Below are 57,068 nucleotides of genomic sequence, written 5' to 3'. Positions count from 1 at the left end.
GTGGGGAAAGAGGTTTCCCCGGGTAACCATGACCCACTGCCAAGCTGTGACTACGGCCCGCGCCCCCGGTGGTGGGGGGCGCGGGCCGTAGTCACAGCTACCGGACGCCATTACGGCCGTGGCACCGTCACTCCTCGACGGTCAGTCCCTTGCGCAGCCGCACCAGCGTCCGCGAGAGCAGCCGGGAGACATGCATCTGGGAGATGCCGAGTTCGTCGCCGATCTCGGACTGCGTCATGTTGGCGACGAAGCGGAGCGAGAGGATCTGACGGTCGCGGGGCGGGAGTTCGGCGATCAGCGGCCTCAGGGACTCCACGTACTCGATGCCTTCGAGCCCGTGGTCCTCGTAGCCGATGCGGTCCGCGAGCGCGCCCTCGGAGTCGTCCTCCTCGGGCTGGGCGTCCAGCGAACTCGCCGTGTAGGCGTTCGAGGCGGCCATGCCTTCGACGACCTCTTCGTTGGAGAGGCCCAAGCGCTCCGCCAGCTCTCCCACTGTCGGGGCGCGATCGAATTCCTGGGCGAGTTCGTCGCCCGCCTTGGCCAGGTCGAGGCGGAGTTCCTGCAGTCTGCGCGGTACGCGCACCGACCACGACGTGTCACGGAAGAAGCGCTTGATCTCGCCGATGATGGTCGGCATCGCGAAGGTGGGGAACTCGACGCCGCGGCTCATCTCGAAGCGGTCGATGGCCTTGATCAGGCCGATGGTGCCGACCTGGATGATGTCCTCCATCGGCTCGCTGCGGGAGCGGAACCGAGTGGCGGCGAACTTGACCAGCGCGAGGTTGAGTTCGACCAGCGTGTTGCGAACGTACGAGTATTCGTAGGTGCCCTCTTCAAGGGACTCCAGCCGCTCGAAGAGAGCCTTGGACAGGGCCCGTGCGTCCACCGGCCCCACCTGGTCGAAGGGGGGGATCTCCGGAAGTCCCTCAAGCCCCGCGAGGGAGCGAGAGCGTTCCGGAAGGGATGCCGACGTCGCCTTCTGGGTATGCGATTCGTCGAGCCGGGGTGACATGGTGTCCTCCATCGTTCTCGGCATATGGCCGCCGATGCCAATGCGTGCACTGCGGTGTGCGGCGCCTCCGAAGCCGGTCGGGTCGAATAGGTGTCGCTACTAGCCCTACCCGCTCCCACGCGGTTGTCGCAAGTGTGCTTGGCGGTGAAATGTCCAATTCGTGGCGGTTGTTCGGGTGTCGGGGTGTGTAGAGAAGGCGTAGTGTTCGAGTGCCTACATCAGCAGTTACGACCCTCAGGAGAGAGACGGCATGGACCGCGGGACAGTCGGCAGCGCCCAGTCGGGCCGACTTCTTGTCGAAGTGCGGGAAGAGGGCCTCAGTGCCGTCGTGACTCCCGCGGGTGAGCTCGATCACCACACGGCCGATTTGTTGCGTGAGCCACTCGATGACTGCCTCGAAAAGGGGTATGCGCGACTGGTCGTCGACTGCTCACGTCTTGAGTTCTGCGATTCCACCGGGCTGAACGTGCTGCTCAGCGCACGGCTGAAGGCCGAGGAAGCGGGTGGCGGAATCCATCTCGCCGCGATGCTGCCGGTGGTGGCCCGGGTATTCGAGATCACTGGGGCGGAGGCCGTTTTCACGGTCCACGACACCCTCGCCGCGGCCTTGGCCGACTAGGGCAGGGCGGGTGGAGCGTCTCAAAGTGATGCCCCGGATGTCCCCGTGTGACCATAGGGTTACGCGCGTCACAGGTTTCGGGTCGAATAATTGGGTGTTCGGACGGTTCGGCCGGGCAGGAGACATCCTGGATATGTCGGCCGTCACAGTGGCGGCCACGTCACGGACCGGTCAGGGAAACCGGTCGGTGGCGGATAGGCCCTCGACGAACGTACTGAGTGCTGAGTCTTGATTTGTGAACTGGTGAATCGGTGAGGTGAAGCGCTGATGAGCACCACCCGGCCTTACCCGCCGGGAGACCGCGGCCCGGAGTCGGGCGACGGCGGCGCTTCCGCGGTGTCCGGCACGGGCGCGTCCCCAGGCGACGCTCCCGCCTCCTCCGCAGGCACCAATGTCAACAGCGGCACCGGTACCGGGATCGGTCCGGGCCGCCAGGCCCGCAGGCTGAGCTTCGAGGACCGGAGCGGCGTCGTGCCGCTCGCCCGCGACTTCGCCCGCCAGGCGCTGTCCGCGTGGGGCTGGCTGCCCGCCGAGAGCGCCGACCGCCGCGCCGCTGCCGAGGACGTCCTCCTGGTCGTCTCCGAACTCGTCACCAACGCCTGTCTGCACGCAGAGGGCCCGCAAGAGCTCCGGATCGCGTGCGACAAGAAGGTGCTCCGCATCGAGGTCTCCGACCGTGGCGCCGGCCAGCCTGCCCCGCGTACCCCGCACCGCGCCGGGCGGCCGGGCGGCCACGGGATGTTCATCGTGCAGCGACTGTGCCTCGACTGGGGAGTCGTACGGACCCCGGGGGTCGCGGGCAAGACCGTCTGGGCCGAACTCGGGGCGCCCGCCTAGGACCTGTCCTGGCGCTGCAGACCACCTGGTAACTCCGACCTTGGGTTACCGACGGTTCGAACCCACCTTCGCGCACTGCCTCGTACGTCACCGCCCGCGTGCCGGATCTCCTCACATCCGGCGCGCGCTTTGTCTTCCCTCCGCAAGTCGCCGGGCGTACCTTGACGGCCGATCTGATGTTCCGTCAGATGTCCTGTCAGGAATGAGGCCCCGAGGTGACGTACCGGACGTACCAGAAACGAACCGCCGCGCTCGCGTTCGCCGCGGCCCTGGCCGGCTCCGCGGTGCTGATGGCCGCCCCCGCCGCCCACGCCGAAGTGGTGGACGTCAACTACCAGTGCAAGACGCCGATCGGCGACAAGAGCGCCGTCTCGCCCATCGACATCAAGAGCGTCAAGAGCGGCAGCGACTACAAGCTCACCATGTCCTGGCAAGAGGGCGTCTCCTCCAGCCCGGTCGAGCTGGGCAAGGGGGCGATGAGCCCGAGCGCCGTGATCAGTGTGGCCGGCGCGGACAGCGGCACGGTGGCCGTGAGCGGCCCGGCCAACGCGGCCGCGATACCCGCCAACACCCCCATCAAGATCAGTGACTTGAGCGGCACGTACACGCCGAAGGAGAGCGGCGAAGTCACCTTCACCGCGGGCGTGCTGACCATCGAGGCGCTCGGCACGACGACCACCTGCACCCCTTCGAACGACCCCGAGCCCTCGCTCACCCTCGACGTCACGGCCGCGAGCGGAAACAGCGGCGGTTCGACCTCGGGTGAGCCCCAGAGCGGCACGGACTCCGGCGGCGAACTCCCGCAGACCGGCCCCGAGGACTCCGCGATCGCCCTCGGCACGCTCGGCGGCACGGTGCTGCTCGCGGGCGCGGCGGGTGTGCTCTGGCTGACGCGCAGGCATCAGACGGTACGGCGCTGAGGCCACCGAGCCTCGTACGCCCCCGTCGCCCGACGGGTGGGGTACGGGGTCCCGGGCGCCGTATGCCCGGTGCTGTACGGGGTCCCGGCCGTCGTGTGCCTGATCGTGTACGGGGTCCCGGCCGTCGTGTGCCTGATGGTGTACGGCGTTTTGGGCGTCATACGCCCGGTGGTGAGGCGTGTGAACACTCACCTGCGGAAGCCGAGTTGACGGGAGCGGTGTCGTGAGCGGTGTCGTGAGCGGAGTCGTGGGCGGCAAGGTGCGGATGACGGTGCTGGCGGCGGTGCTCGCGCTCCTCGTGCTGCCCCTCGCGGGGGTGCCCGCGGCCGGTGCGGAGACACCCTCCGTCAAGCTGTCCAAGTCTCAGGCGGGGACGGGCGGTTCGGTCACGGTCACCGGCACCGGATGGCGGCCCAAGACGCTGCTGATGATGCTGATCTGCGGCCGGTCGGTGCCGTCCCGCGGCGTGATCGGCGGCACCGACTCCTGTGCCAACGCGGACGGCCGGGCCGTCACCACCGACACGAAGGGCGACTTCAGCAAGGAGTTGCCGGTCGCCGAGCCGCCCGAGCCGTGCCCCTGCGTGGTGCATGTCGCCACGGTCACGGGGGAGAAGGCGGCGGCGGACGCCGTCTTCATGGTCGCGGGGCACTCGGTCGAACCGCTGCCCGAGGAGGAGAGCGGTGCACGGCTCTCGGTGCTCACGGACATTCGGCTCGACGGATCGAGCGGGCTGCTCACCTCGTTCGGCGCACCGCCCTCCCGCACGCTGGTCTTCACGGTCGGCAACGTCGGTACCGCAGCCGTCAAGGACCCCGTCTTCCAAGTCGGCACCTCCCACGGCGTGTTCGCTCCGCAGTGGGAGGAACAGCAGTGGCAGGGCACCATCGCGCCCGGCAAGCGAGCGCAGATCAAACTCCCCGTCGAACTCGCGGCCGGGGCACACGGCGACTACACGGTCTCGCTGAAGTACGGCGGGAAGATGCTCGCCGAGCAGCCGTGGGGCGTGGGCCCCCCCTGGGGCGTGACGCTGTTCTGGATCCTGCTCGGTGTGGTCGTACCGGTCGCGGTGTTCCGCGTCGGGATGGCCGCGGTGGACCGGCTGCGGCCGCGCGGGTCCGCCGGGCGCGGTGCCCGTCGCAGGAGCCTGCGCCTTCCCGGACTCGCCCTCCGCATGCCGAGGTTGAGCGTGCCCCCGGCGCCGGAATCCCGTACGACCAAGACCAAGACCCCGCTCACACCCCCGACCCCGACCACGACCACACCCCCGACCGCGCCCCCGACTTCGACGCGGCCCCTTCCGTGGTTCACGCCGGACAGTGAACCGGGGATCCCGTCGGGCCGATCAGCTCTCCGCACCCCACGAGAACGGTCCGACGACCCCACGGGAAGGGCAAGTTGAAGGGGAACGCCGAAGGGCCACCGCATCCAGTCCAGTGATGCGGTGGCCCTTCGTGCAGCGGCCCTTCGTACAGCGGCCCTAGGTACGACGACCTCAGTCGGCGTAACGTCAGCGGACGTCGCCCATGAGCTCCTTGACCTTGTTGCGGTACATCCACACCGCGACACCGGCGATCACGGCGAGCGTGGCCTCCAGGGCGACGATGCCCATCTTGTTCAGGTCGACCCCGGCGATGGAGAGCAGACCGGTCGTGGCGTCACCGGCGGTGACGGCCAGGAACCAGACGCCCATCATCTGGGAGGCGTACTTCGCGGGCGCCATCTTCGTGGTGACGGAGAGGCCGACCGGGGAGAGCAGCAGCTCACCGACGGTCTGCACGAAGTAGATCGCGACCAGCCACATCGCGGCGGCCTTGGCTCCGCCGTCGGCGATGGACAGCGGGGCGAGGAAGAGGAAGAACGACGCGCCGACCAGTACGAGACCGGACGCGAACTTCACGATGGTGCTCGGTTCCTTGCCGCGCTTGTTCAGCGCCAGCCAGAACCAGGCGAAGACCGGGGCCAGCGCCATGATCAGCACCGGGTTCACGGACTGGTACCAGGAGACCGGGAACTCCCAGCCGAAGACGGTGTTCTCGGCCGAGCCGTCGGCGAAGATCGACAGGGTCGAGCCGCCCTGGTCGTAGATCATCCAGAACACGGCCGCGGCGACGAAGAACCAGATGTAGCCGGACATCTTCGACTGCTCGGCGCGGTCCAGGTCCTTGTCGCGCTTGATCCGCACCAGCACCATGATCGGGATGATCACGCCGAGGAGGGTCAGCGGAACCAGGATCCAGTTCAGCGTGTAGTGGCCGGTGGTGCCGACGACGGCGTAGAAGACGACGGCGATGCCGGCCCAGATCGCGGCCTTGCGCAGCGTCGCGGACTTCTCCGCGGCGGACAGCGGTGTCGGGACCACGGTGGAGCGCTCGGCGAGGTTGCGGCTGCCGATCACGAACTGGCCGAGGCCGATCGCCATGCCGAGCGCGGCGAGCGCGAAGCCCAGGTGCCAGTTGACGTTCTCACCGATGGTGCCGATGACCAGCGGCGCGGCGAACGCGCCGAGGTTGATGCCCATGTAGAAGACCGTGAAGCCACCGTCGCGGCGCGGGTCGTCCGGGCCGTCGTAGAGGTGGCCGACCATCGTCGAGATGTTGGCCTTCAGCAGCCCCGAGCCGATCGCCACCAGGCCGAGGCCGGCGTAGAAGGTGCCCGACGACGGCAGCGCCAGCGTCAGGTGGCCGAGCATGATGACTCCGCCGGCGACGGCGACGGTCTTGCGGGGACCCCAGACCCGGTCGCCGAACCAGCCGCCGGGCAGGGCGAGCAGGTACACCATCGACACGTAGACGGAGTAGATCGCGGTCGCGGTGGCCGCGCTCAGGTGCAGGCCACCCGGTGCGACCAGGTACAGCGGGAGCAGAGCCCTCATGCCGTAGTAGGAGAAACGCTCCCACATCTCGGTCATGAAGAGAGTGGCCAGTCCGCGGGGGTGGCCGAAGAAGGTGCGCTCGAATCCGGGGGTGCCCGGGTCTGTCGAGCCCTTCGTCAGGCTGGACGCCATGGTCGTTCCTTGCTGGTCGGGACGCGCGGAAGTGGGGTCGCGCGCCCGGTGGGGGCGGCCGGCACCGGCGGGTTCCGGCCGTCCGTCCCCACGCCCACGGGGAGTCCGCTCCGGATTGCGAAGCGATGGAGGCCGACCTCCGGGATCCACGCCCTTCACGCTTCGGTGCGCTCGGGCCCGGCCACAGGTCATTCCTTTCAAGGCTGGCGAATACCAGCCCGCACACAAAAGAGACCTTCAGCGTCAAATGCTGGCCAAAGGTCCTCATGGTGCTACAGGCGTCTGGTCACCATACGACATGCCAATGTGGCATATGGAAGGACTTGAGAGATGGATCACAGGTGACAATGGAACCACAGGCACCCATTCGAAGGTTGCCGACAAGATCGCCCCCACAGGCGTAGGCCAGCCTGTCCACAGGCACGGGTAAGAATCACGGAGGCCGATCACCCCGCGAGTGTCGTCCGCGGCGGACTACCATCACCCCATGACCCGTGTACTGCTCGCCGAGGACGACGCGTCCATCTCGGAGCCCCTGGCCCGTGCCCTGCGCCGGGAGGGCTACGAGGTCGAGGTGCGCGAGGACGGACCCACCGCGCTCGACGCCGGCATCCAGGGCGGCATCGACCTGTGCGTCCTGGATCTGGGCCTGCCCGGTATGGACGGCCTTGAAGTGGCCCGCCGACTCCGCGCCGAGGGCCACACCGTCCCGATCCTCATCCTGACCGCACGCGCCGACGAGGTGGACACCGTCGTCGGCCTCGACGCGGGCGCCGACGACTACGTGACCAAGCCGTTCCGGCTCGCCGAACTGCTCGCCCGCGTCCGGGCCCTGCTGCGGCGCGGTGCCGCCGAGCCGCAGCAGCCGCCCGCCACGCACGGGGTGCGCATCGACGTCGAGTCGCACCGTGCCTGGATGGGTGACGAGGAACTCCAGCTCACCGCCAAGGAGTTCGACCTCCTGCGGGTCCTGGTCCGGGACGCCGGCCGTGTCGTCACCCGCGACCAGCTCATGCGCGAGGTCTGGGACACCACCTGGTGGTCCTCCACCAAGACCCTCGACATGCACATCTCCTGGCTCCGCAAGAAGCTCGGCGACGACGCGGCGAACCCTCGCTACATCGCGACGGTCCGCGGCGTCGGGTTCCGCTTCGAGAAGAGCTGACGGGCCCTACCAGCGGGCGGCGCTGGAGACCTTTCGGCCACACTGGTCACCGTAGGAGCCTGTGCCTGATCCTCAGCCGGATCGGCACAGGCTCTCAGCAACCTGCCCGGAGGGCCCCGTGCGTCGCCGTCTCATCCAGTCCACCCTCGCCGTCGTGCTCGTCGTCATCGCCGTGTTCGGCCTGTCCCTCGTGATCGTCGAGACGCGGACGATCAGCAGCAGCGCCCAGGAGAGGGTGGACTCCGAGGCGCTGAAACTGGCGAGCATCGTGGACAGCCGGATCATCGGGCACGAGGACATCACCGCGGAGATCCTGAGGAACCAGGTCACGGACGAGCGGTACGCCGTGATCGAGATCCCCGGCAAGGCGCCGATCGAGATCGGGACCAAGCCCACCGGTGAGGTCACCGAGCACACGGCCCCCGGCGAGCAGGGCGAGACGGTCACCGTCCAGGAGCCGCGTTCGTCCGTGACGAAGGAGATCGGCCGTACGCTGCTGATCATCGCGGCGGTCGCCCTGCTCGCCATCATCGCCGCCGTCCTCCTCGCCGTACGCCAGGCCAACCGCCTCGCCTCCCCCCTCACCGACCTCGCGGAGACCGCGGAACGGCTCGGCTCCGGCGACCCCCGCCCCCGCCACAAGCGCTACGGCGTCCCGGAGCTGGACCGTGTCGCGGACGTCCTGGACAGCAGTGCGGAACGCATCGCACGGATGCTCACGGCGGAGCGCCGACTGGCCGCGGACGCCTCCCACCAGCTCCGTACGCCCCTCACCGCCCTCTCCATGCGCCTGGAGGAGATCACCCTCACCGACGACCCGAACACGGTGAAGGAGGAGGCGACGATCGCGCTGACGCAGGTCGAGCGGCTCACGGACGTCGTGGAGCGGCTGCTCACCAACGCCCGCGACCCACGCACCGGCTCCGCCGTCTCCTTCGACCTGGACGAGGTCATCAAGCAGCAGCTGGAGGAGTGGCGCCCGGCCTACCGCAGCGCGGGCCGCGCCATCGTCAGCTCGGGCAAACGCCATCTGCGGGCCGTGGGAACCCCGGGCGCGGTCGCCCAGGTGCTGGCCGCGCTCATCGAGAACTCCCTCATGCACGGCGGCGGCACCGTCGCCCTGCGCACCCGTGTCACCGGCAACCAGTCCGTCGTCGAGGTCACCGACGAGGGCCCCGGCGTCCCCGCCGACCTCGGCGCCCGCATCTTCGAGCGCGCGATCAGCGGCCGCAACTCCACGGGCATCGGCCTCGCCGTCGCCCGCGACCTCGCGGAGGCCGACGGGGGCCGTCTGGAGCTGCTCCAGGCGCAGCCGCCGGTGTTCGGGCTGTTCCTGTCCCGTACGCCCCTGAAGAAGGCCCTGGCGGGCGAGGAGTCGGAGCCCACGGTCAGGTAGCGGCGCACGGTCGGACAGCGGCGCGGCTCATGTGCTGCGCGCCGGCGCGGGCCGCTGCCCGGGCTCGGCTTCGAGGAACGATTCCGCACTGGCCACCGCCTCGCGCGCGGGCAGCGTGCGGAACACCCAGGTGCGGTACGACCAGAAGCGGAACAGGGTCGCCACACCGATGCCGAGGAACTTGAACACGTTGCTCTGCAGCGGGCTGTCCCAGCCGAAGCCGTACGTCGCCGCGTACAGCACGCCGTTCTCGATCACCAGCCCCACCGCGCTGAACAGCAGGAAGAGCGACAGTTCCCTGGTGCGGCCGCCCTTGTCGCGGTCGCGGTAGGTGAAGTAGCGGAACCCGATGTAGTTGAAGATGATGGCCACCACGGTGGCGATCACACTGGCCCGGACGACCTGCAGGCCGGTCCCATGGCGCACCAGGTTGAACGTGAGCAGGTTGACGAGCAGCCCCACGCCGCCGACCGCGCCGAACTTGACGACCTCCCGCCAGAGCCGGTCGAAACGGCGCCGCACCGCGCTGCGAGGCTGCTTGGTATGGGGCCCCGAAGAACCACTGCCCATGGTGTCGCCAGCCCCCGTCGGTCGCCGTCAGTCGGATATATCAACACAGCCATGCTAACCAGCGGCCCCCGCCATCGCCTGTGTAAGAACTCACAGGTAAGAAAAGTGGTCGTAACCCGGGCAGCCCACTCCGCGGAAACACCGCCTCACAGGAGCGGAAACCGGCCGCCGTGGCGTGGCCGATACTCTTGGAGCGTGACGTTCCCGGTAGTCGGCATGGTCGGCGGGGGGCAGCTCGCTCGTATGACACACGAGGCGGGCATCCCGCTCGGCATCAAGTTCAAGCTCCTCAGTGACTCCCCCCAGGATTCCGCGGCGCAGGTGGTCAGCGATGTCGTCATCGGCGACTACCGCGACCTCGACACGCTGCGTGAGTTCGCGCGGGGCTGCGACGTGATCACCTTCGATCACGAACACGTACCCACCGAGCACCTGCGTGCCCTGGAGGCGGACGGCATCCCCGTCCGCCCCGGGCCCGACGCGCTCGTGCACGCCCAGGACAAGGGTGTGATGCGCGCCAAGCTCGACGAACTCGGTGTGCCCTGCCCGCGGCACCGGATCGTGCGCGACGTCGAGGACGTCGCCGCCTTCGCGGCCGAGGGCGACGGTTTCCCGGTCATCCTCAAGACGGTCCGCGGCGGCTACGACGGCAAGGGGGTGTGGTTCGTGCGCTCCGCGGAAGAGGCCGCAGACCCCTTCCGCGCCGGAGTCCCCGTCCTCGCCGAGGAGAAGGTCGACTTCGTACGCGAGCTCGCGGCGAACGTCGTCCGCTCGCCGCACGGCCAGGCGGTCGCCTACCCCGTCGTCGAGTCCCGGCAGGTCGACGGAGTCTGCGACACGGTGATCGCCCCGGCCCCCGGCATCGCGGAGGAGCTCGCCCTGCAGGCCGGTGAGCTGGCCCTGCGTATCGCCAAGGAACTCGGCGTCGTCGGCCACCTCGCCGTGGAGCTCTTCGAGACGCCCGACGGACGCATCCTCGTCAACGAACTGGCCATGCGCCCGCACAACTCGGGCCACTGGACCCAGGACGGCGCGATCACCTCGCAGTTCGCCAACCACGTACGCGCGGTCCTGGACCTCCCGCTGGGTGACCCGCGCCCGCGCGCCAAGTGGACGGTCATGGCGAACGTCCTCGGCGGCGACTACCCCGACATGTACTCCGCGTACCTGCACTGCATGGCCCGCGACCCCCAGCTGAAGATCCACATGTACGGCAAGGACGTGAAGCCCGGCCGCAAGGTCGGCCACGTCAACACCTACGGCGACGACCTGGACGACGTACTGGAGCGCGCCCGGCACGCAGCCGGATATCTGAGAGGCACGATCACCGAATGAGCCCTGTCGTTGGAATCGTCATGGGGTCGGACTCCGACTGGTCCGTCATGGAGGCCGCCGCGCAGGCCCTGGACGAGTTCGAGATCGAGTACGAGGTCGACGTCGTCTCCGCGCACCGCATGCCCCGCGAGATGATCGCGTACGGCGAGCAGGCCGACGGCCGCGGCCTCAAGGTGATCATCGCGGGCGCCGGCGGCGCCGCCCACCTGCCCGGCATGCTGGCCTCCGTGTCGCCCCTGCCGGTGATCGGCGTCCCGGTCCCGCTGAAGTACCTCGACGGGATGGACAGCCTGCTCTCGATCGTGCAGATGCCGGCCGGGGTGCCGGTCGCCACCGTCTCCGTGGCCGGCGCGCGCAACGCGGGCCTGCTGGCCGTCCGGATCCTCGCCGCGCACGACGAGGAACTCCTCGCCCGGATGCGGGAGTTCCAGCAGGAGCTGAACGACCAGGCCACCGAGAAGGGCAAGCGGCTGCGCACCAAGGTCGAGGGCGCGGGCAGCGGCTTCGGCTTCGGGAAGTGACCGCGATGACCTCCCCCTCGCTCGACGAAGCCCTCGAACTCCTCGCCGAGTTCCCCGTGGTGGACGGCCACAACGACCTCCCCTGGGCGCTGCGCGAACAGGTCCGCTACGACCTCGACGCCCGCGACATCGCCACCGACCAGAGCGCACACCTGCACACGGATCTGGCGCGGCTGCGCGCGGGCGGGGTCGGCGCGCAGTTCTGGTCGGTGTACGTCCGCTCGGACCTGCCGGGAGCGGTCACCGCGACGCTCGAACAGATCGACTGCGTACGGCAGCTGATCAACCGTCACCCCACCACCCTGCGCGGCGCGTTGACCGCCGCCGACATGGAGGCGGCGCGGAGCGAGGGACGTATCGCGTCGTTGATGGGCGCCGAGGGCGGCCACTCGATCGACAACTCCCTCGGCACGCTGCGGGGGTTGTACGCACTCGGCGTGCGCTACATGACCCTCACCCACAACGACAACATCGCCTGGGCGGACTCGGCGACCGACCACCCCGCCGTCGGCGGCCTGTCCGCCTTCGGCCGTGAGGTCGTACGGGAGATGAACCGCGAGGGCATGCTCGTGGACCTCTCCCATGTGGCCGCGACGACCATGCGCGACGCGCTCGACACGACCGCCGCGCCGGTGATCTTCTCGCACTCCTCCGCCCGCGCGGTGTGCGACCACCCGCGCAACATCCCGGACGACGTCCTGGAGCGGCTGCCCGCCAACGGGGGAGTGGCGATGGTGACGTTCGTACCGAAGTTCGTCCTCCAGGCGGCGGTCGACTGGACGGCCGCGGCCGACGAGAACCTGCGCGCCAACGGCTTCCACCACCTCGACACCACCCCCGAGGGCATGAAGGTCCACCGCGCCTTCGAGGAGTCCAACCCCCGCCCGATCGCCACGGTGTCGACGGTGGCGGACCACCTGGACCACATGCGCGAGATCGCCGGCATCGACCACCTCGGCATCGGCGGCGACTACGACGGCACGGCGTTCACCCCGGACGGTCTGAACGACGTGTCCGGCTATCCGAACCTCATCGCCGAGCTGTACGTCCGCGGCTGGTCCCGCGCCGACCTGGCCAAGCTGACCTGGCAGAACGCGGTACGGGTGCTGGGCGCGGCCGAGGACGTGGCCCGTGACCTGCAGGCGCGGCGGGCGCCCTCGAACGCGACACTGGAGCAGCTGGACGGCTGACCGCCGCAGGAACACGCCTGGTGGACGGGATGTACCGGGGGCGTAGGCGTACCCCGAACGCCCCGTCCACCAGGAAGCCCCCCGGCCTCCGTGCAACGGTGACGGTACTGCGATCACCGTCCACCCAACGGAGCCCCGTCATGGCAGACCTGCAGGACGAACTGCACACGACCGCTGAGGTGGGCGAGCTGGACCGGCCGGCTGTCTGGCCGGAGTCCGGGCCGCTGCCACTGGACACCACGGAGATTCTTCCGGAGGCCGGTTCCGTCCTGGACGGCGGCGCCGACCCGCTGGAGCGGGCGCACGCCTTCCTCGCCGACCACCCCGTCGCCGACGGCTACAGCGGTCTGCCCTGGGCACTGCGCCACCTGCCCTGGTTCGACCTGGAGCTGGGTGAGAGCGCGGTGGCCACGGATGTGCCGCGGATGCGGGAAGGGCATGTGGGCGCCCTGTTCTGGTCGCTGCACCTGCCCGAGGGGCTCGCCGGGGACCGGGCCGTCGGCGCGACCCTGGAACAGCTCGACCTGGTGCAGACGGTGGTCCAGGCCCACCCCGAGGGCCTGCGCCTGGCCCACACGGCGGCGGAGATCACCGACGCCCACCACTGCGGCCGCGTCGCCGTCGTACTCGGGCCCGCCGGAGCGGGCGCGCTCGGCGACTCGCTCGGCATCCTGCGCAACCTGCACGCGCTGGGCCTGCGTGTCCTCACCCTCTCCGGCACGACCTGGGCGAGCGGGACGGGCCTGACCCGGTTCGGCGAGGAGGTGCTCCGCGAGATGAACCGCCTCGGCGTGCTCGTCGACCTCTCCGGCACCTCGGAAGCCACGATCAGCCGCGCCCTCGCCGCCTCGAAGGCCCCGGTCCTGTTCACCCGCTCCGCGGCCCGCGCGCTGCGCCCCCACCCGGCGAACCTGCCCGACGACGTCCTCACCGAACTGGGCATGGCCAAGGGCCTGTGCCTCGTCCCGCTCACCGCCGAGCAGACCGGCCCCTCCGTACGGGACGTCGCCGACCACCTCGAACACGTCCGCGCGCTCGCGGGCGCGGAGTGCGTCGGCCTCTCGGGGACGTACGACTCCGGAGCCGCCCACCCGCAGGACCTCGCCGACGCGTCCTGCTACCCGCACCTGATCGCCGAACTCCTCGTCCGCGGCTGGTCCGAGACCGACCTGGCCCTGCTCACCTGGGGCAACGTCCAACGCGTCCTGCGCAGCGCGGACTTCACCGCCCGCGCCGCCCAGCAGCGCCGCGAGCCCTCCTCGGCGAAGATCGCAGAGCTGGACGGATAAGCTCCACGGTCTTCATCACGCGGCTCGCTCGGTCTCTGTCACGCCGACACGATCGGTCTCTGTCACGCCGGCACGCTCGGTCTCTGTCACGCCTGCTCGATCCGGCAGAGGCAGAACGGATGCCCCGCCGGATCCGCGTACACCCGGAAGTCCTCCTTGTCCTCCTGGTGCAACGGCCGGGCGCCGAGGGCGAGCACCTTCTTCTCGGCGGCCTCGACCTCCGTCCAGGTGGACCCGGCGTCGAGGTCGAGATGGAACTGCTGCGAGTTGCGGTCGGCCCGCGGCCACTCGGGCGGGACGAACCCGGGGGCCCGCTGGAAGGCGAGCCGGGGCCCGTCCGGGACCTGCAGGACAACCCAGTCGTCGTCCTCGCCCTGAGGTGTGCCGCCCACCACGCGCGCGTAGAACTCGGCGAGCGCGCGGGCGTCTGGACAGTCGAGTACGACCGAACGCATCCGTGCGACAGGTTCCACAACGTCCTCCTTGGGTTCCACGGAACTTTCCTTCGGTCTCAGCAGGCGCAGAGGCAGAACGGGTGCCCCGCAGGATCGGCGTACACACGCCACGCGCGCGACCTGTCCTCCGCGTCGAGTACCCGCGCCCCGAGCGCCAGCACGCCCTTCTCGGCCGCGTCCAGGTCGCTCACGGTCAGGTCCAGGTGGAACTGCTGCGAGTCGTCGCCCGCGGGCCAGTTCGGCGGTACGTGTCCGGGGGCGGCCTGGAATGCCAGCGACTGTCCGCCGGGCAGCTTCAGGTCGACCCAGTCCTCCTGCGCCTGGACCGTGCCGCCGAGCACCTCGGCGTAGAACCCGGCCAGGGCGCGGGGGTCGGGACAGTCCAGGACAACGACGCCGAGTTCGGCGAGAGCCATGACTTCCTCCGGGGTTACCTATAGATGCGGTCAACCAGTAACGGTTACTCCATGGTCTCCCATTGGAGGTAACGTCGCAAGCATGAGTGAGAGAGTGCCGGCACCGGGGAGCCTGGCCCTGGTGGAGGCCCTGGTGAACACGGTCGACCTGGAGTCGGGCACCGACAAGCTGGACACGGCCGAGGGGCGCGCCCGCTTCGGCATCGCGGAAGAAGAGCTGCCGGCGGCGCGAGAGCTGCGGGAGTCGCTGCGCGCCGTGTGTCTGGCCCACGCGGGCCACCCCCCGCACCGCGCGGTGACACCGCTCGACGAGCTGCTCGCGGCGGCCCCGCTCCTCGTCACCGTCTCCGCGGCAGACGGTTCCGCGGCCCTGAGCCCCGCCCACCCGGCTTCGCTCGCCTCCCGCGTCGCCTCCGCGATCGCGGAGGCACTCGTCGAGGGCACCTGGCCGCGTCTGAAGGCCTGCGAGGCCCCGACCTGTCACTGGGCCTACTACGACCGCTCCCCGGCGGGACGCGGCCGCTGGTGCTCGATGTCGGTCTGCGGGGCACGCGCGAAAATGCGCCGGTACCGGGCGAAGTAGCCCGTCCGGCCACACCCGGCGGCGGGACGGTGGAGAATGTGCGACGACGCCGATCCGGCCGACTGAGCCTCGGCCGGACCGGCGTCACCCTTCAGCTCCGGCCGACTGAGCGTCGGCCGGGATTGACGTCACCTTTCAGCTCCGGACCGCGGGATTCCAGCTGCAGGCGCCGGGGCCGCCCGCTGCTTCAGGCTGTGGGCCGCCCCATCGCCCGGTAGGTCCACCCGGCCCGCCGCCACACCTCCGGGTCGAGGGCGTTGCGCCCGTCCAGGACCAGCCGAGCCTTGACGGCCTCGCCGAGCACCGCCGGGTCCAGCTCGCGGAACTCCAGCCACTCGGTCAGGTGCAGTACGACGTCCGCGCCGCGTACGGCCGCGATGGCGGAGTCGGCGTAACCGAGTGTCGGGAAGAGCCGGCGCGCGTTGTCCATGCCCTTCGGGTCGTAGACGGTGACCTGGCCGCCCTGGAGGTGGATCTGCCCGGCGACGTTCAGCGCGGGCGAGTCCCGTACGTCGTCCGAGTCGGGCTTGAAGGTGGCGCCGAGCACGGCGACCCGCTTGCCCAGGAACGAGCCGTCGCCGAGCGCCTGCCGCGTCAGCTCCACCATCTGCCCGCGCTGGCGCATGTTGATGGAGTCGATCTCGCGCAGGAAGGTCAGCGCCTGGTCGGCGCCCAGTTCACCGGCGCGCGCCATGAAAGCGCGGATGTCCTTCGGCAGACATCCGCCGCCGAAGCCGATCCCGGCCCGCAGGAACTTCCGCCCGATCCGGTCGTCGTACCCGATGGCCTCGGCCAGCTTGGCGACATCGCCGTCGGCCGCCTCGCACACCTCGGCCATCGCGTTGATGAAGGAGATCTTGGTCGCGAGGAAGGAGTTCGCGGAGGTCTTCACCAGCTCGGCGGTCGGGAAGTCGGTCACCACGAACGGCGACCCCGCGGTGACCGGCGTCGCGTACACCTCGCGCAGCAGCTTCTCGGCGCGCTCACTGCGTACGCCCACCACAATGCGGTCGGGGTGCAGCGTGTCGTTCACGGCGAAGCCCTCGCGCAGGAACTCAGGGTTCCACGCGAGCTCGGCGTCCTCGCCGGCGGGCGCGAGTTCCGCGAGCCGGGCGGCCAGGCGTGCCGCGGAGCCGACGGGCACGGTGGACTTGCCGACGACGAGGGCGGGGCCGTGCAGATGCGGGGCGAGTGACTCGAAGGCGGCGTCGACGTACGACATGTCACACGCGTACTCGCCGTGCTTCTGCGGCGTGTTCACGCAGACGAAGTGGACGTCGCCGAACTCCCCGACCTCGGCCCAGTCCATGGTGAAACGCAGCCGTCCGCTGGACCCCTCGATCCCGGCGACATGCTTGCGCAGCAGCTCCTCGAGTCCGGGCTCGTACATCGGGACCTGGCCCCGCTGAAGCATCTCGATCTTCTCTTCGACCACATCCAGCCCGAGCACCTCGAAGCCGAGCTCGGCCATGGCGGCGGCGTGCGTGGCGCCGAGATAGCCGGTGCCGATCACGGTGATCTTGAGGGCCATGGGTGCTCCTGGGGTGAACCGGGTGGGATGCGGGCCCGAGCATAACCGGGGCATGTGGCGCCCTCTCAACGGGCAACTTTCCCTCTGTCGCCAAGCTCACGTATCCCTGCCGTGGGCGGGCCCCTAAAATTTGGGTTACTTAACGGTAGTTAGCATCAGCGCCATCACCGCCGCAGCATTCAGCATCCTTGTCCGCACCCTTGTTTTGCATCCTTGGAGCGTGAGAGACCTTGGCCGGATCGGCTGATTTCGACCTGTACCGCCCGTCCGAGGAGCACGACATGCTCCGTGACGCGATCCGTTCGCTGGCCGAGGCGAAGATCGCGCCGTACGCGGCCGCGGTGGACGAGGAAGCCCGTTTCCCCCAGGAGGCGCTGGACGCCCTGGTCGCCTCCGACCTGCACGCGGTGCACGTACCCGAGTCGTACGGCGGCGCGGGCGCGGACGCACTGGCCACGGTCATCGTGATCGAGGAGGTGGCGCGAGTATGCGCGTCCTCCTCTCTCATCCCCGCGGTCAACAAGCTGGGCTCGCTCCCCGTGATCCTCTCCGGCTCCGAGGACCTCAAGAAGAAGTACCTGGGCCCGCTCGCCAAGGGCGACGCGATGTTCTCGTACGCCCTCTCCGAGCCGGACGCGGGCTCGGACGCGGCCGGCATGAAGACGAAGGCGGTCCGCGACGGCGACTTCTACGTTCTCAACGGCGTGAAGCGCTGGATCACCAACGCCGGCGAGTCCGAGTACTACACGGTGATGGCGGTGACCGACCCGACGAAGCGCTCGAAGGGCATCAGCGCCTTCGTGGTCGAGAAGTCGGACGAGGGCGTCTCCTTCGGCGCCCCGGAGAAGAAGCTCGGCATCAAGGGCTCCCCGACCCGCGAGGTCTACCTCGACAACGTCTGCATCCCCGCCGACCGCATGATCGGCGAGGAGGGCACCGGCTTCGCCACCGCCATGAAGACCCTGGACCACACCCGCATCACCATCGCCGCCCAGGCACTCGGCATCGCCCAGGGCGCCCTGGACTACGCCAAGGGGTACGTCCAGGAACGCAAGCAGTTCGGCAAGGCGATCGCCGAGTTCCAGGGCATCCAGTTCATGCTCGCCGACATGGCCATGAAGATCGAGGCCGCCCGCCAGCTCACCTACGCGGCGGCGGCCAAGTCGGAGCGCGGCGACAAGGACCTCACCTTCCAGGGCGCGGCGGCCAAGTGCTTCGCCTCGGACGTCGCCATGGAGGTCACCACGGACGCCGTCCAACTGCTGGGCGGCTACGGCTACACGCGCGACTACCCGGTCGAGCGCATGATGCGCGACGCGAAGATCACGCAGATCTACGAAGGCACCAACCAGGTCCAGCGGATCGTGATGGCCCGCAACCTGCCGTAGCGCACGCCCCGTTCGCTGATGTAGCGCACGCCCCGTTCGCCCTCCGCCTGTCCCTCGGGCGGAGGGCGAACGCGCGTCCACGGGCAGGTCAATGTCACATTGACGATATGCGCAGGTCAGCGCATTCCCGCCACATCCACCGCGTCGATTCGCGGCGGAATAATCACGTCCGCCCGATGGCGCGGATCGCCAGGTCGGCGTACGACGGAAGGGCACCGGACCCCGCTCAGGGGTCCCGACCCCGGGAGAAGTCATGACCCAGACCGGAAACATGACCGCGATGAGCAAGGCGATGCAGGACTGCGTCGAGGCCTGCATGTCCTGCCACAGCGTGTGCGAGGAGACGATGAGCTCCTGCATGCAGATGGGCGGCCAGGCCCAGATGCAGATCATGCGCGCGCTCATGGACTGCTCCGAGATGACCCGCATGTGCGCCGACATGATGATGCGCCGCTCGCCGATGTCGGCCGAGATGTGCGCCATGTGCGCCAAGGCCTGCGACATGTGCGCCGAGGCCTGTATGGCGATGCCGGACGATCCCCAGATGATGCGCTGCGCCGAGTCCTGTCGCCGCTGCGCGCAGATGTGTCGTGAGATGGCGGTCGCCACGATGTGACAGCCGCTCGAAGCAGGTGGAGGGCACCCACACTGGGTGCCCTCCACCTGCTTCGCCGCTCAGTCCGGGCTCAGTCGCCCGTAACCGTCACCTTCTCGTCGTTCTTCAGCTCGTTCACCAGGGTCTTGACCTTCGCCTCGTCCCAGATGAGGTTGCCGCCGGAGGTGGAGCCGGAGATCGGCATGTTCATGGATGTGCCGTCGCCGCCGCTGACGCTCTTCATGGCCCAGAACATGTCGGCGAGGTCGAACAGGCTCATGTCCTTGTCGACGCTGAGACTGTCGAGGCCCGCGCCCATGGTGGGGTAGAGCTTGAAGGGGTTCAGGACGGTGCCCGGCGTCGCGACCTGGTTGGCCAGGGCCGACAGGAACTTCTGCTGGTTCTTCGTACGGTCGAGGTCGCTGCCCGCGAGTGCGTAGCGGGTGCGGACGAACGCGAGGGCCTGCTCGCCGTTCAGGGTCTGCAGTCCCGCATCGAAGTCGGCGCCGGACTTGGTGTCCTTCATGCCGCCCTTGGGGATCTCGATCTCCACGCCGCCGACCGAGTCGACGATGTTCGCGAAGCCCTCGAAGCCGATCTCCACGTAGTGGTCGATGCGCAGACCGGTGTTGAACTCGACGGTGCGCACCAGCAGTTCGGGCCCGTCCTCCGCGTAGGCCGCGTTGAGCTTCACCTCGCGGCCCGTGCCCTCGTACGTCTTGCCCGACTCGGAGCCCACGAAGGTCGGGATCTCCACGTTGGAGTCACGCGGCAGCGAAATCAGGGTGGAGCCGTTGTCGCCGGTGTGCAGGATCATCATCGAGTCCGTGCGGTTGCCGTCGGCGGAGCCGGTGTGCAGCGCCTTCTTCTCCTCTTCGGTCATGCCGGCGCGGCTGTCGGAACCGACGATCAGGTAGTTCGTGCCCTGGCCCGCCTCGGGGCGGTCGATGACCTTGGAGAGATCCACGTCACGGTTGAGCTTGGAGTCGGCCCAGAAGTACGTGCTGACGGAGACCACGATGAGCAGGGTGACCAGCGTGATGGCGGTCAACTTGATCCGGCGGCCCCAGTTCGGCGCGCGCCGCGGACCCTGCCCGCCGCCCGGCCCGCCAGGGCCCTGCGGGCCGCCGCCGTTCGGCGTCCCGTAGACGTGGCCCGAGTTGTAGCCGCTGTTGTCGTACTGGTCGCCGTACCCCTGCCCGTCGACGTACGTCGGCTGCTGGGGCACCCCGCCGTACGGGGGCGCGGACGGGGCGGAGCCCGGCCGGCCACGGCGGACCTGCCGCATGACGCGCGCGCTCTCGGGCTGCGAGCCGGCGCTGCCGCGTCCGTAACGGTCGTTGCGGTTCTCGGGCCAATCGTTCATGCGGCCCAGTGTGCAGTGCGAGGCTGTACGCCATACAAGAGAGTGAGCAGATTCATGCCAGGCCTGTAGCAGATCTGATGCAAAGCGGACTTTGTGCGCTCCGCGCATAGGGTGGACGCCATGACAGACCAGGCCTCCACACCGGAATCCGATATTCCGGGCAAGCCGACCTCCGCGTCCCGAACCACCCTCAGCCACATCATGGGCCACAACGACACCAACCTTCTGGGCACGGTGCACGGTGGAGTGATCATGAAACTGGTGGACGACGCGGCGGGCGCGGTGGCCGGACGGCACTCCGGCGGTCCCGCCGTCACCGCCTCCATGGACGAGATGGCCTTCCTGGAACCGGTCCGGGTGGGCGACCTGGTCCATGTGAAGGCCCAGGTGAACTGGACCGGTCGTACGTCCATGGAGGTCGGCGTCCGCGTCCTGGCCGAGCGCTGGAACGAGTCCACCCCGGCCCAGCAGGTCGGCACGGCCTACCTGGTCTTCGCCGCGGTCGACGCCGACGGGAAGCCGCGCCGGGTGCCGCCGGTGCTCCCGGAGACCGAGCGTGACGAACGCCGCTGTCAGGAGGCCCAGATCCGCCGCACCCACCGGCTGGCCCGGCGCCGCGCGATCATGGAGCTGCGCGAGAAGCGCGCGGCGGAGGGCCTCGACGAGTAGCGGCACCCATCGCTAGGGGCAGATCACCTGGTCCCCCGTGGTCACCCCGAACTCCCCTTGGTACGGATCGTCGGCCCGCACCTTACGGACCTCCTTGAAGTCCGCCCCCGCGGTCACCTTCAGCAGTGGCCCCCGCCCCTTGTCCGCGCGCAGTTCGCTGCCCGGCAGAGCCGCCGCGAGGGACTTCGCCGAGCGGTCCCAGCGGGGGTCGTACCAGACGACGGTGCGCTTCAGAGTGCGGTCCTTCGCGTTCACGGGCTGCCGGGTCGTACGGAATCCGGTGGCCGCGAGCGCGCTGTCGACCCGCTTGCCGAGTCCGGACGTGGCCGTGCCGTTCTCGACCTGGACACGGATCTGCTGCGGGGCCACGTCGACGCGCAAGGGGTTGCTGCGCGGCTTGTGCACCGCGAGCGGTTTGTCGTCGCGCAGGGCCTGGAAGAGCTTCGCCGACTTGGCGGGGTCCCACTTCAGGGTCGAGCCGACGCCCTTGACGACGTAGCCCATCTGTCCGATCGGCACGGTCGTGAACTCGGAGGAGGAGGGCGAGAAGTCCCGCATCGCCCGCCCGAGGTCGAGCAGTTCGTCGGTGCCGAACCCCTTGTCCGCGCGGACCGAGCCGAGCACGGCCCGGGTGACGTCGCGGAACTTCATCGGGTTCAGCAGTACGCCGGAGGAGGTGGCCCGCGAGATGAGCGCCGCCAGGAACCGCTGCTGGCGCTGCATCCGGCCGATGTCGGAGGCCCCGTCGCCGTCGATGTGCCGGGAGCGGACGTACTGGAGCGCCTGCCCGCCGGTCAGCCGGTGAGAGCCCGCGGGGAGGTCGAGGCCGGTGTAGGAGTCCTTCAGCGGCTTCACGGTGCAGATCTCCACGCCGTCGAGCTCGTCCACCGTCTTCATGAAGCTGGTGAAGTCGACCTCCAGATAGTGGTCGATCTTCACGCGGGTCATGCTCTCGACCGTGCGCACGGTCAGCTGCGGACCGCCCTCGGCGTACGCCGCGTTGATCTTGATGGGATGCGCGCCGTGCTTCTTGCCGGTGGTCTGGTCGGTGTGCGCGGGCGTCTCGGCGTACGAGTCGCGCGGCAGGCTCACGACGCTGGCCCGCTCCCGGTTTTCCGAGATGTGCACGATCATGATGGTGTCGGTGCAGTGGCAAGGCGCGCCGCCCAGGCGGTACTTGCGCCGCTCCGCCTCCGTGATGTCGTCCCGGCCGTCGGTGCCGACCAGCAGCACGTTCATGCCGTGGCCGGCCTCGGGACGGTTCTTCATGTCCTTGAAGGGGTCGACCCGGGCGATGTCCGCGTCCAGGCTGGTGACCACCGAGTGCCCGATCCCCGCCGCGGCGAGCACCAGCACCGAGAGGGTGGTCACCGCCCGCATGGCCCAGCGCGGCTTCCTGGGCCGTACGGGGGGACGCGGCGGGCGGCGGCGGGGCGGGTGTGCGGGGGAGCGGGGCGGCGTGGGCAAGGGGGGAACACCTCCGCGAGGGCCGGCCGTGGGATCCGTGAGCACCGTAGGCCCATACGATCTGCGGCCCGGGGCGGAGACAGGGCGGCGCGCGGCCGTGTCCCCCGTTCGCGGTAACGTGAGGCCCGATGAGTGAGAAGTCTGACGTGCGGTCCCCCGCCGTTTCTGTGATCATGCCCGTCCTCGACGAGGAGCGGCATCTGCGCGCGTCCGTCCAAGCGATCCTGGCGCAGGAGTACGACGGCGAGATGGAGGTGGTGCTCGCCATCGGCCCGTCCTCGGACCGTACGGAGGAGATCGCCGCCGAGCTGGTGCGCGAGACTGCATCCAACGACAACAAGCGCGTGCACACCGTGCCGAACCCGGCCGGCCGCACCCCCGCCGCGCTGAACGCCGCGATCAAGGCGTCCAGCCACCCCATCGTCGTACGCGTCGACGGGCACGGGATGCTCTCGCCGAACTACATCGCGACGGCCGTCCGCCTGCTGGCGGAGACCGGTGCGCAGAACGTCGGCGGGATCATGCACGCCGAGGGCGAGAACGACTGGGAGCACGCGGTCGCCGCCGCGATGACCTCGAAGATCGGTGTCGGGAACGCGGCCTTCCACACGGGAGGCGAGGCCGGGCCCGCCGAAACGGTGTACCTCGGTGTCTTCCGGCGCGAGGCTCTGGAGCAACAGGGCGGATACAACGAGGAGTTCATCCGCGCCCAGGACTGGGAGCTGAACTTCCGGATCAGGGAGGCGGGCGGCCTCATCTGGTTCTCGCCCGAGCTGCGGGTGTCGTACCGGCCGAGGCCCTCCATGCGCGCCCTCGCCAGGCAGTACAAGGACTACGGGCGCTGGCGCCACGTCGTCGCCCGCTTCCACGAGGGCTCCATCAACCTGCGCTACCTCGCCCCGCCGACCGCGGTGTGCGCGATCGTGGCGGGTGTCGTGGTGGGCGCGGCGCTGACTCCCTGGGGGTTCGTGATCCCCGGCGGTTATCTCGCGGCCGTCACGCTCGGCTCGCTGTTCACCGGCAAGGGGCTGCCGCTGAAGGCGCGGCTCCAGATCCCGCTCGCCCTCGCGACCATGCACATGTCGTGGGGCTGGGGCTTCCTCACCAGTCCGAAGGCGCTCGCGAAGAAGGTCATCGCGTCCCGGCGTCCGGCGGTGCTCGGCTCCAACTGAGCCGCGTCCCGGCGTCCGGTGGGGCTCGGCTCCAACTGAGCCCCTGCGCACATGAGTTGGGCCCCTCTCCCGTTGTCGTACGGAGAGGGGCCCAACTCGTGCTCTACCAGGTGTAGTTCGGGTTCACGTGCATGCAGGCCGTGTCGTCGGCGCCGTTGAGGGCTTCGGCCGTGTCCGGAGTCGTGTTGTCCTCCGCCTCGGCCTTGTACGTCGTGCCCTCGCGCCAGTCGGCGCCGACCACGAGCGTGACGCCCGTGACGCTCGTCGACTTCTCCACCGAACTCGCCGGGATCCCCAGCGCCTTGGCGACGCGCTGGGCGTCACCCTCCAGGTCGGCGCTCGGGTAGCGGATCAGTGTCTTGTCCTCGGCGGTCGCTTCAGTCTGCTCCGCCGAGGCCTGGGTGAAGCCCTTGCCGACCAGCAGCTCACTCACCTCGCTCGCACGCCCGCTGACCGGACCCAGCGTGGAGGTCCGTGTGCCGTTCAGCACGGCCACGCCGATCTTGTCGTCCGCGGCGGCCGGGTCCGAGGGAGTCTCCTCGGCGGCCGGCTTCTCCTCGTCCTGGCCGTCGAGCGCGATGTCCTCGCGGACCAGGCGGAACAGCTTGGCCGCGTCGTCCGTGGGCTCCACACGCGCGCCGACATACCGATTCGGCATGGTCGTCATCGTGATGCGCTTCGGCTCGACCTTCCGCAGCTCGTTGCTGAGGTCGTAGAGCTCCTTCACGGTGCCGAGGCCCGTGTCGACGGTCAGCGCCTTGGTGGCCGTCTCGGCGAGACTGCGCAGCTTGGTCGGGTTGGAGACCGTGGCGTTGTCCCGCAGCTCGCGCACCATCGAGTTCATGTACTGGTGCTGTGCCTCGGCGCGCGCCAGATCGCTGCCGTCCTCGAAGCCGTACCGGGTACGCAGCCACTGCAGGGCCTGCTCGCCCTTGACGTAGGTGGTGCCCTCCTCCAGCTTCAGCCCGGAGCCGTGGCCCTCGTCGTCCCTGGACTCGATGTTGGCGTCCACGCAGACCGGGACGCCGCCGATCGCGTCCGCCATCGAGACCACACCCGAGAAGTCGATCTGCATGAAGTGGTCGATGTGGATGTCGGTCAGCTTCTCCCAGGTGGCCACCGTGCAGCCGGGGCCGCCGCGACCGAGCGTCTGGTTGGTCATCGTCGGCACCGTGCTCGCCTCGTACACCTTGCCGTCGTCCGGGTCGGTGCACTTGGGGATGTCCACGAGGGTGTCGCGCGGCATGCTGACCACCGACATGTTGGTGCGGTCGGCGGAGAGGTGCAGCAGCATCTGTACGTCCGCGAGCGGGGTCCCGCCGAACGTCTCCTTCGCCCCGCCGAGTTCCTGGTTCTCCTCGGTGTCCCGGGCGTCCGAGCCGATCAGCAGGATGTTCAACGGCGTCTGGCCCGCCGCGTTCGCCTCGGACTCGGCGGCGCGGTCCTTCTCGTCGCCGATGTTCAGGTCGTCCTTCTTGATGTTGGCGTTCAGGTGCTGGTAGTAGAGATAACCGGCACCGGCGGTGCCGAGTATCAGGACTGCCAGCACCATCGCCGACCAGCGCAGTATCCGGCGTCTGCGGCGCGGGCGTGCCGTGCCCTTGGGCCCGCCGCCGCTCCCGCCGATCCCCTGCGGCGTGAGGGCCATCGTGTCCTCGGCCGTCCGGCCTTCGGCTCCCGCAGGAACCGGAGCACTGCCGGCGCCCCCACCGGAATCGCCGTCCACCCCCTGAACGGACTCGCCGCTCCCGTCGTACAGGCTGTCGTCCCAGCCGTGCTCACCGGCCCCCCGGCCGCCTGAGCGTGTTCCCTCCCCGCGCACACCACTTCGCGCCATCTCCCTGCCCCTCCCCACCCTGCGCCTGACAAACGGGCCCGTCCCGCCTCCAGTTGAACGTTCCTCGCGCCCAAGTCGGACGCGCTCTCGTCCTGTTGGACGCTTGACGGACCCGTCAGGTCATCAGCTGGCGCACACTGTTTTGTCCGCGGTGGACTTCTCGACAGTCTCCGGCGCCGTTGTCGGAGCGGTCATGGACACCCCCGCGCCCTTGAAGTCCTTGCCCAGGGTCAGCACGATCGCGGGCAGACCCTGATCGTTCGTCTCGCTCTTGCCAGGCTTCATCGCCGAACCGGACAACCCCATGAGATCCGCCAGTTTGCGTGCCTGATCGGCCTGGTCGGGCGAGTACTCGAGGGTCGTCTTGCTGAGCGTCTCCTCGGCGTTGCCGAGCTGGCTGGACTTGAGCACGCCCTCATCATTCTGCAGCCAGTTAAGTGTTTCCTGTGCGGAGCCGGCCTCGGCGCCGCCGTTGTAGATGTTGACCCGGACGTCTGCGGCCGAGGACTGGGTGCCTTCGAGACGGGCGGCGACCGAGGCCGCCTCCTCCTTCTTCTGCGCCGCCACCTCGGTGAACGAGACGTCATCCTTGATCATGTCGAAGACCGGCTGTGCGTCCGTGGGGTGGACGACGACCGTCGCCGGGACCTTCTCGGCGGGGTTGTCGATGACCGGCGTCGTGAGGAAGGTGATGTTCTTCGTCGGCACCTTCATCAGCTCCAGGGCCACGTCCTTGAGCGTGCTGACCTTGCCGATGCCCGTGTCCACGGTCAGCGCCTTGGTGGCCGCCTCGGCCAGACTCAGCATCTTGGTGGGATTGGTGAGCGTGTCGCTGGAGGACATCTTGCGCATCAGCGAGGCCAGGAACTGCTGCTGGACCTTGATGCGGTCGAGGTCGCCCGAGTTGCCGAAGGCGTGCCGGGTGCGCAGGAAGGCGAGCGCCGTCTCGCCCTCGATCGTGTGCGTGCCGGCGGAGAGCTTGAGATGCGAGTCGGGGTCGTCGACGTCCTCGGCGAGGCAGATCTCGACGCCGTCCACCGCGGTGGTCAGCGTCTTGACCGCGTTGAAGTCGGCCATCATGAAGTGGTTGGGCGTGATGCCCGTGGCCGCTTTGACCGTGAGCATCGTGCAGCCCGCGTCCCGGCCGTCCTGACCGAGGCTCGTGTTGAAGCGGACGCCGGTCGTTCCCGGGATGATCTTGGTGCTGCCGTCGGCCTGCTTGGTCGGGCAGTCCGGAATGTCGACGATCAGGTCGCGCGGAATGCTCAACGCGGTCGCGTTCGTACGGTCCTTGGAGACGTGCAGCAGGATGTTGGTGTCGGCGTGCCCGACGCTGCCCGCGTCCCCGTAGTCCTCATTGCCCTCACCGGTGCGCTTGTCCGTACCGATGATGAGGATGTTGAAGGCCTCGTCCTTGCTGAAGCTGCTGGAGGCCGCGCTGCCGACGTCCGTCGTCTGGACGTTGCCCTCAAGGTGCTTGATGTAGAAGTACCCGGCGGTGGAGACGGCGACCAGCACGAAGGCCATCGTGCCGCCGGTCCACAGCAGGATCTTCTTCGCCTTCGACTTCTTCGGCTTCGTACGCCCCCGCCGCCGCCCCGGAGAGGGCTCGGCGGGCGCAGGCGCACCGCGGCGCCTGCGCGGCCCCGGCACGTCGGTGTCGGGGACGCCGCCCGGAGCATCGCCGGGTTCCTGGACGGGCGCGCTGCGGTTGCCCGTCGAGGCGCCCCCCGCGCCACGGGCGGATCTGCGAGGACCGGGGACTGGTGATTGCGGTGCGGAAGGCTGCAGTCGCAGTTCGTAGTCGCCGGTGTTCGGGTTCAGTACCCACTGGTCTGCGGGGTCGATATCGTCCGCCCGCCCACGGCCTTGCGCGTCCACGGTTCTCAAGTCCTCCGTCGGGGCCACGCGGCGCCTTATCCCCCTACATGAAGGCGCTCGGTCACTCGGTCCAGCAGTGCACGACCGCAGGACAGACCTGGAGGCCGGGTGCACCGGATCGCTCACACTATCCGCCCAGTTCAGCGGCAAGTGACGACAGTGACAAATTCCACGTGCCTACAACTGGGCAATCCGCCCTATTTCTCAGAGAGTTCTAAGCTCGGCTGTTCCTTGCCTTGACGTGGCCTTTACTCGCACGCGTCCTCGGCCGCCGTGTTCCCCCGGAAAGTCGGCGCGGGGTCGGGAGTCCGCGGAGCTTCGCCGGGTCCCTTTCCGCCCGGTTTCCCGTCTTCGTACGAGGGGTCGAAGGCGTCCGAGTCGACGCTCTCGTCGGCATCCTCGTATGAGCTGTTTGTGGCGGAATCGGCAGAATCCTCCGGAAGGTCCTTCGTGACCGCCACCGGCGCGTCCGCCCGCAGCCGTGAGAAGAGCTTCTCCGCCTCGGGCTTCACGAGCTGGTCGCGGTTGGCGTTGTAGACGTACGACGTCCGGGGCACCGTCAGGAACCGCACCCCTTCCGTCGGGATGTCGCGCATCCCGCGCACGAGGTCGTACAGCCCGCGCAGGCTTGCCAGCGCCGGGTCCGTGGTGAGCGACGAGGTGGCCGCGTCCAGCACGGGATAGAGCCTCGTGGGGTTGAGCAGGACGTCGTTGCCGCGCACCTTGTTGACGAGCGCGCCGAGGAATCGCTGCTGACGGTCCATCCGGTCGGTGTCGCTGCCGTTGCCGATGCTCTTGCGGGCGCGGACGTAACCGAGGGCCTGTTCGCCGTTGAGCGTCACCTTGCCCGCGGGCAGCTTCAGCTTGGCTTCCTTGTCGTCGATCGGCTCCTTCAGACACACCCGGACACCGTCGACCGCGTCCACCATCTCCTTGAAGCCGTTGAAGTCGACGACCATGTGGTGGTCGACGCGGATGTTCGTGAGCTTCTCGACGGTACGGATCGTGCAGGCCGAACCACCCGTCTGGAAGGCGTAGTTGAACATCGCGAACATCGGCTCGGTGCGCGTGCCGTCCGGACGGCGGCAACCGGGCACGTCCACCATCAGGTCGCGGGGGAGGGAGACGGCGGTCGCGCTGCGCCGGTCGGCGGCGAGGTGCAGCAGGATCGTGGTGTCGGACCGCTCGGTGCCGGAGTCCCGCCCGTATTGCGCGTTGCCGTCACCGGCCCGCGAGTCCGACCCGATCAGCAGGATGTTCTGCGCGCCGCGTACCAGCGCGGTGGGCCGTTCCTTCTCGTACCGGGCGAGCTCGGTCGCGGCGTCGTTGTCCGCCGTGATGTTCCCGTTCAGCTTCTCGTACGCCGCCCAGCCCGCCCCCGCGGCACCGAGCACCAAGACCGCGACACCGATCGCGGTGCAGCGCAGCCAGCGCCTGCGACGGCGTACGAGGCCGGCGCCGGTGGGAGACGCGCCGATTTCGGGGCCCAGGATGCCGCGTCCGGAGGGCGAGCCTGCGGTGTCGGTCACGGCTGGGTCCACCCCTCATGGCGTACGAGCGTGTCCTGCTCCTACGACCATGGCGCGGGGCGGGGGTGGGGGCGGGGCGCTGATGGGCCGAACGGGGGAGGTGCGGGCGGCCGACCGCCGGCGCTGCGGGCAATCGTTCCGCAGGGCGAAACCGACAGTGGGGGAGGGTGGGCGCGGCCACCAGCGTCGGATGCCGAGTGGCCGACGTCGCCGGTGCCGGGGTGGTCCGGCCCGCGCCCTGGGGCTACCGAGCCGTCGCCGTGACCCTCTCGCTCTCGATCCGCTTGGCGAGGGCATCCTCGCCCAGCTCCTCCAGGTGACGGCACAGCACCACGGAGCCCCCGGTCGCGAGCGCCGCGTACAGCCCGGCGCTGAGCCCCTCCCAGGTGTCGTACGCCAGCGCGGACAGGATCCGGGACCCGGGCCCGGTGAGCCCGAGCGCGGGCGCATCGGCGCGGGCCCGCTCGACGACCTCCGCGCTCGTGTACTCCGCCCCGGCGACGATCAGCGCCGGCACCTCAGGGTCCACGGGGGCGTACGGCTGGAAACGGTCCCCCTGGGTCGGCACCTCGACGGCGTAGTCGGCGTACCCGCTGGGCGGCGTCGGGAAGCGCCGCCCCAGCGGTGCGAGCGACAGTGCGATCCGGTCGCCGGAGCAGGCCAGGCCGGCCTCGAGGCCGCCGGGACCCGCGACGACGTGGTCCGCCGCGGCCGGGTCGCCCCCGACATCCGCGACGACACCCGCAGAGGAACACGCCAGCAGCCACACGGCCGTCTGCCAGTGCGCGGGCAGCAGCAGCGCGACCCGGTCGCCGGGCTCGGCGGAGAGCTCGTTCTGAAGCAGGTTGGCGGTCTTGGCCACCCAATTGGCGAAGGTGGCCACGGACAATTCGATCCGTTCGCCCGTGGCATCGTCGTAGAAGGTCACCAGGGGGCGCGCGGGATCCGTGGCGAGCGCGGATCGCAGCAGGTCGGCGGGGGTGCGGTCGGTGGCGTTCACGCGGGCAAGCGTACGCGGGGGAGGGCGCGGAGCGGGTGCGGGTGGGGCCCTCCGGGCCACCGGTTCGGACGAGTGGCACCCGACGGTCCGTCAATTCCCCGATGGACAGATATGTATGACTATGTCCAGGATCAGGGGCATGCATGGATTCCTTGCTTCCTCGGTCGGCGTCACGTGCGCGGCCGCTCTCGTCCTCCCGCTGGCCCTGTCCGCTCCGGCGCAGGCCGGGTCGTCGGGGGTGACGTCCGAACTCGCCGCCCCCGGCACCACCCAGTCGCTGCCGCTCGTCCCGCTCAGCGGCGAGCGCGCCCTCGGCTCCGCCGCCCCCGAACAAGGACTCACCCGGCGCGACGTACGGCCCTTCTCGCTCGTCGGCATCGTCTGGGACAACCCGGACAGCGAACTGCACGGTCGAGTCCAGGTCCGTACCCGCGCCGCCGCCACCGGCCGCTGGTCCGGCTGGCAGGACGTCGAGACGCACAACCACGAACACGCGGCCGACCCGGACACCGCCGAAGGCGACTCGGGCCGGGTACGCGGATCCACGGCGCCGCTGTGGGTGGGTGACTCCGACGGCGTCGAGGTGCGCGTCGAGGCGGAGGTGGACGAGCGTTCGACGACGGGGGGCGATTCGCCGCTCCCCAGGGGACTGCGCCTCGAACTTGTCGCGCCCGGCTCGGACGCCGCATCCGCGGGCGCGCAGCCGGACACCGCGTACACCGGCGCACGGCCAGGGCTTCCGCGTGCCGGCGCACAGGGTCGCGCCCCGCGGGCCGGCGCACTCTCGGCCCCGTACGCGGCTGTCGACACCGGCCGCCTCGCGCCCGCGAGCGCCACCGAGATTCCCGAACTCGCCCCGAACGTGATCCCCGCTCTCTCCCAGCAGGAGACGGAGCGCGAGTTCCTCGCCGAGCGCCCGGCAGCCGAGCAGCGCGTGAAGCCGCACATCGGCCCGCGCCCGCGCATCGTCACGCGCAAGGGCTGGGGCGCGAACGAGAAGCTGCGCGAGCGCGGATTCGTCTACTCGAAGAAGGTCAAGGCCGCCTTCGTGCACCACACCGCCTCGGGCAACAACTACAGCTGCTCACAAGTCCCTTCGGTCATCCGCAGTATCTACCGCTACCACGTAGTGAGCAGCGGCTGGCGGGACATCGGCTACAACTTCCTCGTCGACAAGTGCGGAAACATCTACGAAGGCCGCGCCGGGGGCGTGGCGAAGGCCGTCACGGGCGCACACACTCTCGGTTTCAACACCGACAGCATGGGGATCGCCGTCCTCGGCAGCTTCGGCAAGACCAAGCCGTCCGCATCCGCCGTCACCGCCATCGCGAAGCTCACCGCATGGAAGCTCGGCCTCTTCGGGGTCAATCCGCGCGGAAAGACATATCTGAAGTCCGGTGGTGGCAATCTCTACAAAAAAGGAAAGAACGTACGACTGAACGTGATCTCCGGCCATCGGGACGGCTTCAGCACGGAGTGCCCGGGCTGGCGGCTGTACAGCAAGCTCGGCACGGCCCGTAAGGCGGCGGCCAAGTATCAGGGCAGGTAGAACGGCCGGGCAGCACGGGAGGAACCGCACCGCCGGCCGTCGAAAGCGCCATCGAACGGTCTGCATACACTGGCCGGCCGAAACAACAGTTCGGCCGGTCCCGGCAGGAAGCAGAGACGACAGGTGACAGAAGCGATCCTCCTGGTCGGCGGCAGAGGCACCAGACTGCGCCCGCTCACGGTGCACACCCCCAAGCCGATGGTTCCGGCGGCCGGGGTCCCCTTCCTCACCCACCAGCTGGCGCGGGCGAGGGCGGCGGGCGTCGAGCACGTCGTCCTGGCGACCTCCTACCTGGCCGAGGTCTTCGAGCCGTACTTCGGCGACGGCTCCTCGCTCGGCCTCCACCTCGAGTACGTCACCGAGGAGGAGCCGCTGGGCACCGGCGGCGCCATCCGCAACGTGGCCTCCCGTCTGCACTCGGGCCCCGACGAGCCGGTCCTGATCTTCAACGGCGACATCCTCACCGGGCTGGACATCCGGGCCCTGGTCCGCACCCACGAGACGACGGGCGCGGACGTCTCGCTCCACCTCACCCGTGTCGAGGACCCGCGCGCGTTCGGCCTGGTCCCCACCGACGCCACCGGCCGCGTGACCGCCTTCCTGGAGAAACCCCAGACTCCCGAGGAGATCGTCACCGACCAGATCAACGCGGGTGCGTACGTCTTTCGCCGCTCGGTCATCGACACCATCCCCGCGGGCCGCCCCGTCTCGGTGGAGCGCGAGACCTTCCCCGAACTCCTCGCCACGGGAGCCCACCTCCAGGGCATGGTCGACTCCACCTACTGGCTCGATCTGGGCACCCCCCAGGCCTTCGTGCGCGGCTCCGCGGACCTCGTCCTCGGCCGCGCACCCTCCCCGGCCGTGCCCGGCCGCTGCGGCGACCGGCTTGTCCTCCCCACCGCCACCGTCGCCCCGGACGCCAAGCTGACCGGCGGCACGGTCGTGGGCGAGGGCGCGCACATCGGCGAGGGCGCCCGCATCACCGGCAGCGCCATCCTGGACGGCGCTGTCGTGGAACCCGGCGCCGTCATCACCGACTCCCTCATCGGCGCCCGCGCCCGCATCGGCGAACGCTCGATCCTGCAGGGTGTGGTGATCGGCGACGGAGCGGTCATCGGCCCGGACAACGAACTCCGGGAGGGCGTACGGGTGTGGTGCGACGCGAGGATCCCGGGGGGTTCGATCCGCTTCTCGTCGGACCAGTAGCACCGGCGACCGGGGTGGCGTCGCCCCGATCCCCCACCCGGGCGGCACCTTTCAGCCCCGGCCGGGGTAAAGATCTTTAGCCCGTCCGGCGTTTGAGGACGAAGGACGAGGCCGTTCAGGCCGAAGCGGGGGTCTGGGGGGCGGCAGCCCCCAGGAACAAGGGACGGGCAGGGGCGGAGGGGGCGAAAACCGCTCGGCCCCAGCCCCGTCCCGGCCCACGCCCCCGCTCAAAGCCGCCCGATATCCCCCCGCGGCATCTTCGGCACACGCCGAGCCGGCGTCCGCCCGGACAGCAGAATCAGCCGAGCCGCCCGATGCCGCTGCCCCGCATAGGGCGCCAGCAGCGACAGCATCACGGAATCGTCCGCTTCACGATCCCCCGCCAGCGCGTACCCCACGATGCCAGGCAGATGAAGATCCCCGACGGTCACGGAATCCGCCGCCCCGTGACTGCGCTGCACCACCTCCGCGGACGTCCACGGCCCCACCCCGGACACCAACTCCAGCCGGGCCTGCGCCCGCACAGGGTCGAACCGCGCCGCTTCCTCAAGCCGCGCAGCGACCCGTACGGCCCGCAGAATCGTAGAAGCCCGCTTGTTGTCCACCCCGGCCCGGTGCCACTCCCAGGAGGGAATCAACGCCCAGGTCCGCGCTGCCGGCATCACGGACATCCGTTCCGGCGCGGGCCCCGGCGCCGGCTCCCCGTACTTCCGTACGAGCAACCGCCAGGCCCGGTACGCCTCATCCGTGGTGACCTTCTGCTCCAGCACGGACGGAATCAGCGACTCCATCACCAGCCCGGTACGCGTCAGCCGCAACCCCGGCCGCCGATGCCGGGTGACCGCGAGCAGCCGGTGCCGCGGCTCGAACGCCTCCGGGTCGTCCAGCGCCCCGAGCAGCTCCGGGAGCCGGTCGAGCAGCCACTCGCCCCCCGCTCCCCATGCCTCGCCGTGAACCACCCCGCCGCGCATCGCGACCCGCAGCGTCCCGGGCCCGGCAGGCGTCCGGCACGCCCGCCACACGGAACCGTCCGGCGTCGTACGGAAGGTGGGATCACCCGGCCCACGCCGCAACGGGCCGAGCACGAGCCCTAGATCGAGAGGCCAGGGCGGCGTCCACACACGCGTCCGCCCGGGTGCGGCCGCGGGCCGCGGGACCCCACCGGGCACCACGACATGCCCGCCGCGCACAGTCGTACGCGTCGGCCGAGGAGCGAATCGTCCAGCCATGAATGAGGTCCTAGGGGTGCTCGGGATGCCTCACGAGCCAAGGGCGCTCGGGATGCCTCACGAGACTAGGCGCTCCGCCCGTCCGAAACGCATCGGTCACCGCACCCGCCGTCGCCACGTCGATTCAGTCACCGCACCTCGATGAACTCCCCGGCGTCCCGCTCGGGTCGCGCCCTGGGCTCCTCCGCCGCATGCCCCACGGCCACCGCCCCCATCGGGTCCCACCCCTCCGGCAACCCCAGCACCTCCCGTACGACATCCCGGCAGAACATCGTCGAGGACACCCAGGCGGAGCCGAGCCGCTCCCCGGCCAGCGCGACCAGGAAGTTCTGTACGCCCGCCCCGGCAGCGACCACGAACATCTCCCGCTCGGCGCCGTCCCGCCGTGCGTCGCCGTACGTATGGGCCCCGTCCGTCACCATGCACGGCACGACGAGGTACGGCGCGTTGCGCAGCACGTCCCCGCGTCGCACCCGCTTGGCGATGGACTCCTCGGCCTTCCGGTCACCCCGCAGATCCGCGATCCAGGCGTCCCGCATGGCGTCGAGCAGCCGCGTCCGGGACTCCTCGGACTCCAGGAGGACGAATCGCCAGGGAGTGGTGTGGTGCGGCGCGGGCGCCGTGACGGCCGCGGCCACCGCCCGTCGTACGGCACCGGGGTCGACGGGCTCGTCGGTGAAGGCCCGTACGGTACGCCGCTGGGTCACCGCTTCCCGTACGGCCTCCGAGGTGCCGAGCCGGAACATGTCGTCGCGCCCGCCCCGCACCATCGCGCGCGCTCCTTCCCCGTCGTCCACGGCCACCACATGCGGCAGCCCGCGCACGACGGCGACGGGCAGCCCGGCGGACTTGCCCTTGACCAGGTCACCGGCGGCGGCCAGTTCGTCGGCGGTGGCGACGACGGTCGCGCTCAGCGGATTGCCGTGCGCGTCCGTGCCGCCGCGCAGATCGTCGAGGACCCGCACCCCCGCGGCACCGATGGCGACATCGGTGAGCCCGTTGCGCCAGGGCCGCCCGAAGGTGTCGGTGATCACGACACCGACCTGTACGCCGAGGGCGTCCCGCAGCCCGTCCCGGATCGTCCGCGCGGAGGCGTCGGGGTCCTCGGGGAGCAACAACACCGTCCCGGCAGGGGTGTTGGAGGCGTCGACTCCGGCGGCTGCCATCACGAGCCCCTGCCTGTTCTCGACGATCCGCAGCGCTCCGCGGCGCGCCACGACCCGTACGGTCTCCGCGTCGATGGCGGCCTCACGGTCGGCGGCCTCGACGATCCGCCCCTCCGCCTTGGACACGATCTTGGAGGTGACCAGGAGCACATCACCGTCGACGAGCCCCGGTTCGGCGGAGGCGATGAGCTTGGCGAGGTCGTCGCCCGCGCGGATCTCGGGCAGACCGGTCAGCGCCCAGACCCGATAGCCGGGAGAGGCGCCGAGGACACCGGCGCCGGCACGCCCGGACGCCGCGGGGGCCGCGACCCCGTCCTGGGCGCCGTCCGTGAACCCCTCCTCCGGAGGGAGCTCCGTGCTCACGACGCCCGTACCTCCTCCGCCAAGGTCAGCGCCTCACGCGCCATCTGCGCGGTCGTGTCGAGGTCGGACATCATCAACGGCACGGCCCGGCAGCGGATCCCCGCCTCCTCCACCCGCTCCATGGCGGAGGCGTCCACCGTGTCGACGAGCCAGCCGTCCAGGAGCCCCGAGCCGTAGTGCTCGGCGACCGCGGCGGCCGTGGACTCGACGCCCACCGCTGCCAGTACCTTGTCGGCCATGCCGCGTACGGGCGCGTCCCCGACGATGGGGGAGAGGCCGACCACGGGAACGCCGGCGTCGGCGATCGCCTCCCGGATTCCGGGCACGGCCAGGATCGTGCCGACGGAGACGACGGGGTTTGACGGCGGGAAGAGGATGACGTCCGCCTCGGCGATCGCTTCGAGCACCCCGGGCGCTGGCTTGGCCTGCTCCGCGCCGACCGGCACGATGGCCTCGGCCGGCACGGAGGCCCGCAGTCGCACCCAGTACTCCTGGAAGTGAATGGCCTTGCGCTCACCGTCGATCTCGACGGCGACATGGGTCTCGATACGGTCGTCCGACATCGGGATGAGGCGGACGCCCGGCTTCCACCGGTCGCACAGCGCCTCGGTGACGGCACTGAGCGGGAAGCCCGCCCCGAGCATCTGCGTCCGCACGATGTGCGTCGCGAAGTCCCGGTCGCCGAGCCCGAACCACTCGGGCTCGACCCCGTACGCCGCGAGCTCCTCCTTGAGGTGGAAGGTCTCGTTGTCCCGACCCCAGCCCTGCTCCTCGTTGATGCCGCCGCCGAGCGTGTACATCACCGTGTCCAGGTCCGGACAGACCTTGAGCCCGAAGAGGTGGATGTCGTCCCCCGTGTTGCCGATGACCGTGATGTCCGCGTCCGGCGCGGCCTGCTTGAGACCACGCAGGAACCGGGCACCACCGATACCGCCTGCCAGAACCACAATGCGCATGGGAATCAGTCTTGCAGGCGGGTACGACAACACGGCAGGCGGTTACGAGACCTCAGCCGTACGGGACGTCGGAGCTGCCGTACGGGACTCAGCTCCAGACGGTCCCGGGACCTCGGCGACGGCGCAGCGGGCGGAGTGCATCGGCATCTCGGTGAGGCCGGGGTAGTACACGTGCAGGCTCACCGCCGGTTCGAGGGAGTCGTTGACGACCTCATGGACGTAACCGGGCGCGAACACGCGCTGTGAACGGGTGCCCAACGCGCGCGTGCCGCGTTCCGTGCGCTCGGTCAGTGCGCCGTCCAGGACGGTCAGTACGCCGGAGGAGCTGCCGTGGTCGTGCAGCCCGCTGCCCTGTCCGGGCACCCAGGAGAGCAGCCACACCTCGTAGCCGGGCCCGGTGCTCAGCCGGTGGTACCAGCGCGAGATGGCGTCGTACCGGACCAGGTGCTCCCACTGGGAGCGGTCGGCGGCGATGGAGCGGGCCAGGCCGGCGAACTCGGCCACGGTGGAGGGGTGTTCGGCCGGCGGCTGGAGCAGGTGCGGTACTTCGAGGATGTCGCCGGCGATCTGGAGGTCGCTGTCGCTGTTCATGGGGTGCGGTGGTTCCTCGGCGGGAGAGTGCTGGGGTGTCGCGGACCATTTCCGCCCGGGTCACGGACGGGGGATGTCGCCCGGGTGTGGGCGGGGGGTCGCTCCGTCACGGAGCGTCGGCTGGAGCGCGGTACGGCTCAACAGCTGGAACAGCAACAACAGCTACAGCGAGCGTGGACAGCACCGTGGGACCCGGCAGTGCGGGTCGAGGTGAGGGCCAAGTTCGCGAGCATGCCCTCAAGGACATCGGTTCACACCTCGACTGTCAACTTCGCACCCGCTATGTGGGAGATGTTTCACCACATCCGGTTCATCTGCGAGGCGAAAGGTTTGTTCAGGAGCCGCCCCGGACACATGGCGCACAACCGGGCGCACAAACCTCGCCGCGGGCCCGTGATTCGAATGTGATCCGGTTCGCTTCGTTGTTCGCGTCGGAACGAGATCGAACTCCTGGGCGTCCTCCCCTGTGAAGGCGGCGGGGGTCCGGCCTGGGCACCTTCGGCTGTCAGGGTTTATGCCGATTTGAACACTTTCTGCATTGCCTTGGTTCCGCAGAGTGAATAAGGGGCCCAATAGCAGATCTCGGCTTGACTGGCCCGGATCGGCACACTTGTAATTTCACTCGTGTCGTTCAGCCGAAATCGGTAACGGCAGCACCACGGGGACGCGAAAGACAGACGAGGGGCGCACATGACCGAGCTGGTGGAGCAACTGCTGGTCGACGACGCGGACGAGGAACTCGGCTGGCAGGAGCGCGCGCTGTGCGCCCAGACCGACCCCGAGTCCTTCTTTCCCGAGAAGGGCGGCTCCACCCGCGAGGCCAAGAAGGTCTGCCTCGCCTGTGAGGTCCGTTCCGAGTGCCTCGAATACGCGCTCGCCAACGACGAACGGTTCGGCATCTGGGGCGGTCTGTCCGAGCGCGAACGGCGCCGTCTGAAAAAAGCCGCGGTCTGAGGGCCGCCCATCGCCGACCGACGGCCGGCCGGCGAAGGCCGCGGTCCCAGCGAACGGCGCACACCCCTACGTACCGATACGTAACGAACGGCCCGTCGCAGGTGGGTTATCCACAGGCGGCGGGCCGCTGTGTTGCCCAGCCGTTAGTGTGGGCCTCCGTCCGAGACGTCCCACTGCTCCCCGCGGGCACAGGCGTCCACCGCAGTCCATCGAACCGGGGCCCGTACCTCGATGTCCGTGCACAGCCATACGGCAGGCCAACACGACGCTGCCACTCCTGAGTTCCCGCGCCACGTGGTGACCGCGGTGCTCGTCTCCCATGACGGCGCCCGCTGGCTGCCCGAGGCGCTCGCCGGGCTGCTCGGCCAGGAGCGCCCCGTGCAGAACGCGGTGGCGGCCGACACCGGCAGCGCGGACGACTCCGCCCAGCTGCTCGCCGAGGCGCTCGGCGCCGACCGCGTGGTGCACCTCGCCCGGCGCACCGGCTTCGGCCAGGCCGTCGAGGAGGCCACCCGCACCGCCGGTGTGCTCACCCCGGACGACCTGCCCTACCTGAAGCGCCCCAGCGGCTGGGACCCCGTCACCCGCACCTGGCGCGACGACGCGTACGACATGCCGGAGCTTCCGTACGGCGAGCCCGAGCAGTGGCTCTGGCTGCTGCACGACGACTGCGCGCCCGAGCCGGACGCCCTGGCCCAGCTGCTGCGGGTCGTGGAGAACGAGGCGGAGCTCGGCAAGGAAGTCGCCGTGCTCGGGCCCAAGCTCCGCGGTTGGTACGACCGCCGGGCGCTCCTGGAAGTCGGCGTCACGATCGCCCACTCCGGCCGCCGCTGGACCGGCCTGGACCGCCGCGAGCAGGACCAAGGCCAGCACGACCACGTACACCCGGTGCTGTCCGTGTCCACCGCCGGAATGCTGATCCGGCGCGATGTCTTCGAGGAACTCGGCGGCTTCGACCGCCGGCTGCCCCTGATGCGTGACGACGTCGACCTGTGCTGGCGGGCCCAGTCCGCGGGGCACCACGTGCTCGTCGCCCCCGAAGCGGTCGTACGACACGCCGAGGCCTCCTCCCGCGAGCGCCGCACCGTCGACTGCGTGGGCCGCACCGCCGCCTCCCCGCACAAGGTCGACAAGGCGGGCGCCACCTACACCCTCCTCGTCAACGCCCGTACCGCGCAGCTGCCCTGGATCCTGTTCCGCCTCGTCCTCGGCACCCTGCTGCGCACGGTCGCGTACCTCGTCGGCAAGGTCCCCGGTCAGGCCGTCGACGAGATCCGCGGGCTCCTGGGAACGCTGCTGCGCCCCGAGCGGATCCTCGCGGGCCGCCGCACACGCGGTCGCCCACAGATCGACAAGGACGAGCTGCGCCCCCTGTTCCCGCCGCCGGGCGCGACCGTACGGGCCACCATCGAGCAGGCCGCGAGCAGCCTCGTTGGCCGCTCCGACCCCGAGGCCACCGGCGGCGCCGGACGGCACGGCGGCGCGGTCGAGTCCGGGCCCGGCGGCGACGACGCCGACTTCCTGGAGGTCGAGCAGTTCGGCCGGGTCAAGCGCGCCGCGCGCAAGCCCGGACCCGTGCTCTTCGTCGCGCTGCTCTTCGTCTCGCTCATCGCCTGCCGCGCACTGCTCGGCACCGGGGCACTCGCGGGCGGCGCGCTGCTGCCCGCGCCCGGCGACTCCTCCGAGCTGTGGTCGCGCTATCTCGACGGCTGGCACGCGGTGGGCACCGGCGGCACACAGACGGCTCCGCCGTATCTGGCGATCGTCGCGATGCTGTCCTCCTTGCTCTTCGGTTCCACCGGGTTCGCGGTCACCCTGCTCCTGGTGGCCTCCGTACCGCTGGCCGGCTTCACCGCGTACTTCGCCTCACGGCCGCTCGTCGAGTCCCGCCTGCTGCGCGCCTGGGCGTCCATCGTGTACGCCTTCCTGCCCGCCGCCACGGGTGCGCTCGCGAGTGGCCACATCGGCACCTCCGTCCTCGCGATCCTGCTGCCGCTCCTCGCGCGCGCGGGCATCGCCGCGAGCGGGCTGACGCACTCCTCCGGTGCGCGCGGCAGTTGGCGCGCCACCTGGGCGTACGCCCTGCTGCTGACGTTCACCACGGCCTTCACGCCGATCGTCTGGCCCATCGCGCTGGTTCTCGGAATCGCACTCCTCGCAGTGCGCAGAAGCGAGATCCCCGCCTACGGACTGCGTTTCCTGGCCCAGCTCGGCACCCCCCTGCTGGTCCTCGCCCCCTGGTCACTGACCCTGCTCCCGTTCGGCTTCTTCCAGGAAGCCGGTCTGGAGTACGGATCCGGCGCGGCCTCCGCGCTCGACCTGCTCGGCGCCGGCCCCGGCGGCCCCGGAACCGTCAGCGGGCTGATGCTGATCGGCGTCGTCCTGGCCGCGCTGGCCGCCCTGCTGCGCACCGAGCGCCAGGCGGGGATCTGGGTGGCCTGGGCGGTCGCCCTGGTGGCGCTCGTCTTCGCCGTGCTGTCCAACAGCTCCGCCTGGGCCGGCCCGGCGACTCTCGTCTACGGCCTCGCGCTGCTCGCCGCCGCCGCGCTCGGCGCCGACGGGGCACGCTCACGGGTGGCCGAGCAGAGCTTCGGCTGGCGCCAGCCGGTGGCGGTGCTGATCGCGTTCACCGCCGCCGCGGGCCCCCTGCTCGTCGCGGCCGGCTGGATGATCGGCGGCGCAGACGGGCCTCTGGAGCGCCGCGACCCGGTGCAGGTGCCCGCGTTCGTCGCCGAGGAGAGCGGCACCCGCGACCAGGCCCGCACCCTCGTCCTCGACAGCAGGTCGACCGCCGAGGTCGGCTACACACTGGTCCGCGGCTCGGGCGCCCGCCTCGGCGACGCCGAACTCGCCGCGGCGGGCGGTGCGAACGAGCAGCTGGCCAAGGTCGTCGCCAACCTCGTGGCGGGCTCAGGCGCCGACCAGGCCGACGAGCTCGGCGGCTTCGCCGTGCGCTATGTCCTCGTCCACGAGGGCGCGCCCCGTGAAATGACCAGCGTCCTGGACGCCACACCCGGCCTGAGCCGGCTCAGCCGCCAGCAGGACGGCAGCGCCCTGTGGCGCGTGGACCGGCAGGTCTCGCGCGCCGCCATCGTCCCCAAGACCGGCGACCCGCTGGCCATCGCCGCCGGACCCGTCGAGCTGCACACCACCATCCCCGCCGGCGCCGACGGCCGCGTCCTGCGCCTCGCCGACACGGCCGACGAGGGCTGGACGGCGACCCTGGACGGCAAGCCGCTCACCCGGACCACGGTCGACGGCTGGGCACAGGGCTTCGAACTGCCCACCGGCGGCGGCAAGCTGGACGTCACCTTCGAGGCCCCGCTGACCCACACCGCATGGCTGTGGGCGCAGGGCGCCCTCGCCGTCGTCCTCGTGGTGATGGCCCTGCCCGGACGCCGCCGAGACGTCGACGACGACCTGCCCGAGGAGGAGGAAGTCCTCGCGCAGGACGTCACGGGCGACGGCCGACGTGCCCGCCGCCTGCGCGCGCAGGCGGAGGCCGAGCAGACCGCACAGGACGGCGACGCCCTTCCTCCTCCGGAGGAGGAGATCCCACTGGAGCCGGCCGCGGTCCCGCAGCAGCAGGCGTACGGCGAGTGGGACACCCCGAGCTACGCGGCCACCGAGTACGGCAGCTACGGCGCCGAGCAGTACCAGGGCCAGCAGCAGTACCAGGGGGGCACTTACGAGCAGCCCTACCAGGCGGACCCCTACCAGAGCGGCCAGTACGACCCGTACGCCTACGGGGGCCAGACGCAGTACGACCAGACGTACAACCAGGGCTACGACGCGAACGGCCAGGTCTACGACCCCGCGTACGACCCGTCGGCGCAGCCCCCGCAACCTCAGATGCCCCCGCAGCCGCCGTACGGCCCTGACAGTGAGCGCCCCGACGGGAGCCAGCAGTGAACCGCACCACCCTGTCCCTGATCGTCGGCACGACAGCGCTGGCCGCCGTCACCGGCTTCGCCGTGCTCAGCGCACCGGACGCGTCGGACGACACCGCCGTGAAAGCGGCCGCTCTGTTGCCCGTCGAGCGCACCAGCCTGCTCTGCCCGCAGCCCAGCACCTCCGACCTCGCGGAGACGGCGTACACGTCCTTCACGCCCGTCTCCGAGGGCACGAGCGACAGCGGCAAGGCCGAACTGCAGGTCGCGACCGAGGAATCGGCGGACGGCGGTTCCGACGACAAGGCCGAAAAGCCGGTGCTGGAGGTCAAGGAGCCCGGCAAGCCGGCCACCGGCGACAACTCCGGCGCGGAGGCGCCCGCCCTGGTCGGCACCGCCGAGGGGAAGTTCGCGCCCGGCTGGACCGTCCAGGAGACCACACAGGTCGCCGCGGGCACCGGCCGTGGGCTGCTCGGCACCAACTGCACCGCTCCGGACACGGAGTTCTGGTTCCCGGGCGCCAGCACCGCCGACGACCGCACCGACTATGTCCACTTGACCAACCCGGACGACTCCGCCGCCGTCGTCGACATCGAGCTGTACGGCAAGGACGGCGCCCTCAAGTCCACGCTGGGCGAGGGGATCACGGTCCAGCCGCACTCCAGCGACGCGCTCCTCCTGAGCACGCTGACAGATGACCCGCAGGCGGACCTCACCGTGCACGTCACGGTCCGCAGCGGTCGCCTCGGAGCCGCCGTGCAGGCCCTGGACGACAAGATCGGCGGCGACTGGCTGACCGCCTCCACCGACCCCGCGGGCAGCCTCGTGCTGCCCGGCATCCCGAAGGACGCCACGGCGGTGCGGCTGGTCGCCTTCGTGCCCGGCGGCACCGACGCCGACCTGAAGGTGCGCCTCGCCTCGCCCACGGGACTGATCACACCCGCGGGCAACGAGACCCTGCACGTGAAGTCCGGCATGACCGCCGCCGTCGACCTCGGCGACCTGACCCGCGGCGAAGCGGGCTCCCTGGTGCTCACCCCCACCGGCACCTCGGTGCCGGTCGTCGCCGCCCTGCAGGTCGTACGCGGCAAGGGCGACAAGCAGGAGACCGCGTTCATCCCGGCCACCAGCCCGGTGGGCACGCGCGCGACGGTCGCCGACAACACCTCCAAGGCCTCCACCCTCGCCCTGACCGCCCCCGGCGAAGCCGCCGAGGTCAAGGTCACCGCGTCGGCGGGCAGCGAGGGCGGCACGGCGGTGACGAAGACGTTCACCATCAAGAGCGGCACGACGGAGAACATCGAGGCGCCGGTACCGAGCGGCCTCAAGGGGACGTACGCGCTGACCGTCGAGCCGGTCTCCGGAGGCTCCGTCTACGCCTCCCGGATGCTCACCGCCGACGTGAACGGCATTCCGGGCTTCACCATCCAGACCCTGCCGGACGACCACGGGACGGTGGAGGTGCCGGAGGCCGAGCAGGACCTCTCGGTGCTGCAGAAGTAGGCCGGCCGGCCGGAGGAAGGCGGGTGACACGCGCGCGTGCGGTGTTCCTACCCGCCTGCGCGCGTGCTCCTGATCTCGCGGGTCTCGTAGGAATGTGAGTCCTACGGATCTCGTACGGCTGTCAGTCCTCGCCGTAGCGCGGATCCACCGTCTCCGGAGTGAGCCCCAGCAGCTCCGCGACCTGCTCCACGACGACCTCGTGCACCAGGGCGGCGCGCTCGTCGCGCCCCTTGGTGCGGATCTCGACGGGGCGGCGGTAGACGACCACGCGCGCGGGGTGGCCCTCGCCTTCGGGGATCGTGCCGCCCAACGGCACCGACTCGTCGGCCCAGCCGTCTCCCGAGCCCTCCAGACGGGGCACCTCAAGGACGACGAAATCGATGTCGGCGAGCTGCGGCCAGCGCCGCTCCAGCCGTTCCACGGAGTCCTGCACCAGGTCTGCGAACACGTCGGCGCGGCTCGCGGCGAGCGGCACCTGGGGAGGCGCGACGGGGCCACGCATGCCCCTGCCATGGCGGTCACGACGGCGGGGCCCTGGTGCGGCGGCGCGGGGCGGTACGGGGTTGTCCATCACTGACGAAGAGTAGTCCTCGTCAGGGTCGTGCGTCCGACCCCCACGCGGCGGACCGCAGTGGCGGGGAGCTTGCCCGGCGGCCGTCAGGGATCTCGGTCCGTGACCCGCCGGACGCGATGCGTGGCTGCCCGGCCGTCCGGTGCGGCCGTTGCGGATGCTGCGGGTGGCCGTCGTGGATGTCGCGCGGTGGCCCTCTCCGATGTCGCCGGATGACCATTCCAGCCAAGGTTGGGCTCGATTCCGTACCCCTCCAAGACCGTCCCTGACATGGCAATTGACATGGTTTGCACCAAGTGGTGACCGCTTTCAGGTCTGTTCGGCATCCCGGCACCCGATGTCGCCCCAGGTCAGGGCCGGGTGTGCGGAGGTTCATGTGGGCGTTCTCACAGCACGACACGGTGGAGTGACCTGGGAGCGAGTCGTCGCGGCCCGCTCAGGAGTGCGGTACCGTCCAACGTCGTGAGCCCTGTACGTCGCTGTTCGCGCACCGCTTGCGGCCGCCCCGCCGTCGCGACGCTGACGTACGTCTACGCCGACTCGACCGCGGTCCTCGGCCCGCTCGCCACCTACGCCGAACCCCACTGCTACGACCTGTGCGCAGAGCATTCCGAGCGCCTCACCGCGCCGCGCGGCTGGGAGGTCGTCCGGCTCGCCGACTCCTCCGGCCCCTCCCGCCCCACCGGCGACGACCTGGAAGCGCTCGCCAACGCCGTACGCGAGGCGGCCCGTCCGCAGCAGCGCGCCGCGGGATCCGGTGGCGGCAGCGCACGCACGGCGGACCCGATGGAGGTCGCGCGCCGCGGTCATCTGCGGGTGCTGCGCTCGCCGGATTCCTGAGCTCGTCGGCTCTCGCTCGTTCTGGCCGAACTCTCCTTCCCTGAGGGCAGCTTCACCTCGGTGGACGTGGACGTGGACGTGCAGTGCACGTTTCATTCGTTGGTGCAGAAGCCTTGACGCGCACTTGTCGCGGACACGACCATTCCTCCGCCCGTGAGAAACCGCTTTCCGCATCGCGGAATCGGAGGAGGTGCCCGTGTACGTCCAGGAACTGGAACCCGTGGCTGATTCACTCGGCCTGTCCGCCCTCGTCGCGACCTTGCCCCTCGTCATCGTCCTGGTCCTCCTCGGCGGCGTCCGTATGAAGGCTCACCAGGCCGGGCTGATCGGCCTGGTGGCCGCCGCGTCGGTCGCCTGGCTCGCCTACGGCATGCCGGTCGGCCAGACACTCTCCAGTGCCGCTCAGGGGGCCGTCTTCGGCCTCTTCCCCATCCTGTGGATCGTCGTCAACGCCCTCTGGGTGTACCGCATGACGGTCCGTACCCAGCACTTCGACATCCTCCGCCGCTCCTTCGGGCGTCTGTCCGACGATCCGCGCATCCAGGCGCTCGTGATCGCGTTCTGCTTCGGCGCCCTATTGGAGGCCCTCGCGGGCTTCGGCGCCCCCGTCGCGATCTGCTCGGTGATGCTGGTCGCGCTCGGCTTCGACCCGGTGCGCGCGGCGGTGGTCGCGCTGGTAGCCAACACCGCACCGGTCGCCTTCGGCGCGATGGGCACCCCGGTCGTCACGCTCGCCCAAGTCACCGGCCTGCCACTGGATTCCGTCGCCTCCGTGGTGGGCCGCCAGACGCCACTACTGGCCCTGGTCGTACCGCTCGTACTCGTCTTCCTGGTCGACGGGCGGCGCGGGCTGCGGGAGACCTGGGTGCCCGCCCTCGTCTGCGGGACCGCCTTCGCCGTCGTCCAGTTCGCCGCCTCCAACTACGTCTCCGCGCAACTCGCCGACATCGGGGCCGCCTTGGCGGGGGCGGGTGCGCTCGTCGCCGTACCGGGGGCGCGCAGGGCGGCCGCCGAGCCCGTACGGGCGGCGGTGCTGACCGGCGTACGGAGTGAGGACCTGGACGAGGAGGACCCGCGGCCCGAAGTCGTGCGCGCCTACGCCCCCTACGCCCTGATCGTGGTCATCTTCTCCCTCGCCCAGCTCCCCGCGGTGAAGGACTGGCTGGCCGGAGCGACCCGTGTCTTCGACTGGCCCTTCCTGAACGTGGTCGATCCGGACGGTGAACGGGTCGGCGGCAACGTCTTCACGCTGCCCCTGGTGACGACCGGCGGCACGCTCGTACTGCTCGCCGGGCTGTGCACAGCCGCCGTACTCGGAGTGCACGCGCGCGTGGCGGTCAGGGAATGGGCCGCGACAGTGCACGAGTTGAGGTTCGCGATCCTCACGGTGACGTCCGTGCTGGCGCTCGCCTACGTCATGAACCTCTCCGGGCAGGCCGCCACGATCGGACACTTCGTAGCGGCGGCCGGCGCGGGACTCGCCTTCCTGTCACCGGTCCTGGGCTGGTTCGGCGTGGCCGTGTCCGGCTCCGACACCTCGGCGAACGCCCTTTTCGGTGCCCTTCAGGTGAGCGCGGCCAGGGAGTCGGGTCTGTCTCCCGAACTGCTCGCCGCCGGCAACAGCTCGGGCGGTGTCCTCGGCAAGATGATCTCGCCGCAGAACCTGACCATCGCCTGCGCGGCGGTCGGACTCGCGGGCCGCGAGGGCGACCTGCTGCGCAAGGTGCTGCCGTGGAGTCTCGGACTGCTGCTGATCATGTGCCTGATCGTGGCGGGGCAGAGTACGCCGGTCCTGGGATGGATGCTGCCGTGAGGGAATGACGGGGATGGATGCTGCCGTGACGGAATGAGGAGTGCTGTCGTCCTGGATCGAGGGCGGCCGTCGTGCAGCGACAAGGGCCGCCGTGACGCGGTGCGTTACCGCCACGTGACGGATGAGCCCCCACAGGTGACGAAAGAAGCCCCCAGGTGACGGATGCGCATCCGCTGAGCCGCGGCACACCGGACTGTCAGTCCGGGCAGGTAGTTTGAGGCGACCTAAGTGGACTTCTGGAGGGTTGGCCGTGACTGCTGATCTGTCGCAGCTCGTGAAGGCGTACGACGTACGCGGTGTGGTCCCCGACCAGTGGGACGAGCCGCTGGCCGAGCTGTTCGGGGCGGCCTTCGTCCAGGTGACCAATGCGGGCGCGATCGTGATCGGGCACGACATGCGGCCCTCGTCGCCCGGTCTGTCGCGCGCCTTCGCGCGTGGTGCGGCGGCGCGCGGTGTCGACGTCACCGAGATCGGGCTGTGCTCGACGGACCAGCTGTACTACGCGTCGGGCGCGTTCGGCTTGCCGGGCGCCATGTTCACGGCCTCGCACAACCCCGCCCAGTACAACGGCATCAAGATGTGCCGGGCGGGCGCGACCCCGGTCGGACAGGACACCGGTCTCTCCGAGATCCGCGAACTCGCCGAGTCCTGGCTCGACTCGGGCGCCCCGGAACCCCCGGACGTCACGCCGGGAACGATCACGCAGCGTGACACGTTGGAGGGTTACGCGGCGCACCTCCGCGGCCTCGTCGACCTGACCTCCATCCGCCCCCTCAAGGTCGTCGTCGACGCGGGCAACGGGATGGGCGGGCACACGGTCCCGACAGTCTTCGACGGACTGCCCCTCGACCTGGTGCCGATGTACTTCGAGCTGGACGGCACCTTCCCGAACCACGAGGCGAACCCCCTCGACCCGGCGAACATCGTCGACCTCCAGAAACGCGTACGCGAGGAGGGCGCCGACCTCGGCATCGCCTTCGACGGCGACGCCGACCGCTGCTTCGTCGTCGACGAGCAGGGCGACCCGGTCCCGCCCTCCGCGATCACGGCCCTGGTGGCCGCCCGTGAACTCGCCAAGCACCCCGGCGGCACGGTCATCCACAACCTCATCACCTCCTGGTCGGTGCCCGAGGTCGTACGGGAGCACGGCGGCATCCCCGTCCGTACCCGCGTCGGCCACTCCTTCATCAAGGCCGAGATGGCCACCTCCGGCGCGATCTTCGGCGGCGAGCACTCCGCGCACTACTACTTCCGCGACTTCTGGAACGCGGACACGGGCATGCTGGCCGCGCTCCACGTCCTCGCAGCGCTCGGCGGCCAGGACGCCCCGCTCTCCCGACTGGTGGCCGAGTACGACCGCTACGCAGGCTCCGGCGAGATCAACTCCACGGTCGACGACCAGAAGGCACGACTCGCCGCGATCAGAGCCACCTACGAGGGTCGCGAGGACATCACCCTCGACGAACTCGACGGCCTCACGATCACCGCCGAGGACTGGTGGTTCAACGTCCGCCCCTCCAACACAGAGCCCTTGCTCCGCCTCAACACCGAGGCACGCGACGAGGCGATGATGGCGAAGGTGCGCGACGAGGTGCTGGAGATCATCCGAGGCTGACCTGTTCAGCCCGTCCGGCGTTTGAGGACGAGCGCGTTCAGCGCGATACGGGGGTCTGGGGGCGGCAGCCCCCATGAGCAAGGGGAAGGGTAGGGGCGGAGGGGGCGAAAACCCGAAACCCCCGCCCACCCCCACCCCCACCCCGTCGCCCCAAGCCCAGCGCCTCCCCCACCAGCCAGCGCCGCGCCCCCGCCCGCAGCGGTACCCTGACCAGGCCGCATCCACCTGCTCGGAAGGACACCCCCATGGCGCTCGAAGCCGGCCTCCTGGAGATCCTCGCCTGCCCGGCCTGCCACGCCCCGCTCAAGGAGCAGGAGAGCGAACTGGTCTGCACGAGCGACGACTGCGGCCTCGCGTACCCCGTCCGCGACGGCATCCCCGTACTGCTCGTCGACGAGGCCCGCCGCCCCGCGTAACGACGACCCGGCGATCGGAGTCTGCCGCCCATGCTCGACGAATCGCTGCTCGACGCTCCCGAGGCACTGGCCCAGGCGGACCGCCGCGGCCTCCTCAGGGGCGCCGCCGAGGCGGGTGCCCATGTGCGCACCGCCGCCCGGCACGCCACCGAGGCCGGCATCCCGGAGCTCAAACCGGACGGCCGCCCCCGCACCGTCCTGATCGCAGGCCCAGGCACCGCGGCCACCTGTGTCGCCGACCTGCTCGGCACCCTCGCCGGGGCCGGCTGCCCGGTCATCCGGCTGAGTCCGACCGGCGTCGCCGCCGACGCGGGCGCCCTGCGCTGGGAGCTCCCCGGCTGGGCGGGCCCCGTGGACCTGCTCCTGATCGCCACCCCCGACGGGTACGAGCCGGGCCTCTCGCTCCTGGTCGAGCAGGCCTACCGGCGCGGCTGCACCGTCGCCGCCGTGGCCCCGGCCCACTCCCCGCTGCCCGAGTCGGTGGACGGCGCACACGGCCTGTTCGTACCGCTGGCGACCACCCCGTACGAGCGGGAGGGGCTCGCGGCCGCGTCCGCCCCCGGCGTTCTGTGGGCGCTGCTCACCCCGCTGCTCGCGCTCCTCGACCGCACCGGCCTGCTCACCGCGCCCCCTGAGGCCGTCCAGAAGGTCGCCGACCGCCTCGACCGCGTCGCCGAACGCTGCGGCCCGGCCATCGCGACCTACAGCAACCCCGCCAAGACCCTCGCCGCCGAACTCGCCGAGGCACTCCCCGTGATCTGGACGGAGGGCACGTCCGCGGGCCCGGCGGGCCGCCGCTTCGCCGCCGCGCTCGCCGAGCTGGCCGGACGCCCCGCGCTCACCGCCGAACTGCCGGAGGCGCTCGCCGAGCACACCGCGCTGCTGGCCGGCTCGCTGGCCGCGGGCGCCGACCCGGACGACTTCTTCCGCGACCGCGTCGCGGAGCAACAGGCCATCCACGCGCGCGTGGTGCTCCTGCGCGACCGCCCGACAGGCGGCCTCACCGCCGCCCCGGCCGCCCGCGAACTCGCCCTCAGCCACGACACCGCGATCAGCGAACTCGAACCCGAGGAGGGCGGCGAACTGGAGACCCTCGCCGAACTGATCGCCATCACGGATTTCGCCGCCGTTTACCTGGCGCTCGCTTCAGGCGCCTGATCTTGACGCACACGGGGTAGCCCGGAACCGGACCTCCGCGTGGTGAGAAGCGCCCGCTGAGCAGCGTACGTACGGAGAAAGCACACACTATGGACCGCCTCGACAACACCATCCGCCCCTACGCCTGGGGTTCGACCACCGCCATCCCGCGGCTGCTCGGCGTGGAGCCCACCGGTGAACCGCAGGCGGAGATGTGGATGGGCGCCCACCCGGGCGCACCCTCGCACACCGAACGAGGTCCCCTCACCGAGGTCATCGACGAGGACCCCGAGAAGGAACTGGGCCGCGCGGCCGTCGCCAAGTTCGGCCCCCGACTGCCGTTCCTGCTGAAGATCCTCGCCGCGGGCGCCCCCCTCTCCCTCCAGGTCCACCCCAACCTCGAACAGGCGCAAGAGGGTTACGAGGACGAGGAGCGCCGGGGCATCCCCATCGACGCCCCGCACCGCAACTACAAGGACGCCAACCACAAGCCCGAACTGATCTGCGCCCTCACCGAGTTCGACGGCCTGTGCGGTTTCCGCGCCCCCGCCGAGTCCGCCGAACTCCTCGCGGGCCTGGACGTCGACTCCCTCAAGCCGTACGTCGACCTGCTGCACGCACACCCTGAAGAGGCCGCCCTGCGCGAGGTCCTCACGGCGCTGCTCTCCGCCGACCGCGACGACCTGGCCCACACGGTGGCCGAGACCGCGGCGGCATGCGCCCGCCTCGGCGGCTCCTACGCCCCGTACGCCGACCTCGCCCACCACTACCCCGGCGACCCCGGCGTCATCGCCGCGATGCTTCTCAACCACGTCCAACTCCAGCCCGGCGAGGCACTGTTCCTCGGCGCCGGCGTCCCGCACGCGTACTTGAACGGCCTGGGCGTCGAGATCATGGCCAACAGCGACAACGTCCTGCGCTGCGGCCTGACCCCCAAGCACGTCGACGTCCCCGAACTCCTGCGCATCGTCCGCTTCGAGGCGAGCGACCCCGGCGTACTGCGCCCGGAGGCGTCCCCCGACGGCGAAGAGGTCTACGAGACCCCCATCGACGAGTTCCGCCTCTCCCGTTACGTCCTGCCCCAGGACACGGCTCCGCACGACCTCACCGTCACGACCCCGCAGATCCTGCTGTGCACGGCCGGTTCCGTGCGCGTGGACGACAGCACGCTCGCCCCCGGCCAGTCCGTCTTCGTACCGGCGGGCGAAAAGGTCGAACTGTCTGGCCCTGGCACGATTTTCCGGGCGACAGTAGTGGCCTGATGTGACCACTGTGACGGCCTGACGCGCCGTTGTCGGGGCAGCCTGCAACAATGGCCCACTGGCAAAAGGCAGGCAAAGCCCTGGACGGCGTACGAAGGGACAGCAGGAGCACATGAGCGCTTCAGGCGGCACCAAGGCGATCGTGGCGGCACTCGCCGCAAATCTCGCGATCGCGGTAGCGAAGTTCGTGGCGTTCCTCTTCAGTGGTTCGTCATCGATGCTCGCCGAGTCCGTGCACTCGCTCGCCGACTCCGGAAACCAGGGACTGCTCCTGCTCGGCGGCAAGAAGGCCAAGCGCGAGGCGACCCCGCAGCACCCCTTCGGCTACGGTCGCGAGCGCTACATCTACGCCTTCCTCGTCTCGATCGTCCTCTTCTCGGTCGGCGGCATGTTCGCGATCTACGAGGGCTACGAGAAGATCAAGCACCCGCACGAGATCGAGGCCTGGTACTGGCCGGTGGGCGTCCTCGTCTTCGCGATCATCGCGGAGTCCTTCTCCTTCCGGACGGCCATCAAGGAGTCCAACCCCCTGCGCGGCCAGAAGTCGTGGAAGGAGTTCGTCCGCCACGCCAAGGCCCCCGAGCTGCCGGTCGTGCTCCTGGAGGACCTCGGCGCGCTGGTGGGCCTCGTCCTGGCGCTGGTCGGCGTGAGCATCGCCCTGATCACCGGAGACGGCGTCTGGGACGGCATCGGCACGCTCTGCATCGGCATCCTGCTCATCCTCATCGCGCTGGTTCTCGCAGTGGAGACCAAGTCCCTCCTCCTGGGCGAGTCCGCGGGTCTCGAAGAGGTCCAGAAGATCGAAGCAGCGATCGTCGACGGCAACACGGTCACCGGCATCATCCACATGCGCACCCTCCACCTCGGCCCGGAGGAACTCCTGGTCGCCGCCAAGATCGCCGTCCAGCACGACGACACGGCCACCGAGGTCGCCACCGCGATCAACGCCGCCGAGTCCCGCATCCGGGAAGCGGTCCCGATCGCCCGCGTCATCTACCTCGAGCCCGACATCTACAACGAGGCCGAGGCGGCGAAGGGCCCGGACCGAGAAGCGGCACCCGGTGGCCCGGCACACCCCGCCGAGCACTGATCTCCACTTGTACGTCCCTGGGGCCCGCCTGGAGTTCAGGTGGGCCCCTTTCCGTCAGATCTGTGAGCCCCGTCAGACCTCACCCACGCGTCTGACCTGCACGGGCCACGATCGGCACGGCTGGACCATGCCCTGCCCGGTCGTACGCGGACTGGGGAGGGCCGGGCTCACCGGTGTAGCTTGGTGGTTGAGCCAGACGTCGCTGCTGATGGCGGTCGGGCGGTCCCTCCGCGGACCGGCCGAGGGAGAGAGGGCCTCCGACGGACTGCGTTGCGCGCACCGGGCACTCCTGTGCCCAGCGGGGCATGCGTATGCCCGCCGCCGCGCAGACCAGCCGTACCACCTCGCCCCAATCCCGATCCCGAGGAGCAGCTCGACATGACGACTGTCGACAACCGACAGGACTTCAAGGTCGCCGACCTCTCCCTGGCCGCCTTCGGCCGCAAGGAGATCACCCTCGCCGAGCACGAGATGCCCGGCCTGATGTCGATCCGCAAGGAGTACGCCGAGGCGCAGCCCCTCGCGGGCGCCCGCGTCACCGGCTCCCTGCACATGACGGTGCAGACCGCCGTCCTCATCGAGACCCTCGTCGCCCTCGGCGCCGAGGTCCGCTGGGCCTCCTGCAACATCTTCTCCACCCAGGACCACGCCGCCGCCGCCATCGCGGTCGGCCCGACCGGCACGCCCGAGAACCCGCAGGGCGTCCCGGTCTTCGCCTGGAAGGGCGAGACCCTGGAGGAGTACTGGTGGTGCACGGAGCAGGCCCTGACCTGGCCGAACACCCCCACGGGCGGCCCGAACATGATCCTGGACGACGGTGGTGACGCCACCATGCTCGTCCACAACGGCGTCCAGTTCGAGAAGGACGGCAAGGTCCCCTCCCTCGACACCGCCGAGTCCGACGAGCACCGTGTCGTCCTCGAGCTCCTCACCCGCACGATCACCGAGGGCTCGCAGAAGTGGACCCAGCTCGCCTCGGAGATCCGCGGCGTGACCGAGGAGACCACGACCGGCGTCCACCGTCTCTACGAGATGCACCGCGACGGCACCCTCCTGTTCCCGGCGATCAACGTGAACGACGCAGTCACCAAGTCGAAGTTCGACAACAAGTACGGCTGCCGCCACTCCCTGATCGACGGCATCAACCGCGCCACCGACGTCCTCATCGGCGGCAAGACCGCGGTCGTGTTCGGCTACGGCGACGTGGGCAAGGGCTGCGCGGAGTCCCTGCGCGGCCAGGGCGCCCGCGTGATCGTCACCGAGATCGACCCGATCTGCGCCCTGCAGGCGGCGATGGACGGCTACCAGGTCACCACCCTCGACGAGGTCGTCGACAAGGCCGACATCTTCATCACCACGACCGGCAACAAGGACATCATCATGGCCAGCGACATGGCCAAGATGAAGCACCAGGCCATCGTCGGCAATATCGGCCACTTCGACAACGAGATCGACATGGCCGGCCTGGCGAAGGTCGAGGGCATCGTCAAGGACGAGGTCAAGCCGCAGGTCCACACCTGGACGTTCCCCGACGGCAAGGTCCTCATCGTCCTGTCCGAAGGTCGCCTGCTGAACCTGGGCAACGCCACCGGTCACCCCTCCTTCGTGATGTCCAACTCGTTCGCGGACCAGACGCTGGCCCAGATCGAGCTGTTCACCAAGCCCGAGGAGTACCCGACCGACGTGTACGTGCTGCCCAAGCACCTGGACGAGAAGGTCGCCCGCCTCCACCTCGACGCGCTCGGCGTGAAGCTGACGACGCTCCGCCCCGAGCAGGCCGCGTACCTCGGCATCGAGGTCGAGGGCCCGTACAAGTCGGACCACTACCGCTACTGAGCTCCCCCGCCGAGCAGCGGTACCACCGCTCGGCGTACGGATGTCAGCAGGCCCTCGCCCCCGCGGCGGGGGCCTGTCCCCGATGAGGACCTGAACTCCCATGCCCCGCGGCCGTTATTCGCTCCATGACCCGCACGATCACACCCCCCTGGCTGAAGAACACTTCCACTGTGCGCCCGGTCCCTCCGGCTGGCGCTATGTCTCCCAACTCACCACCCCCTCCTCCGGCCGAGGGCCCGAAGGCGTCCCCCAGAAAGGCACGGTCGCCGGCTCGGTCGACCTCGCCCTCGACGACCTCGGCCGCCCCATCCGTCTCGAACTGACCGCCGCGAGCTGGCAGGTCCGCGGCGCCGCGCTCGACGGCGTCACCTGGGTCCGCACCGGCCCCGCAGGCACGCAGGCGACCGAAGGCAATGTCCGCGCCCATGCCTTCACCGGGCCGTCTCCCGCGTTTCTCGTCGCCACCGCCCGCATCCTCCGCCTGTCCCCCTCCCCCTCCGCCTCCGCGACCCGCGTACGCCTCGTCGCCTTCACCGACCCCGTCCTGGCCCCGCGCACCCTCGACCAGTCCTGGGCCTTGATCTCGAGAGAAACACACGCCACTGACAACGGCCCCCTCACCGTGGACGAATACCAGGTCACAGCCCTGGACACCGGTGAGCAGCACGCCGTACACATCGCGGGAGACGTGGTGCTCGCGGCACCCGGCATCGAACTGGAACACCTCGAGTCACCCCCGTCGGTATTCACCTGACAAGGCGCCGACAGACAGGCCCTACGCGAGCCCTAGGCGGGAGGTGCGAAGCCGGTCGAGGGACTGCCGCCCTGGTCGCGCTCCGGTGGTGCGGCGGGCGGTGGCGGGACGGGCTGTGGTACCACGCCCGGCGGCAGCGGCGGCTGATGCTGCGTCGCGAGGGGGGACGGAGTTCCCGGCGCGACCGACGGATAGGTGTAGGGGTAGGCGCCCGGTTGCATGGGGGCGGACCCGGCCCCACCCGGCGATGCGATCATCGGCCCGCCCGGGCTGCCGTACGGGAGCACGGCAGCCCCGCCGCCGAAGGACCGTCGGACCTCCCGCGCCTGCCGCTCCTGCACCACTGCCGCCAGATACGCAGCCGGTGGAACGCCGGGCGGCGCCGGAGTACCCGTACGGGCGGCCAGATCCGTGGCGAGCCGATCCGCCATCGCCGCACCGACCTGCGGATCCAACTGCCGCATCCGTGTCAGGTACTGCCGGACGGCCAACCACAGGCCGTCCGGAACCGCGGAAAGATCAAGGCCGGCGAAACGACCCGCCAGCCAGGGCGGCGGTGGAGGCACGAAGGGCGTACGGCCGGCCGGGATCCTTTCCCGTACGACAAGGGTCCCCGCGAACACGTCACCCAGCCGCCGCCCCCGCGCCGACACGAGCGAGGCGATGCACGCGACGATCCCGAACGTCATCAGGAGCTCGACCACACCGACGGCACCGCGAACCAGGGCGTGCCGGAACCGGATGGGCCCACCGTCGTCCCGTACCACCCGCAACCCGCACGCCAGCTTCCCGAGCGAGCGGCCGTGACTGAGCGTCTCCACCGCAATCGGCCCGCCCACCAGGACAAGAAGGAAACACGCGATCGAGAGGGCGACCTGCGCAGCTTCGTCCAGCCCGCCCGTCGCAGCCACCAAGCCGATGGTCACGACGACATAGACGGTCACCGTCACGATCAGGTCCAGCAAGACGGCCAGCGTCCGGCTCGGCAGTTTCGCAGGGCGCAACTCCAGCGCCACCGCCTCGCCCGTCACTAGCTCACTCACGCTCGCCGTCCTTCCCCTGACCTGCCTTGCGAATGTCCAGTCTGCCAAGCTGAGGGCACATCGCGTCGCAGTACGACAAGCTGATACTCACGACGAGCAGCCGAGGAGCAGCAAACCAGATGGACCTCGACGTCTTCGTGTCCGCCCACCGCGCCGAGTGGGATCGGCTCGACGCACTGATCCGCCGACAACGCCGCCTGACCGGAGCAGAGGCGGATGAACTCGTCTCCCTGTACCAACGCACCGCCACCCATCTCTCCCTGATCCAGTCAAGCGCTCCCGACCCCCAGCTGACGGGCCGCCTCAGCCAACTAGTGGCACGCGCGCGTAGTGCCGTGACAGGCACGCGCCGTGCCTCCTGGCGTGATGTCACCCGCTTCCTGACGCACGGTTTCCCGGCCGCGGTCTACCGCTCGCGCCACTGGTGGGTTCCCACAGCTCTCCTGTCCACCGTCGTGGCGGCCCTCCTGGGGTGGTGGATCGGTACGCACCCCGAGGTCCAGTCCTCGATCGCGGCCCCCAGCGAACTGCGCGAACTGACGCGCCCCGGCGGCCAGTACGAGACCTACTACTCCAGCCATCCCGCCGCTTCCTTCGCGGCCCAGGTGTGGACGAACAACGCCCAGGCCGCCGCGATGTGCCTGGTGCTGGGCATTTTCCTGGGTCTCCCGGTCATCTGGATCCTCTTCGAGAACATGCTCAACCTGGGTGTCGGTATCGGCCTGATGTCCTCGGCCGGCCGCCTCGACACCTTCCTGGGCCTCGTCCTTCCGCATGGGCTCCTGGAGCTGACGGCTGTTTTCGTCGCCGCGGGCACAGGCCTGCGACTGGGCTGGACTGTGATCGATCCTGGCCCTCGTCCCCGCAGCACGGCGCTCGCTGAGGAGGGCCGAGCCGCCCTCGGTATGGCCGTAGGCCTGGCCCTGATCCTCTTCGTCTCAGGCGCCATCGAAGGCTTCGTCACGCCGTCCGGACTCCCCACCTGGGCCCGCATCGGCATCGGAATCGCCGCTGAACTGGCCTTCCTCGCGTACGTCTACGTACTGGGCGGACGTGCGGCACGAGCCGGTGAAACCGGTGATGTCGACGAGACAGAGCGCAGCGCCACCGTCCCGACGGCTGCCTGATGTGCGACCACCTTCGCTGACCTGCTAGTCTCCTCCTCGCCCCGAAAGAGCCCGTTGACACGGACCGAACGGGGAGGTAGATTCGAACAGTTGCCTAGAACTGGACAAGTCCAGTGGCGGCGGTTCAGGGTCTGCCTGCTTCTGGAAACGTCGATTTCCGAGAGGCCCCTCCCGATAATTCAGAAATGGATGCCGGTCAATCCGGCCCGAATCTTCTGATAAAGTCGGAACCGCCGGAAAGGGAAACGCGAAAGCGGAAACCTGGAAAGCACCGAGGAAATCGGATCGGGAAACGGTCTGGTAGAGTCGGGGATGCAAGACCGAAGGGAAACGCCCGGAGGAAAGCCTGAGAGAGTCTCTCGGGTGAGTACGAAGGAAGTGTCCGTTCCTTGAGAACTCAACAGCGT

General features: G+C 70.1%; 48 protein-coding genes. 30 read left to right on the top strand and 18 right to left on the bottom strand.

Translation table 11 applies throughout. The annotated features are described in order from the left end of the window. Positions 1–127: 127 nt before the first annotated feature. A complete protein-coding gene (locus ACFYPC_RS15250; RefSeq protein ID WP_388675389.1) occupies positions 128–1,024 on the bottom strand; it encodes an RNA polymerase sigma factor SigF in 897 nt (298 codons plus the stop codon). A 238-nt stretch (positions 1,025–1,262) separates the two neighbouring features. Between ACFYPC_RS15250 and ACFYPC_RS15245 the strand changes: the two genes are divergently transcribed. The 4 genes from ACFYPC_RS15245 to ACFYPC_RS15230 all read left to right on the top strand — a co-directional run bounded on the left by ACFYPC_RS15245 (position 1,263) and on the right by ACFYPC_RS15230 (position 4,790). After that, positions 1,263–1,631: an STAS domain-containing protein gene (locus ACFYPC_RS15245; protein WP_385741189.1), complete on the top strand. Its 369-nt coding sequence runs from the start codon at positions 1,263–1,265 to the stop codon at positions 1,629–1,631. Positions 1,632–1,898: 267 nt separating this feature from the next. Continuing rightward, positions 1,899–2,468 carry an ATP-binding protein gene (locus tag ACFYPC_RS15240; RefSeq protein WP_388675385.1) on the top strand — a complete coding sequence of 190 codons (570 nt, stop codon included), beginning with the start codon at positions 1,899–1,901 and terminating at the stop codon, positions 2,466–2,468. 215 nt (positions 2,469–2,683) lie between these two features. Further along, positions 2,684–3,388 carry an LPXTG cell wall anchor domain-containing protein gene (locus ACFYPC_RS15235; protein WP_388675383.1) on the top strand — a complete coding sequence of 235 codons (705 nt, stop codon included), beginning with the start codon at positions 2,684–2,686 and terminating at the stop codon, positions 3,386–3,388. Positions 3,389–3,653: 265 nt separating this feature from the next. Then, positions 3,654–4,790, top strand: a complete 1,137-nt coding sequence (locus ACFYPC_RS15230) for a hypothetical protein (RefSeq protein ID WP_388676193.1) — start codon at positions 3,654–3,656, stop codon at positions 4,788–4,790. A 108-nt stretch (positions 4,791–4,898) separates the two neighbouring features. Here the strand turns inward: ACFYPC_RS15230 and ACFYPC_RS15225 are convergent, their stop codons facing one another. Next, positions 4,899–6,395, bottom strand: a complete 1,497-nt coding sequence (locus ACFYPC_RS15225) for an oligopeptide:H+ symporter (RefSeq protein ID WP_388675380.1) — start codon at positions 6,393–6,395, stop codon at positions 4,899–4,901. Between the two features lie 487 nt (positions 6,396–6,882). Here ACFYPC_RS15225 and ACFYPC_RS15220 point away from each other — a divergent pair, with 487 nt between their 5' ends. Further along, a complete protein-coding gene (locus ACFYPC_RS15220; protein ID WP_037748267.1) occupies positions 6,883–7,560 on the top strand; it encodes a response regulator transcription factor in 678 nt (225 codons plus the stop codon). A gap of 118 nt (positions 7,561–7,678) precedes the next feature. Continuing rightward, the gene (locus ACFYPC_RS15215; RefSeq protein ID WP_388675377.1) at positions 7,679–8,956 is read left to right on the top strand and encodes an ATP-binding protein; all 1,278 of its coding nucleotides are present in this window, start codon (positions 7,679–7,681) and stop codon (positions 8,954–8,956) included. Between the two features lie 27 nt (positions 8,957–8,983). On the opposite strand, the gene ACFYPC_RS15210 is transcribed toward ACFYPC_RS15215, so the two are convergent. Further along, entirely contained in the window at positions 8,984–9,526 is a 543-nt protein-coding gene (locus ACFYPC_RS15210; protein WP_388675374.1) for a GtrA family protein, read from the bottom strand. Between the two features lie 195 nt (positions 9,527–9,721). Here ACFYPC_RS15210 and ACFYPC_RS15205 point away from each other — a divergent pair, with 195 nt between their 5' ends. The 4 genes from ACFYPC_RS15205 (at position 9,722) to ACFYPC_RS15190 (ending at position 13,861) form a co-directional block, all read left to right on the top strand. Further along, a complete protein-coding gene (locus ACFYPC_RS15205; RefSeq protein WP_388675372.1) occupies positions 9,722–10,861 on the top strand; it encodes a 5-(carboxyamino)imidazole ribonucleotide synthase in 1,140 nt (379 codons plus the stop codon). After that, a complete protein-coding gene (gene purE, locus ACFYPC_RS15200) occupies positions 10,858–11,382 on the top strand; it encodes a 5-(carboxyamino)imidazole ribonucleotide mutase (RefSeq protein WP_388675370.1) in 525 nt (174 codons plus the stop codon). Before ACFYPC_RS15205 ends, purE begins: the two co-directional genes overlap by 4 nt. A gap of 5 nt (positions 11,383–11,387) precedes the next feature. Next, on the top strand, positions 11,388–12,572 hold the full coding sequence (locus tag ACFYPC_RS15195) for a dipeptidase (protein WP_388676190.1): 1,185 nt from the start codon (positions 11,388–11,390) through the stop codon (positions 12,570–12,572). Between the two features lie 140 nt (positions 12,573–12,712). Next, the gene (locus tag ACFYPC_RS15190) at positions 12,713–13,861 is read left to right on the top strand and encodes a dipeptidase (RefSeq protein WP_388675368.1); all 1,149 of its coding nucleotides are present in this window, start codon (positions 12,713–12,715) and stop codon (positions 13,859–13,861) included. A gap of 86 nt (positions 13,862–13,947) precedes the next feature. Here the strand turns inward: ACFYPC_RS15190 and ACFYPC_RS15185 are convergent, their stop codons facing one another. Both ACFYPC_RS15185 and ACFYPC_RS15180 read right to left on the bottom strand, forming a co-directional pair. Continuing rightward, positions 13,948–14,316: a VOC family protein gene (locus tag ACFYPC_RS15185; RefSeq protein WP_388676187.1), complete on the bottom strand. Its 369-nt coding sequence runs from the start codon at positions 14,314–14,316 to the stop codon at positions 13,948–13,950. 56 nt (positions 14,317–14,372) lie between these two features. Next, positions 14,373–14,732: a VOC family protein gene (locus ACFYPC_RS15180; protein ID WP_388675366.1), complete on the bottom strand. Its 360-nt coding sequence runs from the start codon at positions 14,730–14,732 to the stop codon at positions 14,373–14,375. Positions 14,733–14,814: 82 nt separating this feature from the next. Between ACFYPC_RS15180 and ACFYPC_RS15175 the strand changes: the two genes are divergently transcribed. After that, positions 14,815–15,315, top strand: coding sequence for a CGNR zinc finger domain-containing protein (locus tag ACFYPC_RS15175; protein WP_388675364.1), 501 nt, complete (start codon positions 14,815–14,817; stop codon positions 15,313–15,315). Between the two features lie 187 nt (positions 15,316–15,502). Here ACFYPC_RS15175 and ACFYPC_RS15170 read toward each other — a convergent pair whose 3' ends face one another. Next, positions 15,503–16,846, bottom strand: coding sequence for a UDP-glucose dehydrogenase family protein (locus ACFYPC_RS15170; protein WP_388675362.1), 1,344 nt, complete (start codon positions 16,844–16,846; stop codon positions 15,503–15,505). Positions 16,847–17,076: 230 nt separating this feature from the next. Here ACFYPC_RS15170 and ACFYPC_RS15165 point away from each other — a divergent pair, with 230 nt between their 5' ends. Then, a complete protein-coding gene (locus ACFYPC_RS15165; RefSeq protein ID WP_388675359.1) occupies positions 17,077–18,234 on the top strand; it encodes an acyl-CoA dehydrogenase family protein in 1,158 nt (385 codons plus the stop codon). Positions 18,235–18,487: 253 nt separating this feature from the next. After that, the gene (locus tag ACFYPC_RS15160; protein WP_388675356.1) at positions 18,488–18,850 is read left to right on the top strand and encodes a four-helix bundle copper-binding protein; all 363 of its coding nucleotides are present in this window, start codon (positions 18,488–18,490) and stop codon (positions 18,848–18,850) included. A 70-nt stretch (positions 18,851–18,920) separates the two neighbouring features. On the opposite strand, the gene ACFYPC_RS15155 is transcribed toward ACFYPC_RS15160, so the two are convergent. Continuing rightward, on the bottom strand, positions 18,921–20,195 hold the full coding sequence (locus ACFYPC_RS15155) for an LCP family protein (RefSeq protein WP_388675353.1): 1,275 nt from the start codon (positions 20,193–20,195) through the stop codon (positions 18,921–18,923). Positions 20,196–20,315: 120 nt separating this feature from the next. Between ACFYPC_RS15155 and ACFYPC_RS15150 the strand changes: the two genes are divergently transcribed. After that, positions 20,316–20,864, top strand: a complete 549-nt coding sequence (locus ACFYPC_RS15150) for an acyl-CoA thioesterase (protein ID WP_388675350.1) — start codon at positions 20,316–20,318, stop codon at positions 20,862–20,864. 12 nt (positions 20,865–20,876) lie between these two features. Here ACFYPC_RS15150 and ACFYPC_RS15145 read toward each other — a convergent pair whose 3' ends face one another. Beyond that, complete coding sequence (locus ACFYPC_RS15145; RefSeq protein ID WP_388675347.1) at positions 20,877–22,244, bottom strand: LCP family protein; 1,368 nt, start codon at positions 22,242–22,244, stop codon at positions 20,877–20,879. Positions 22,245–22,459: 215 nt separating this feature from the next. Between ACFYPC_RS15145 and ACFYPC_RS15140 the strand changes: the two genes are divergently transcribed. Further along, positions 22,460–23,503 (top strand): glycosyltransferase family 2 protein, encoded by a 1,044-nt coding sequence (locus ACFYPC_RS15140; RefSeq protein ID WP_388675344.1) that lies wholly within the window; start codon positions 22,460–22,462, stop codon positions 23,501–23,503. A 103-nt stretch (positions 23,504–23,606) separates the two neighbouring features. Here ACFYPC_RS15140 and ACFYPC_RS15135 read toward each other — a convergent pair whose 3' ends face one another. The 4 genes from ACFYPC_RS15135 to ACFYPC_RS15120 form a co-directional block, all read right to left on the bottom strand. Then, positions 23,607–25,340, bottom strand: a complete 1,734-nt coding sequence (locus ACFYPC_RS15135) for an LCP family protein (RefSeq protein WP_388675342.1) — start codon at positions 25,338–25,340, stop codon at positions 23,607–23,609. 123 nt (positions 25,341–25,463) lie between these two features. Continuing rightward, on the bottom strand, positions 25,464–27,221 hold the full coding sequence (locus tag ACFYPC_RS15130) for an LCP family protein (protein WP_388675340.1): 1,758 nt from the start codon (positions 27,219–27,221) through the stop codon (positions 25,464–25,466). 248 nt (positions 27,222–27,469) lie between these two features. Continuing rightward, on the bottom strand, positions 27,470–28,750 hold the full coding sequence (locus tag ACFYPC_RS15125; RefSeq protein WP_388675337.1) for an LCP family protein: 1,281 nt from the start codon (positions 28,748–28,750) through the stop codon (positions 27,470–27,472). A 244-nt stretch (positions 28,751–28,994) separates the two neighbouring features. Beyond that, positions 28,995–29,750, bottom strand: coding sequence for a TIGR03089 family protein (locus ACFYPC_RS15120; protein ID WP_388675334.1), 756 nt, complete (start codon positions 29,748–29,750; stop codon positions 28,995–28,997). Positions 29,751–29,889: 139 nt separating this feature from the next. Between ACFYPC_RS15120 and ACFYPC_RS15115 the strand changes: the two genes are divergently transcribed. After that, positions 29,890–31,299, top strand: a complete 1,410-nt coding sequence (locus ACFYPC_RS15115; RefSeq protein ID WP_388675331.1) for an N-acetylmuramoyl-L-alanine amidase — start codon at positions 29,890–29,892, stop codon at positions 31,297–31,299. Between the two features lie 123 nt (positions 31,300–31,422). Next, positions 31,423–32,505 (top strand): sugar phosphate nucleotidyltransferase, encoded by a 1,083-nt coding sequence (locus ACFYPC_RS15110; RefSeq protein WP_388675327.1) that lies wholly within the window; start codon positions 31,423–31,425, stop codon positions 32,503–32,505. A gap of 227 nt (positions 32,506–32,732) precedes the next feature. Here ACFYPC_RS15110 and ACFYPC_RS15105 read toward each other — a convergent pair whose 3' ends face one another. The 4 genes from ACFYPC_RS15105 to ACFYPC_RS15090 form a co-directional block, all read right to left on the bottom strand. Next, on the bottom strand, positions 32,733–33,734 hold the full coding sequence (locus ACFYPC_RS15105) for a DNA-3-methyladenine glycosylase family protein (protein ID WP_388675325.1): 1,002 nt from the start codon (positions 33,732–33,734) through the stop codon (positions 32,733–32,735). Positions 33,735–33,862: 128 nt separating this feature from the next. Then, the gene (locus ACFYPC_RS15100; protein ID WP_388675322.1) at positions 33,863–35,263 is read right to left on the bottom strand and encodes a coenzyme F420-0:L-glutamate ligase; all 1,401 of its coding nucleotides are present in this window, start codon (positions 35,261–35,263) and stop codon (positions 33,863–33,865) included. Then, a complete protein-coding gene (gene cofD, locus ACFYPC_RS15095) occupies positions 35,260–36,219 on the bottom strand; it encodes a 2-phospho-L-lactate transferase (protein ID WP_388675320.1) in 960 nt (319 codons plus the stop codon). The genes ACFYPC_RS15100 and cofD overlap by 4 nt, the downstream gene beginning before the upstream one ends. Before the next feature lie 42 nt (positions 36,220–36,261). Next, positions 36,262–36,810: a cysteine dioxygenase gene (locus tag ACFYPC_RS15090; protein ID WP_388675318.1), complete on the bottom strand. Its 549-nt coding sequence runs from the start codon at positions 36,808–36,810 to the stop codon at positions 36,262–36,264. A 690-nt stretch (positions 36,811–37,500) separates the two neighbouring features. Here ACFYPC_RS15090 and ACFYPC_RS15085 point away from each other — a divergent pair. The 3 genes from ACFYPC_RS15085 to ACFYPC_RS15075 all read left to right on the top strand — a co-directional run bounded on the left by ACFYPC_RS15085 (position 37,501) and on the right by ACFYPC_RS15075 (position 43,157). Continuing rightward, positions 37,501–37,764, top strand: a complete 264-nt coding sequence (locus ACFYPC_RS15085; protein WP_030377564.1) for a WhiB family transcriptional regulator — start codon at positions 37,501–37,503, stop codon at positions 37,762–37,764. A 231-nt stretch (positions 37,765–37,995) separates the two neighbouring features. Then, on the top strand, positions 37,996–41,676 hold the full coding sequence (locus ACFYPC_RS15080; protein WP_388675314.1) for a glycosyltransferase: 3,681 nt from the start codon (positions 37,996–37,998) through the stop codon (positions 41,674–41,676). After that, complete coding sequence (locus tag ACFYPC_RS15075; protein WP_388675312.1) at positions 41,673–43,157, top strand: DUF5719 family protein; 1,485 nt, start codon at positions 41,673–41,675, stop codon at positions 43,155–43,157. The genes ACFYPC_RS15080 and ACFYPC_RS15075 overlap by 4 nt, the downstream gene beginning before the upstream one ends. Before the next feature lie 121 nt (positions 43,158–43,278). On the opposite strand, the gene ACFYPC_RS15070 is transcribed toward ACFYPC_RS15075, so the two are convergent. Continuing rightward, positions 43,279–43,728, bottom strand: a complete 450-nt coding sequence (locus tag ACFYPC_RS15070) for a metallopeptidase family protein (RefSeq protein ID WP_388676184.1) — start codon at positions 43,726–43,728, stop codon at positions 43,279–43,281. 411 nt (positions 43,729–44,139) lie between these two features. Between ACFYPC_RS15070 and ACFYPC_RS15065 the strand changes: the two genes are divergently transcribed. From ACFYPC_RS15065 to ACFYPC_RS15025, 9 genes are all read left to right on the top strand, one after another. Further along, positions 44,140–44,568: a DUF3499 domain-containing protein gene (locus ACFYPC_RS15065; RefSeq protein ID WP_388676182.1), complete on the top strand. Its 429-nt coding sequence runs from the start codon at positions 44,140–44,142 to the stop codon at positions 44,566–44,568. A 196-nt stretch (positions 44,569–44,764) separates the two neighbouring features. After that, on the top strand, positions 44,765–46,381 hold the full coding sequence (locus tag ACFYPC_RS15060) for an L-lactate permease (RefSeq protein WP_388675309.1): 1,617 nt from the start codon (positions 44,765–44,767) through the stop codon (positions 46,379–46,381). Positions 46,382–46,631: 250 nt separating this feature from the next. Next, the gene (locus ACFYPC_RS15055; protein WP_388675307.1) at positions 46,632–47,996 is read left to right on the top strand and encodes a phosphomannomutase/phosphoglucomutase; all 1,365 of its coding nucleotides are present in this window, start codon (positions 46,632–46,634) and stop codon (positions 47,994–47,996) included. 245 nt (positions 47,997–48,241) lie between these two features. Beyond that, the gene (locus tag ACFYPC_RS15050; protein WP_388675304.1) at positions 48,242–48,412 is read left to right on the top strand and encodes a Trm112 family protein; all 171 of its coding nucleotides are present in this window, start codon (positions 48,242–48,244) and stop codon (positions 48,410–48,412) included. Positions 48,413–48,442: 30 nt separating this feature from the next. Further along, positions 48,443–49,570, top strand: a complete 1,128-nt coding sequence (locus ACFYPC_RS15045) for an SIS domain-containing protein (RefSeq protein WP_388675302.1) — start codon at positions 48,443–48,445, stop codon at positions 49,568–49,570. 89 nt (positions 49,571–49,659) lie between these two features. Next, complete coding sequence (gene manA / locus ACFYPC_RS15040) at positions 49,660–50,811, top strand: mannose-6-phosphate isomerase, class I (RefSeq protein WP_388675299.1); 1,152 nt, start codon at positions 49,660–49,662, stop codon at positions 50,809–50,811. Positions 50,812–50,923: 112 nt separating this feature from the next. Then, the gene (locus ACFYPC_RS15035; protein WP_388675297.1) at positions 50,924–51,901 is read left to right on the top strand and encodes a cation diffusion facilitator family transporter; all 978 of its coding nucleotides are present in this window, start codon (positions 50,924–50,926) and stop codon (positions 51,899–51,901) included. Between the two features lie 378 nt (positions 51,902–52,279). Then, the gene (gene ahcY / locus ACFYPC_RS15030) at positions 52,280–53,737 is read left to right on the top strand and encodes an adenosylhomocysteinase (RefSeq protein ID WP_388675294.1); all 1,458 of its coding nucleotides are present in this window, start codon (positions 52,280–52,282) and stop codon (positions 53,735–53,737) included. A 100-nt stretch (positions 53,738–53,837) separates the two neighbouring features. Beyond that, positions 53,838–54,491, top strand: coding sequence for a hypothetical protein (locus ACFYPC_RS15025; RefSeq protein ID WP_388675292.1), 654 nt, complete (start codon positions 53,838–53,840; stop codon positions 54,489–54,491). Between the two features lie 32 nt (positions 54,492–54,523). On the opposite strand, the gene ACFYPC_RS15020 is transcribed toward ACFYPC_RS15025, so the two are convergent. Continuing rightward, on the bottom strand, positions 54,524–55,534 hold the full coding sequence (locus ACFYPC_RS15020; RefSeq protein WP_388675289.1) for an RDD family protein: 1,011 nt from the start codon (positions 55,532–55,534) through the stop codon (positions 54,524–54,526). Between the two features lie 119 nt (positions 55,535–55,653). On the opposite strand from ACFYPC_RS15020, the gene ACFYPC_RS15015 reads away from it, so the two are divergent. Further along, complete coding sequence (locus tag ACFYPC_RS15015; protein WP_388675286.1) at positions 55,654–56,661, top strand: stage II sporulation protein M; 1,008 nt, start codon at positions 55,654–55,656, stop codon at positions 56,659–56,661. Positions 56,662–57,068: the final 407 nt, after the last annotated feature.

Origin of the sequence: Streptomyces sp. NPDC005808 (assembly GCF_042871385.1) — a bacterium.
In the GTDB taxonomy this organism is placed as follows: domain Bacteria; phylum Actinomycetota; class Actinomycetes; order Streptomycetales; family Streptomycetaceae; genus Streptomyces.
This window is presented reverse-complemented; position numbering and strand designations above follow the sequence as displayed.

Bases quoted from the DNA above. Each gene is read 5' to 3' on its own strand.
- ahcY (WP_388675294.1), top strand. From the start codon at position 52,280: ATGACGACTGTCGACAACCGACAGGACTTCAAGGTCGCCGACCTCTCC.
- ACFYPC_RS15240 (WP_388675385.1), top strand. From the start codon at position 1,899: ATGAGCACCACCCGGCCTTACCCGCCGGGAGACCGCGGCCCGGAGTCG.
- ACFYPC_RS15035 (WP_388675297.1), top strand. From the start codon at position 50,924: ATGAGCGCTTCAGGCGGCACCAAGGCGATCGTGGCGGCACTCGCCGCA.
- ACFYPC_RS15080 (WP_388675314.1), top strand. From the start codon at position 37,996: ATGTCCGTGCACAGCCATACGGCAGGCCAACACGACGCTGCCACTCCT.
- ACFYPC_RS15190 (WP_388675368.1), top strand. From the start codon at position 12,713: ATGGCAGACCTGCAGGACGAACTGCACACGACCGCTGAGGTGGGCGAG.
- ACFYPC_RS15170 (WP_388675362.1), bottom strand. From the start codon at position 16,846: ATGGCCCTCAAGATCACCGTGATCGGCACCGGCTATCTCGGCGCCACG.
- ACFYPC_RS15140 (WP_388675344.1), top strand. From the start codon at position 22,460: ATGAGTGAGAAGTCTGACGTGCGGTCCCCCGCCGTTTCTGTGATCATG.
- ACFYPC_RS15210 (WP_388675374.1), bottom strand. From the start codon at position 9,526: ATGGGCAGTGGTTCTTCGGGGCCCCATACCAAGCAGCCTCGCAGCGCG.
- ACFYPC_RS15045 (WP_388675302.1), top strand. From the start codon at position 48,443: ATGCTCGACGAATCGCTGCTCGACGCTCCCGAGGCACTGGCCCAGGCG.
- ACFYPC_RS15105 (WP_388675325.1), bottom strand. From the start codon at position 33,734: ATGGCTGGACGATTCGCTCCTCGGCCGACGCGTACGACTGTGCGCGGC.
- ACFYPC_RS15150 (WP_388675350.1), top strand. From the start codon at position 20,316: ATGACAGACCAGGCCTCCACACCGGAATCCGATATTCCGGGCAAGCCG.
- ACFYPC_RS15070 (WP_388676184.1), bottom strand. From the start codon at position 43,728: ATGGACAACCCCGTACCGCCCCGCGCCGCCGCACCAGGGCCCCGCCGT.
- ACFYPC_RS15175 (WP_388675364.1), top strand. From the start codon at position 14,815: ATGAGTGAGAGAGTGCCGGCACCGGGGAGCCTGGCCCTGGTGGAGGCC.
- ACFYPC_RS15160 (WP_388675356.1), top strand. From the start codon at position 18,488: ATGACCCAGACCGGAAACATGACCGCGATGAGCAAGGCGATGCAGGAC.
- ACFYPC_RS15230 (WP_388676193.1), top strand. From the start codon at position 3,654: ATGACGGTGCTGGCGGCGGTGCTCGCGCTCCTCGTGCTGCCCCTCGCG.
- ACFYPC_RS15145 (WP_388675347.1), bottom strand. From the start codon at position 22,244: ATGCGGGCGGTGACCACCCTCTCGGTGCTGGTGCTCGCCGCGGCGGGG.
- ACFYPC_RS15025 (WP_388675292.1), top strand. From the start codon at position 53,838: ATGCCCCGCGGCCGTTATTCGCTCCATGACCCGCACGATCACACCCCC.
- ACFYPC_RS15090 (WP_388675318.1), bottom strand. From the start codon at position 36,810: ATGAACAGCGACAGCGACCTCCAGATCGCCGGCGACATCCTCGAAGTA.
- ACFYPC_RS15115 (WP_388675331.1), top strand. From the start codon at position 29,890: ATGCATGGATTCCTTGCTTCCTCGGTCGGCGTCACGTGCGCGGCCGCT.
- cofD (WP_388675320.1), bottom strand. From the start codon at position 36,219: ATGCGCATTGTGGTTCTGGCAGGCGGTATCGGTGGTGCCCGGTTCCTG.
- ACFYPC_RS15225 (WP_388675380.1), bottom strand. From the start codon at position 6,395: ATGGCGTCCAGCCTGACGAAGGGCTCGACAGACCCGGGCACCCCCGGA.
- ACFYPC_RS15245 (WP_385741189.1), top strand. From the start codon at position 1,263: ATGGACCGCGGGACAGTCGGCAGCGCCCAGTCGGGCCGACTTCTTGTC.
- ACFYPC_RS15135 (WP_388675342.1), bottom strand. From the start codon at position 25,340: ATGGCGCGAAGTGGTGTGCGCGGGGAGGGAACACGCTCAGGCGGCCGG.
- manA (WP_388675299.1), top strand. From the start codon at position 49,660: ATGGACCGCCTCGACAACACCATCCGCCCCTACGCCTGGGGTTCGACC.
- purE (WP_388675370.1), top strand. From the start codon at position 10,858: ATGAGCCCTGTCGTTGGAATCGTCATGGGGTCGGACTCCGACTGGTCC.
- ACFYPC_RS15050 (WP_388675304.1), top strand. From the start codon at position 48,242: ATGGCGCTCGAAGCCGGCCTCCTGGAGATCCTCGCCTGCCCGGCCTGC.
- ACFYPC_RS15015 (WP_388675286.1), top strand. From the start codon at position 55,654: ATGGACCTCGACGTCTTCGTGTCCGCCCACCGCGCCGAGTGGGATCGG.
- ACFYPC_RS15085 (WP_030377564.1), top strand. From the start codon at position 37,501: ATGACCGAGCTGGTGGAGCAACTGCTGGTCGACGACGCGGACGAGGAA.
- ACFYPC_RS15195 (WP_388676190.1), top strand. From the start codon at position 11,388: ATGACCTCCCCCTCGCTCGACGAAGCCCTCGAACTCCTCGCCGAGTTC.
- ACFYPC_RS15220 (WP_037748267.1), top strand. From the start codon at position 6,883: ATGACCCGTGTACTGCTCGCCGAGGACGACGCGTCCATCTCGGAGCCC.
- ACFYPC_RS15185 (WP_388676187.1), bottom strand. From the start codon at position 14,316: ATGCGTTCGGTCGTACTCGACTGTCCAGACGCCCGCGCGCTCGCCGAG.
- ACFYPC_RS15250 (WP_388675389.1), bottom strand. From the start codon at position 1,024: ATGGAGGACACCATGTCACCCCGGCTCGACGAATCGCATACCCAGAAG.
- ACFYPC_RS15155 (WP_388675353.1), bottom strand. From the start codon at position 20,195: ATGAACGATTGGCCCGAGAACCGCAACGACCGTTACGGACGCGGCAGC.
- ACFYPC_RS15180 (WP_388675366.1), bottom strand. From the start codon at position 14,732: ATGGCTCTCGCCGAACTCGGCGTCGTTGTCCTGGACTGTCCCGACCCC.